This is a genomic window from Cellulosimicrobium sp. EB106-03-01-XG111 (genome assembly GCF_058792115.1).
In genome coordinates this window covers 55,921-111,599 of the sequence record NZ_JBYTEQ010000002.1, presented here as the reverse complement: position 1 = coordinate 111,599, position 55,679 = coordinate 55,921, and the positions used below count along the sequence as shown (strand labels likewise).

The following is a 55,679-nucleotide window of genomic DNA, read 5'->3' as shown; positions in this document are numbered from 1 at the left end:
GGCGGCGAGCATCGGCGCGGTGACGTGCGTCGCGCCGTCCTCGTCGACCCACCCGCGGTACTCGACGTACCGGCGGCAGACGGCGCACCAGAGGCTCACGCGCCCGTCGGGCTTGGGGCGTCTCTCAGCCACGGCCGTTCTCCGCGTCGCGGACGCCGAGGACCACGGCCGACATCGCGTCGAGCTGGGCGCGGATGGTGTTCCGCGCGAGCTCGTCCATGTCGTCCCACACGGCGTGGAAGCAGACTCGCTGGCATCCCGTGGCCCAGCTCTCGTGGGCCATGCGGGCGACGTACTCGCGCGCCAGCTTGTCGGGGTCGCTGGGGTCGTGCAGGGCTGCGGACACGACGGCGCGAGCGTCGTCGTGAGCCATCCACGCCGCGCCGAACCTCGAGCGCATCTCCTCGGTGGCGCGGGCGATGTGAGGCGCCGAGTCAGCCACGGGGCGCCTCCGGCTGTGGCGCTCGGTCCCGGGGCCGAGGGAGGCGGCGACGGCCGAGGGTGTCGCGTGCGCGACGGCGTCGACCCTGAGGATGCTCGCAAGCGTCAGGTCCGCGAGGAGCCCGTCGGCGGTGATGCCGAGCAGTATGGGCACGTCCCTTTGCAGGGGCACCACCTGCGACTCGCCGAGATCGAGCGCGACGGAGAAGGGGCAGTTGCGGAGGTCGACGCCGCTGTCGAGGCACACCTTGCTGTGCAGGATGTAGATGCGCTGTTCAGCAGACACGGCGCGGCCATAGTGGTGTGCGAGCGAGCGGGGTGCGCCGACGATCTCCTCGATGTGGCCCGGGTCCACGATGTCGGTCACTGGTCTTCCTCCTCGGGTTGGGGATCGACAGCGGCGAGCGCGTCGTCGAGCTGGTCGGGAGTGAAGAGGACCTCGCGCGCCTTCGACCCGTCCGCCGGCCCGACGATCCGGAAGCCCTCGAGCGAGTACATGAGGCGCCCCGCTTTGGCGAAGCCGATCCGGAGCTTGCGCTGCAGCATCGCGGTGGACGCGAACTGCGTGGTGACGACGAGCTCGGTCGCGTCACGCAGAAGCGAGACGGGCGGGCGGAGCACGGCGTCGAGGTCGACGGGCTCGATGCCGTCCGCGGTCAGGGTGACGACGGTTGCGCGGCCGGGCTCGCTCGTGCGGAGGTCGAGCCGGGGGGACGCGGGCGTGGGTGTTGAGCGGGCGTAGGACTGCAGCAGGTCGGCCCACGCCCGCGAGCGCTCGTCGATGCGCTCGACGTCGCGCTCGTCGAGGCGGTCCGCGACGGCCGCACCGATGAAGAGGGGCCCTGCCTGGAAGACGAGCGCGCGCGGCCCGCGGCGCACGAGGACGAGCTCGCCGTAGGCCTTGCCTGCCGCGAGGAACGCCCGGACGCGGTCGGGCGCGATCTGCGCGCGGTCGGTCGTCACGGGCGCCCCGATCAGGTGCGCGAGGATCGACGGGACGTCGGGGTAGTGGTCCTCGCCGCTGCGCTGCACCGGGACGACCTGGAGCGACTCGCCGTCCATGATCTGTCCGCGCTCGGTGACCGTGACGTGCTGGTCGGTGACCTCGACGCGCAGCTCGTCGTTCTCCGCCATCGCCCGAGCCTCGGCGGGCCCCGTCGCGCGGAAGACCTGCAGCAGGTTGCCGGCGGCCGCCGCGGGGACGTCGAAGACGTCCGCGCCGGCGTCGAGGTGCTCGAACAGCGTGATCGACGCCGCGCCGAGCGTGAACCCGTTCGCCGTCCACGCGTACAGGCGGTCGCCACCCGGGGTGAACCGCACCAGCCCGTAGGGGTACTCGGCGCCCGCGTGCGGGAGCAGGGCCGCGAGCGCCGCGGTGAAGTCGCCGCGGCGGATGGTGAACGCGGTCATGCGCGGGTCTCCGGTGCTCCCTGGGCGCGGACGGCGCGACGGTGCGCGACGCGGCGGCTCATGCGCCGGGAGGACGCGGCGGCGACGCGAGCGGTGAGGGGGAGCACGTTCTGCTCGGTCATGACGCGGGCGACATCGCGCTCGAACGATGCCTGGCGCTGTTCGGCCTCGGCGCGCTTGATGTCGCGGTGGCGGCGCATCGCGCCCTTGCCCTGGGTGCCGTGGAAGGTGCTCACGAGGGATCTCCCTTCTCGGTGGTGGGATCGGCACCGCCGCACGCGATGGCGGTCGCGAGGAAGCGGAGCTGGTGGGGTTGCACGCCCGCGTCGACGAGCGCCCGGTACGCGGCGCGGTGCTCGGGCGTCAGCGCGCCCCGGGCGGCCATCTCGGCGACCCACTGCTCCTGCGCGCGGGCCTCGTGGATGCCGTCGCTCACCTGGGAGCGGAAGCGGGACAGTTCGGGGAGCACGGCGCCGTACAACGCCGCCGCGTCCTCCTCGCTGGGGATGCCTCCCTCGGCGAAGGGGCGGGTGAGGGCGAGGTCCTCGAGGAGATGGGGGAGCGCGTCGCGAAACCGCCGCGGCAGGCAGTCCGCGAGCGCCGTGACGGGCGAGGTGACGGACCTTCGCGGCCTCTTCGGGGTCGACGAGGTCGCCGGCGGCGAGGACGTTCGCGGCGCGCTCGATCGCGAGGAGCGCGTCGTGCTCGGCCGCGGAGATCGTGACGGCCTTCGGTCCGGTGGTCATGAGTCACCGCCGTAGGGGCGTGCCCACGTGCCGGTGAAGTCGACCCGGGCGGAGCCCGCGGTGAAGGTGCCCTCGGGCTCCTGCATCGACTGCTGGACGTGTGTGAGGTGGACGACGACGTCGTCGGGGATCTCGAGCGCGGTCGCCTTCTCGACGAGCTGACGCATCGCGCCGAGGGTGAGCAGCGGGGCGAGACTCGACGGGTCGTAGACGTGGACGAACCGCCGCTCGCGCGCCGCGGCGTTGACCTTGACCTCGCGTGCGCCGCTCACCGTGCACCCCCAGCGGAGAGTGCCTGGCGCTCGTTCCAGCCGCGCATGGCGGCGATCGCGAGGGCGACGGCGTCGTCGCGGGTGAGGCGGCCGTGCTCGGCGAGCTCGAACGCGTACTGCCCGACGGCGAGGACATCGGCCTCGGTCACGGCGGGGTCGAGGCGGGCGTACAGGTAGAGGCGGGTCTCGCGCTCGACGAGGGACGCGACCCGGTGGACGTCCCGGAGGACGTGGACCGTGTCGCGGCGTGCGTCGCGGATCCCGTCCTCGAGCGCGCGCGTCGCGCGGAGCTCGAGGAGCGCGGTCGGTGACGTGGGCTGGTGGAAGAGGTCTGCGACCACGCGCGACACGTGCACTCCGGCCGGGACGAGGCCGTCGTGGAAGATGTCGGCCACGGCGTCGGCGATCGCGCCGAAGGTTCCGGTCGGCGTCGGGGTCAGGGGCAGGTCGGTCAGGGCGGTCACGGGGTCTCCTCCGTCGTTGGTTCGCCTTGCTGGTGGGCTCCGTCGTTGCTGCGGGACATGCGTGTCGTCGCGACGGCCTCGCGCGCCAGGAGCGGGTGCACGCCGTACTCGAGCGCGGCGAGGAACAGGGCGCGACGGTCGCCGTGCGGGTCGGCGCCGGTGTGGGTCGTCATGCGGCCACCTGCCGGGGCGGGCCCGGGGCGAAGCGGACCGCGGTCAGCGGGAGCAGCTCGGCGTGACACCGGGCCCCGTCCACGTGGCCGGCGTCGAGGCACACGAGGAGCCGGGGCCCGCGCTGGGCGACGATCTGCACCGGGAGGCCGGCCGAGAAGATCCCGATCGGGGTCGGCACGTCGACGTCGAGCACCCACCGGGCGTCCTCAGGGCGCGGCGCCGGCGCGGGCAGGCGCGTCATGCTGCGTCCTCGGCGGTGCGGGCCCGCTCGTCGGCGCGGATCGCGTCCTCCCAGCAGGCCCCGCACGCGGCGCCCGCGATCAGGACGCGGGTGTCGCCGTGGTCGCACGCCTCGCGCACCGCCGCGTACAGGGCGTGGCTCTTGCCGAACCACACGGTGCGCGGGGTCGCGAGCGCCGCGGTGCCGGTACCCGAGCGCTGGACCTGGCGGGCGAGCTCGGTCGCCTCCCGCACGGTCAGCTCCTTGCGCTCGACCATGTCCTGCGCCTCCTCGGGGAGGGTGAGCAGGCGCAGGCGGGCCGAGACCGTGGACGGGGCGTAGCCGGTCTCGCCCGCGATCTCGGGCACGCTCATGCCGGCGTCGCGCAGGGCGCGGAACGCGCGGGCGGCCTCGATCGGCTCGAGGCGCTTGTGCATCGCCGCGGCGAGCATGGTCGCGCGCTGGGCGTTCACGTCACCGGGCCTCGTGGCGAGGCACGGCAGGGCGCGCACGCCGGCGAGCTTCGCCGCGGCCAGGCGGCGGTGACCGTCGAGCACGAGCCACGTCCCGCCCGCGTGCTGCTGCACGACGAGCGGCTGCAGCAGGCCCTTCGACCGGATCGACGACGCGAGCTCGGACAGGTCCCCGAGATCCCCGCGGACGTTCGCCGGGTTCGGGCGCAGCTTCTCGACGGGGATCGCCGGCAGGCCCCCGGTCACGACGCCTTCTTCCCGTGCGCCGCGAGGAACGACTGCTCGACGTCGGCGAGCGGGTAGCCCCACGCCTCGAGCTGGCGCAGGTGGAGCGCGAACAGGCCCTCGCCGTACATGCCGCCGCGGTGGTAGTCGCGCGGCATTGCGTTCTCGACGAGCGCGGCCGCGAGCGCCAGAAGGTAGGCGTCGGCGTTCGCGGGGCGGGCGACGGCGGCCGCGACCTCGGGGCCGCCCATGCCGTCGTGCTTCGTCGGCCACATGAGCTCGCGTGCGAGGCGGTGCACGTCGCCGTCGGGGTACCAGTAGGTGCCGTTCGTCAGGACGCGCGCAACGTAGGGCGACGCGTCCGCCGGCAGCTTGTCGCGGCGCACGAGCTCGGAGATCCACGCGCGACGGACCGGGAGCGCGGCGTCGGACGCCTTGTTGTTCGCGACCAGGGCACGACGCTCCGCCTTCTGCTCGGCCGACTGCGGGCCCGACGTCGCGCCCGCGGTGTTGGCCGCGTAGCGCTTGTGGTGGCCGTTGCCGCGCCAGTCCATGCAGTACTCGAGACGGACGACGCGCCACCCCGCGACCTTCCCGTCCTCCCACCCGCGGTTCGCACAGAGGTAGACGGCGTGGCCGGGGCACTCGAGGTGAGCGTCCGCGTCGATCGCGGGCGGGTAGCCCTTGGCGCCCGGCTCGTCGGTCAGCGAGCCAAGGCTCTCGGACGCCTTGTCGTCGTAGGCAGGCTGCTCCTCGAGGACCGTGACCCCGGCGGCCTCGAGATCGTCGCGCGCCGCCGCGACGATCGCGGCCTGCTCGCGCTCGGAGCGGACGCGCGAGGCGACGTGCTCGAGCTGGCTCGGCTCGGTCTCGGCGACCTCGACGAGCTCCGCGACGACCTCGGGGTCGTCGTCGAACTCCGCGATCGTCGCGGCCGCGAGCAGGTCCACCGTCGGGTGCTCGGCGAGCACGGCCGAGGTCGCCTTCGACTCCGCGACCGCGAGCGCCGCGTCGACCTCGGCGCGCGGGATCCGCAGGCGCTTCGTGATCGACGTCGCCGAGCGGCCGAAGAGCGAGAGCTGACGCACCGACTCGACCTTGTCGGCCGCGGACAGCCCGCGGCGGTGCTCGTTCACGACGTACTGCGTCGTGATCCGGGACTCGTCGTCCCCGATGCCGTCGACGACGTCGACCGTGACCTCGGCGCGCCCGGCCTCGATCGCGGCGAGCGTGCGGCGCTGGCCGTCGACGACGAGGAGCTGGCCGAGCGGGTCGCGGCGCGCGGTGATCGCGGTCAGGACGCCGTGCTCCTTGATCGACGCGACGAACTCGGCGTCGAGCTCGGCGTCGCGGCGGATGTTCGCGTCGACGACGAGGGTGCGCGGGTCGACGACGACACGGTCGGGCGCGTGGTCGGCGTCGACGCCGCGGGGGCGGGCGATGTCGAGGTTGATGGTGGGGCTCATCGGGCGGTCCTTCCTGGTGTGCCCCGCAGGAGGTCGGAGCACTCGGGGTGCGTGGCGTGGTGGATCGTGTGGCGGGTCTCGAAGCCCGCGATCAGCGGCTCGTCCTCGGTGATCCGGCGGCAGATCGTCATGCCGGGCGAGGCGGCGTGCTGGGCGTACTCGTCGTCGTCCGCGACGGGGGCGGCATCGAGCGGGACGTGCTTGCGGGGCTGGCCCTGGCGGAGCTTGTCCGGCGCCGGGACGTACAGGACCCAGACGAGCTGGGCGCCGCAGCCGGGGCAGGGCACGCGGCCGCGGCGGCTCACGTCGAGCCGCCCGGGGCCACCCGCTCGTAGGCGGTGACGCCCGAGCCCTTCGCCGAGCGGCCCGAGGACGCCAGGACGATCCACCCGGGGCGGCCGCCCGGTGCCTGCACGTCGACGCGTTCGGCCAGGCCTTCTCGGGCGACGCCGGCGAGGAGCGAACCGCGGACCGACGTCGGGACGCCGGCGGCATCGAGGTCCTCGCGCAGGTCGTTCACGGTGAACCACGTGCCGACCGGGATCTTGCGGACCGCGGCGCGCACGGCCTCACGGTCGTCGGGCCGAGCCGAGCGCGCGGCGCGCGCCTGGCCCTCGCGCTTGAGGTCACGAGCCTTGGCGGCCGTCACAGTCCCGGCGCTCACCGGATGCTCCTCGAGGACGTGTACGCGATCTCGCGGTCGGGATGTGACCAGATCGCGTCTCGGCGCCCGCCGTCGAGGCCGACAGCCCGGTGGTCGCCGGCGTGCCCGGCCCGGAGAGTGCACACCGCGTGTGTCGTCGCGTGCAGGTCCTCGCAGATCAGCGGACCGCGAGGGGGCAGCTCGACCGACGACGCCTTCTCCCACACCGCCCAGACCTGGCCCTGGTCGCCGTGCGCGTGACGCCCGGTGTGCCCTGGGCGGCGCGTGCAGTTCGCGACGACCTCGCCGCCGGTGGGGCGAGGCCACGTGCGACGGGCGTTGCAGATCGCGTCAGGCCACCGGCCGCACGTCTTGTCCTCGACCGCGAACACGCGGCGGTGCTCGTCGGACGGCCAGACGTCCGGGCGGAACCACTCCCTCGGCGACGCCGTCCACACCAGGGGGGCATCGAGCTCGCGACGGCGACGGTCGACGCGGGCGAGGTGCGCGCCAGCGTGACCGACCTGCAGGCCGCACTCGACGTTGCTCGTCGTGTGCGGGGCAGCGCACTTCGTGGCCCGGCGGTTCGGGTGCTCCCGCGTGATGAGGCCGGGCACGTGGGGCGGCGGGAGGGTCTGGGCGTGGGCGGGCGTGGGCATGGGCGGGTTCCTTCCCGGGGCGTCAGGAGGTCGAGCGCGGGCGGGGGATGCGCGGGCGCGTGGGCACGGCCTGCACGCGCATCAGGTGGTCGGGCCGGACGAAGTCGACGGCGCCGCCTACGAAGAGCTGCACGATGGGGACCTCGATGGTCAGGACGGCCGGGCACAGGAGGTCCGTCGCGGCGTGCAGCATCGGGACCACGTACTGCCCGGGCTGATGCACGACGACCGCCGACAGCCCGCCGCGCATCGTGTACGCGGGGCGGTCGCCGCGAGCCGGGATGTCGACCTCGACGCGCTCGCCTTCGAACTGCGGCGGGTCGGCGGCGACGTAGGCCGCAGCAGCGAGCTCCCACCCACCGGCCGGGGTCACCGGTCCTCACCCGCCCGAGACGCGTCCTGCCCGTACAGGGCACGCGTGCCGGCGGTGACTTCGGCCCACGCCGCGCGCTGGCGACGGCGCCGAGCGCGCGCCGGTCCGGTGAGGAACGCGAGCAGCAGCCAGGCCGCGAGCGCGAGCAGCACGACGGCGAGCACGTGCGCGGCGCGCCACGGGGTCACGAGGAGGAGGGCGGCCCACGCGGCCAGGCCGAGGATGACCGCGAGCGCGGTCCCGGTGCCGGGCCCGGCGGGGCGATAGGTCCTGGGCATCTAGGCCACCTGCTTCGTTGCGATCTGGCGGGCGTGGGCAAGCTGCGCGTTCGTCAGGAGGCGCAGCCGGTAGCGCTCGGACTCGAGCGCGGTGCGGCGCATGAGGTAGGCGTTGTCGAGCGACGTCCCGCGGGGGATCTCGAGCTCGGGCAGCCGGGCCGGGGTATCGGCGTACAGGACGGTTGGGGGCTCGTCGTCCATGACGAGGTCCCACACGAGGGCGATCGTGAGGGCGCGTCGCACGTCTTCGCCGAGCCGAGCGATCCGGTGGGAACGGCGGTCGTCGCCGTGCTCACGCAGGCACGCGGGGCAGGTTGTGCGGGCCGGGTCGAGCGTCGTCTCGACGAGCGCTGTCGTCGACGTCGTTGCTCGGCAGACGACGACCGTGGCGAGGCGGACCTCGACAGGGCCCTCGGCCGGCGTGGCGAAGATCGAGACCGGCAGTAGGTACGCGAGGTGACGGATCATCGTCGATCGCCGCCCTTGGCGAGCTGCAGCATCAGCACGATGCCCGTGACCACGAAGCCGATCAGGAGGAGCCCTTGCCCGACGGCGGCGGTCATGACTCGTTCGCCTTCGCGCGGGTCTCCGCGAGGCGCTCGACCTCGGTCCGCTTGAAGAGGTAGGCGCCGGTACGGCCCGGGAGCTTGGCCGACGGCGAGAGTTCTCCGCGCTTCACCATCCGGAAGACGGACCGGTGCTCGACGTCGAGCACCTCCGCGGCTTGCGCCGTGGTGATGTCCTGCTCAAGATTGACCATGCGATGAAGGTACGCGGGTGCATGATTGAGCGCAAGATCAAGTATGTTCGTTTCACCCGAAGGGGGCTCTTGCGCAGGTCAGCGCGAGTGGTACAAACTTGAGCGCATGAGCACACAGACGGAGGGTGTCGGGTTCATCCCGGAGTTCACGCTCGGCGACCGCCTGCGGAAGGCGCGCCAGCACACGGGGCTCGAGCAGGCGGAGTTCGCGGCCGAAATCGGCATCTCGCGCGGCACGATCCGGAACTATGAGCTCGACCACACTCGGCCGAAGCTCATCGTCCTCAAGGCGTGGGCGCTGCGCACCGGCGTTCCGCTCGAGTGGCTGCAGACAGGAGAAAGCCCCCGCCAGGGAGACCCTGACGGGGGCGATGCGCTCCCGCGGCTGGACTTGAACCAGCGACCGTCCGATTAACAGTCGGATGCTCTGCCAGCTGAGCTACGCGGGATCGACCATGGCCGTTGCGGTTTGCACCGCAGCGACCGGGGAAAACTCTAGCAGGCTCAGAGGGGTAGTCCGGACGCCGACCGGACCCGCCCCTCGGCCGCGTCGACCCGGGCCTCGACCTCCGGGTCCGTCAGGTCGAGCCCGGCGTCGGCGACGACCTGCGAGAAGAGCTCGCCGTCCGCGTCCCGCCGCACGGCGACGCGAGCGGTCAGGCCTGCGGCGAACGTCACGGTCTCCGAGAGCACGACCGACGACTGGACGCGCTCGCGCAGCGTCTGCGCGAGCGACGTGCGGCGCGGGTCGGCGAGGCGCAGGGCCAGGGGAGGGGTGCCGTCGACCCACGTGACGGTGATCGTCGCGCTCTCCGGGTCGTACCCCGCCCGGTCGACGTCCGACCAGAGGCGCCGGTCGACGGTCGTCCCGCCGGCGTCGCTCGTGAGGAGCCCGGCCCGCGTCGCGACGGCCCACGAACCGTCGGCGAGCTCCGCCGACGCGAGGACACGATCGGTGGCCGGGAGGTCGAGCGCACGACGGACAGGGTCGGGCAGCGCGGGACGGCGGAACCAGGACACGTCCCCACCGTAGCGGCTCTCCGACCGCCTGCCGTACGGGCGGTATGCTCGCCCGCGCGCCCCGTTAGCTCAGCTGGTCAGAGCAGGAGACTCATAATCTCTCGGTCGCGGGTTCAAGTCCTGCACGGGGCACCCTTCTGCGTCGCGCGTGCGGCGCGAGCGTGCGCGCGGTGTCATGGCCTCATGACGGTACGGACCAAGCGCGTGTACGAGCCGGCCGAGGAGCAGGACGGGTTCCGCGTGCTCGTCGACCGCCTGTGGCCGCGCGGAGTGAGCAAGGAGGCGGCGCACGTCGACCTGTGGCTCGAGGACGTCGCGCCGTCGACGGACCTGCGGCGCTGGTTCCACCACGAGGAAGGGCTGTTCGACGAGTTCGCCGAGCGGTACCGCGCCGAGCTCGACGCCCACGGCGAGGCGGTCGCGGAGCTGCGGGACGTCGTCGGGCAGCACCCGGTGGTGACGCTGGTGTACGGGGCGAAGGACGAGCAGCACAACCAGGCGGTGGTGCTGCGCGACTACCTCGCGGCGACCGGCTCACCCTGAGCGCTCCCGGCGGCGGCGCGGGCCGGTCGGTCGAGGTCGCGGCGCAGGTCGCGGTCGAGGGCGTGGCGCAGCCGGGGCCCGAGCGGGCGTTCGACGGCGCGGTGGATCACCCAGGCGAGGGCGAGGCACACCGCGACCGCGACCGCGAGGGTCGCGGCGCGCGAGAGGTACGGGTGCACGGACTCGATGACCCACCGCCCCCAGGACGAGTGCACGAGGTAGAGCGGGTACGTGAGGGCGCCGAGCGCGGTGAGCCAGCCCCAGGAGACGCGGGCGAGCGGCGTGAGCGTCGCCGCGGCGACGAGCGCGAAGCACACGACGATCGCGACCCACCACGCGGTGGGGGAGACGACGACGTCGGTGCTGTTCTCGATGCGCCCGGACTGGATCCGGCCGGAGAGCGCCGCACCGAGGAGCACGTTCAGAGCGAGCGCGAGCCAGAGGACGGGGGACCGGCGCTCGCTGGTCAGCAGGTAGAGCACCATGCCGCCCGCGAAGAGCGGGGCGTCCGGGGCGACGAGCACCGTCGCGAGCAGCTCGGTGCCGGTCTGGGTGGCGATCGCGCCGGCGACGGGCCACAGCACGACGAACGCGAGGACCCGCGCCCGGGTGAGGCCGACGGCGACGAGCACGCCGACGAGGACGTAGAACCGCAGCTCGGACCAGAGCGTCCAGTAGACGGCTTCGAGGTCGGGGATGCCGAACGCGCGCTGGACCATGGTGAGGTTGGCCGCCGCCTGCGGCAGGTCGACGTCGCGCCGCCCGGGGACGACGAGCGCCAGCAGGACCACGGTGAGCAGCACCGAGGCCCAGTAGGCGGGAAAGAGCCGCCCGGCGCGCGACGCGACGAAGCCGCGCACGTCGCGGCCCCAGGCGGTCATGAGGATGACGAAGCCGCTGACGACGAAGAAGAGCTGGACCCCGAAGGACCCGTAGGCGGTGACGGCCTGGGCGCCGGGGAGGGAGGCGCTCGTGCGCTCGCCCCACGCGTGGTGGTTGACGGCGACGAAGTGGTACACGAGCACCGCGGCCGCGGCGGCGAACCGGAGTCCGTCGAGCACGGCGAGGCGAGGAGTCTGCGTCGGCATCCGGGGCACGTTACCGAATCGTGATCCACCAGGCCTGAGATGGGCGCCCGGCGTGCGCAGCACCCGCAGTTCTGGCACCGTGTGCGGGCCGGAGAACCCGGCGGCGCGGTGGGGGCGGCGTCCCGACGACCGAGGAGGTCCTGTGGCACCGAGCATGAGCTCGACCGGCAAGGCGGCAGCACGCGGCGCACGCGGCAGCAAGACCCTGGAGCTCCTGGCCCGCGGGGGCTATGCGGTGAGCGGTCTGCTCCACCTCGTCGTCGGCGTCCTCGCCGTGCAGGTGGCGACGGGCGCGGCCTCGAGCGAGCAGGCCGACCAGACCGGTGCGCTCACCGCGATCGCGCAGACGCCGGGCGGCACCGCGCTGCTCTGGTTCGCCGTCGTGGCGTTCGCGGCGCTCGCCCTGTGGCAGGTCACCGTCGCGCTGAGCGGTGCGGCCGAGACGTCCGACCGGCTCAAGGCCGCGGGCAAGGCTGTCCTCTACCTGGCGCTCGGGGTGGTCGCCCTCCAGGTCGTGACCGGGTCCGCCGGCGGCTCCGGCCAGGAGGAGAGCATGACCGCGACCCTCATGGAGAAGCCCGGCGGCGTGCTGCTCGTCGGCGCGGTCGGGGTGGGCATCGTCGCCGGTGGCGTCTACCACGTCGTCAAGGGGTGGCGGAAGAAGTTCCTCGAGGACCTCCAGGGCGGGACCAGCGGACACCTGGGCCGCGCCGTGGTGACGCTCGGGCGCGTCGGGTACATCGCCAAGGGTATCGCGCTCGGCGTGCTGGGTGTGCTGTTCGTCGTGGCCGCGGTCCGGCACGACCCGCAGCAGGCGGGCGGCCTCGACAGCGCGTTCGCCACGCTCGCGGCGCAGGCGTTCGGGGTCGCGCTCCTGGTCGCCGTCGGTCTGGGCTTCGCGGCCTACGGGCTCTACTCGTTCGCGCGGGCGCGGTACGCGCGGATGTGACGCGCGCCCCGGTGCGGGGCTGGGGACGACGGCCGGACGTCGTCGTGCGCATGGAAGAATGGTGACCATGGCGATGAGAGAGATCCGGACCATCCCGGACCCCGTGCTCCGCACCCCCTGCGACGAGATCACCACCATCGACGACCGGGTGCGCTCTCTCGTCGCCGACCTCGTCGAGACGGTCGACCACGAGGGGCGCGCGGGGCTCGCCGCCAACCAGATCGGCGTCAACCTCCGGGCGTTCTCGTGGAACATCGACGACGAGATCGGGTACGTGCTCAACCCGCGCATCGTCGAGCTGTCCGACGACTACCAGGACGGCGACGAGGGCTGCCTCTCGGTCCCCGACCTCTGGTACCCGACGCGCCGCGCCTGGTACGCGCGCGTGGTCGGCACCGACCTCGACGGCAACGAGGTCGTGGTCGAGGGGACCGAGCTCATGGCCCGGTGCCTCCAGCACGAGTGCGACCACCTCGACGGCATGCTCTACCTGGACCGGCTCGACCGCTCCGTGCGCAAGAAGGCGATGCGCGAGCTGCGCGAGCACCTCTGACGGGGGTGCGCCCGGTCGGTCCCGGGCACGCCCGCCCGATCTCTCGCGCGCACGCGCGATGTCGTGCAAGATGAGCACGAGACACGCCGCGACATCGGTGCGAGCGCTGTGGACCCGCCCTGGGTGAGGACGTTGGGGAAGACGAAACCTCGACCTAGGGAGGCAGACATGGCCGGTGCCATCACCCGCGGTGTTCTTTACGTGCACTCAGCACCGCGTGCTCTGTGCCCGCACATGGAGTGGGCCGCGGGCAACGTCCTCGGCGTGCGCGTGTCGCTCGACTGGACCGAGCAGCCCGCTGCGCGCGGCCTCTACCGGGCCGAGTACTCGTGGCAGGGGCCGCAGGGGACGGGCGCCAGGCTGGCTTCCGCGCTGCGCGGATGGTCCCACCTGCGGTACGAGGTCACCGAGGAGCCCAGCCACGGCGTCGACGGCGGACGCTGGTCCCACACGCCCGACCTCGGCATCTTCTACGCCCAGACGGACGTGCACGGGAACATCGTCGTGCCCGAGGACCGGATCCGCGCCGCGCTCGAGCAGGTGAGCGAGCCGTGGGCGATGCGCGACGCTCTCCACCTCGCGCTCGGCAAGGCCTGGGACGACGAGCTCGAGCCGTTCCGCTACGCCGGCGCCGGCGCGCCGGTGCGCTGGCTGCACCGCGTCGGCTGACGCTCACCGACGCCGCGCCGCGGGGCCTGCTCACGCACGCCCGTCGGCAAAGACCACGAAGGGCGCCTCCCGGAGATCCGGGAGGCGCCCTTCGCGTCGTCGTGGCGCCTGGTCAGACGCTGGCCACGGCGAGGGCGACGTTGTGGCCCCCGAAGCCGAACGAGTTGTTGATCGCGACGACGTCGCCGCTCGGCAGCGGCGCGGGCGTGTCGCGCACGAGCGGCACCTGGAGCTCCGGGTCGGGGTTCGCGACGTTGATCGTCGGGGGAGCGAGGCGCTCCGCGACGGCCTTGATCGTGAAGATCGACTCGAGCGCGCCGGCACCGCCGAGGAGGTGCCCGGTCATCGACTTCGTGGCCGAGAGCAGCACGTGGTCGGCGTCGTCGCCCAGGAGCGAGCGGATGGAGCGGGTCTCGGTGAGGTCGCCCACCTTGGTCGAGGTCGCGTGCGCGTTGACGTGCACGACGTCCCGACCGGTGACCCCGGCCTCCTCGAGCGCGCGGCGCATCGCCGCGACCTGGCCCCGGCCCTCCGGGTCGGGCGAGGTGATGTGGTAGGCGTCGGAGGACAGCCCGACGCCGGCGAGGCGCGCGTAGACGCGGGCCCCGCGGGCCGCGGCGTGCTCCGCGCTCTCGAGGACGACGACGCCCGAGCCCTCGCCGATGACGAAGCCGTCGCGGTCGACGTCGTACGGGCGCGACGCACCCTGGGGGTCGTCGTTGCGCAGCGAGAGCGTGCGCGAGGCGGCGAAGGCCGCCATCGGCATGGGGTGGATCGTGGCCTCGGTGCCGCCGGCGACGACGACGTCCGCACGGCCCGCGCGGATCATGTCGACGCCGTAGCCGATCGCCTCGGCGCCGGACGCGCACGCGGAGACGAGGGCGTGGGCGCCCGCCCGGGCACCGAGCTCGAGCGAGACGTACGCGGTGGGGGAGTTCGGCATGAGCATGGGCACGGTCATGGGCAGCATGCGGCGCGCGCCGCGCTCCCGCAGCGTGTCCCAGCCGTCGAGCGTGGTCCAGATGCCGCCGATGCCGGACGACACGACCGTGCCGAGCCGGTCGCCGTCGACCTCGGGGCTGCCCGCGTCCGCCCAGGCCTCGCGCGCGGCGATGATCGCGTACTGCGTGGAGGGGTCCATGCGCTTGATCTCGGGGCGCGCGAGGACCTCGGCCGGGTCGACCTTGATCGTCGCGGCGAACGTCACCGGGATCTCGTAGCGCTCCGCCCAGTCGTTCTCGAGCGTGCGCGCGCCGGACTCGCCGGCCAGTGCCGCGGCCCAGGTGGAGGGCACGTCGCCGCCGAGCGGCGTGGTGGCGCCGAGGCCGGTGACGACGACTTCAGTAGCGGCGGACATGGTGCTCCTCGGGGGTTGCGGCGGGGGCGGGGAGGACGGGCGGGCCGGCGTGGGTGACGCCGGCCCGCCCGCAGGCCTGCGAGGCAGGCGGGGCGTGCTCAGGCCTGGGCGCCCGTGATGAAGGACACGGCGTCGCCGACCGTCGTGAGGTTCTTGACCTCGTCGTCCGGGATGCGGACCCCGAACTTGTCCTCGGCGTGGGTGACGATCGTCATCATCGACAGCGAGTCGATGTCGAGGTCGTCGGTGAAGGACTTCTCGAGCGCGACGGCGTCGGTCGGCAGACCCGTCTCCTCGGCGACGATCTCCGCGAGGCCGGCGAGGACTTCCTGCTCGGTGTAGGCCATGGTTTCTCCTTGTCGTGGGGCCGGCGGCGACCGGTCCCGGTGGCGGTGCCCGGTGGGTGTGCCGGGCGGTACTTCGTCGGACGGTGCGCGCGACGGACGGGTCCGCCGACGGCGTGGGTCCTCCCCGCGGGGAGGGCGGCCGTCCGTCCAGGGTGATTCTCCCCTACGGCAGCACGACCACCTGCGCCGCGTAGACGAGCCCGGCGCCGAACCCGATCTGGAGGGCGAGGTCGCCGGAGCGGACCTGCCCCTCGTCGAGCAGGCGCCGGGTCGCGAGGGGGATCGAGGCGGCCGACGTGTTGCCGGTCTCCGCGATGTCCCGGGCGACCGCGACGGACGCGGGGAGCTCGAGCTGCTTGATCATCTGGTCGATGATCCGCATGTTCGCCTGGTGCGGCACGAACGCGCCGAGGTCGGCCGGGGCGACCCCGGCCTCGGCCATCGCCTTGGCGGCGACGGGAGCCATCTGGAACGCGGCCCACTTGAACACGCTCTGACCGTCCTGGCGCAGCGTGGGCCACCCGAGCGAGGGGTCCTCGCGCAGGTCCGACCACGCGTGCGTCTGGCGGATCGCCTGCGCCTTGCCGCCGTCGGAGCCCCACACCGTCGGGCCGATGCCCGGGGTATCGGACGGCCCGACGATGGCGGCGCCGGCGCCGTCGCCCAGGAGGAACGAGATCGACCGGTCGGTCGGGTCGATGAAGTCGCTCATCTTCTCCGCGCCGACCACGAGCACGTGCGTCGCGATGCCGGCCCGCACGAGGGCGTCGGCCTGCGCGATGGCGTAGGCGTAGCCCGCGCACGCGGCGGAGACGTCGAACGCGGCGGCGGGCGTCGCGCCGAGGCGCTCCGCGAGCACCGCCGCGGCGGCGGGGGTCTGGTGGAAGTACGTGACCGTGGAGACGATCACCGCGTCGACGTCGCCACCCTGGAGGCCCGCCCGGGCGAGCGCGTCGCGCGCCGCGGCCTCGGAGAGGTCCAGGACGTCGACGTCGGCGCCCGCACGACGCCGCGTGACGATCCCGGTGCGCTGGCGGATCCACTCGTCGGAGGAGTCGATGGGCCCGGCGATGTCGTCGTTCGTGACGACGTTCTCGCCGCGCACCCCGCCGATCGCGAGGATGCGCGAGTGCGCCGGGCCCGTGGCCTGGCGCAGGGTCGCGCCGCTCACGCGTCGACGCCCGGGGCCGCGCCGGCCGCCACCGAGTGCCGGGCGACGAGGTCGCGGGCGGCCTCGACGTCGTCGGGCGACTTCACGGCCACCGCCTCGACGCCCTTGAGCGACCGGCGGGCGAGACCCGTGAGGACGCCTCCGGGCGCGAGCTCGAGCAGCGCGGTGACGCCCAGCTCCGCGAGGGTCTCCTGGCACAGGTCCCAGCGCACGGGCGCCGCGATCTGCGCGGTGAGGCGGCGGACGACGTCGCGCGCCTTGCCGTACGTGCTGCCCTCGATGTCGATGGTTCCGTAGGACTCGCCGTCGGCGTTGGACAGGAGCGGCAGGCGCGGGTCGGCGACGTCCCACGACGCGGCGATCGGCTCGAACTCCTCGAGCGCCGGCTGCATGAAGGGCGTGTGGAAGGCGCCCGCGACCTGGAGCGGGATGACGCGCGCCTTCGCGGGCGGGTTCTCCGCGAGGGCGGCGAGGTGGTCGAGGGCGCCGGCGGCGACGACCTGCCCGCCGCCGTTGACGTTCGCGGGCCACAGGTGGGCCGCCTCGATCGCGGCGAGGACCTCCTCCGGGTCGCCCCCGACGACGGCGCTCATGCCGGTGGGCGTCGCGGCGGCTGCCGCGGCCATGGCACGCGCGCGGTGCGCGACGAGCCCGACGGCGCCCGTGTCCGTCAGCGCCCCCGCGACGGCCGCGGCGGCGAGCTCGCCGACCGAGTGCCCGGCGGTCACGTCGACCACGTCGGCGGTGTCGCGCCCGTCGAGGATCACGCGGAGCGCGACGAGCGACGACGCGACGATGAGCGGCTGCGCGACGGCCGTGTCACGGATCGTGTCGGCGTCCGACTCCGTCCCGTGCGCGCGCAGGTCGAGGCCCGCGGCCTCGCCGAACGCGGAGACCTGGTCGGCGACGCCGGGCAGCTCGAGCCAGGGGGCGAGCATTCCGGGGGACTGGGAGCCCTGTCCAGGGCACAAGACGGCGAGCACCCGTCAACTGTGCCAACGCGAGGGCCGTGCGCCACGTCACGACGCGCACCAACCTTGCGGAGGGTGGTTGTGCCGAACCTACAAGACACCGATCGGGGAGGTGCCCGGGGGTGTCGGGCGCGCCCGGCTCCTCAGCGGACCGTCGAGAGCTGCCCGAGCGCGAGCGCGACCTGCAGCACGAACGACTCGCGGGCGTCGAGCGGGTCCCACCCGGTGATCTCCGAGACCTTGCGCAGGCGGTAGCGCACGGTGTTGGGGTGGACGTACAGGGACCGGGCCGCCGCCTCGAGCGACCGGCCCGTGCCGAGGTAGGCGGACAGCGTCTCGAGCACCGAGCCCGTCGCCTCGGCGAGCGGTCGGTACGCCTGGGCGACGAGCGTGCGCCGCGCCGTGGTGTCGCCGGTGAGGACGCGCTCCGGGAGCAGGTCGTCGGCGAGCACCGGGCGCGGGGCCTGCGGCCAGGCGGGCGCGGCCCGCAGCCCCGCGAGCGCGGCCTGCGCCGAGCGCGCGGCCTCCTCCAGCCCGGGGACGGTCGGCCCGATGACGACCGGGCCGGGCCCGAAGCGGGGCAGGAGCGACGCCGCGGCGGCCTGGAGGTCCCCCTCGCCGCCGAGCACGAGGACGAGCCGGTCGCCGTGGATGCCCACGAGCGCATCACCCGCCGCGCGGCGCGTCGCGCGGCGCAGCTCCGCCGTCCGGACCTCGTCGAGCGTCGCGGCGATCGTGCCCGCCATGACGAGGGTCGAGCCGTGGCCGCCCCAGCCGAGCGCCGAGACGCGCGATCGCAGGGAGTCGTCGCCGTCACCGCGGATGAGCGCGTCCACGACGAGGGCCTCCAGGCGCGCGTCCCACGCGCCGCGGACCTCCGCGGCGCGGGCGTAGACCTCCGCCGCGGAGAACGCCACCTCCCGGGAGTAGCGCAGCACGGCCTCGCGCAGGTCGCGCTCGCCGCCCGGCGCCGCGAGCTGGTCCGAGTACGCCTCGACGACCTCGACGACGATGCGGACGAGCTGGAGCGTGTTCTGGAGCGAGATCGAGCGCGTGAGCTCGGGCGGGGCCGCGGCGAAGATGTCGCTCACGCCGTGCGGCGGGGCCTGCGGGTCCGCGTACCACGTGACGAACGCCGTGATGCCGGACTGCGCGACGAGACCCACGTAGGAGCGGTCCTCGGCCGGGAGCTCGCGGTACCAGCGGATCTCGTCGTCGAGCCGGCGCAGCGCGGCGGACATGAGCAGGCCGCTGCCGTCGCGCAGGCGCTGGAGGTTGTCCGCGTTGCCGGCCGGGCCGGTCGGGGCCGGCGCGGTCGCCGGGGTCCTGGGGGTGGCCGTCACGCGCCGAGCATACGGCCGGGGTTGTGGACAGTCCACAAAGCGTGCGCCGCGGCGGCCGCCGGGTCGCCGGGGGACCGGGTCGCTGGGTGAGCACCCGGACGACCCGCTAGGGTCGGGGAATGGCACTCATGCCCCGACTTCGACAGCTCATGCGTCGGCCGACGTCCGCGTCGACCGTCGGCACGCGCCGCCCACGGTCCGGGGAGAAGCGTGGCGACACGGTCCACGAGGATGCGCTGCGGGCGATGCTCGTCGACGACCCGAACGACGAGCGGGCCTTCCGCGCGCTCGCGGAGCTGGTCCGCCGTCGCGCCGCGGAGGGACCGACCACGGACGACCCGCTCGCCGCCCCGGCGGACGAGACGGAGAAGCAGCGCGCCGCCGACCTCGCGGTCTGGGCGCTCGCCGAGGAGCTCGCCGGGCACCCGCGCGGGTGGTACCCGCTCGTGGAGCTCGGCCGCCTCTCCCTCGACGACGACCCGGAGGCGGCCCTGCGCCGCTTCGCGACGGCCGCGGAGCGCGACCCCTCGGGGCACGCGCTCGCGCAGTCCATGGAGGTGCTGCGCACCGCTGGTCTGCCGGTCGAGGCGCTGGGTCTCGGCGTCGGCCATTGGCGTGCCCGTGAGCACGAGGCCGAGGTCGGGCGCCAGCTCGTCCTCGCCGCCATCGAGGCCGACCGGCCACTCGACGCCCGCCACCACCTCGAGTCGCTCGTCGAGTACGGCGACCCCCGGGGCGTCGCGCCGCTGCGCGCCGACCTCGAGCGCGCCGTCGCCCAGGCCGAGCAGCACCGCGCCGGGACCTGACCCGCGGCGTCGGGCACCTTCCGGAGACGACGACGGCCGGTCACCCCGCGGGGTGACCGGCCGTCGTCGTCTCAGGCGGTGCGGGTCAGGCCTCGCCGCCCGCGTTGCCGGACGTGCCGGCGGTGACGTCCATCAGGCGGTACTTCTCGATCGCGCGCGCCGACGCGTCCGCGGGGACCTTGCCCTGCTTGGCGAGCGCCTGGAGCGTGCGCACGACGACGGACGGGCCGTCGATCTTGAAGTGCCGGCGGGCCGCCGCCCGCGTGTCCGAGAACCCGAAGCCGTCGGCGCCGAGCACCTCGTAGTCGCCCGGGACCCACTTGCGGATCTGGTCGGGGACCAGGTGGTCGTAGTCGCTCGTCGCGACGAACGGCCCCTCGGCGCCGGAGAGCTTCTCCGTGACGAACGGGACGCGCGCGGGCGCGGCCGGGTCGAGGAACGCGGCCTGGTCGGCGGCGAGCGCGTCGCGCCGCAGCTCGTTCCAGCTCGTCACGCTCCACACGTCCGCCGCGACGCCCCAGTCCTCCCGCAGGAGCTGCTGCGCCTCGAGCGCCCACGGCACGCCGACGCCCGACGCGAGGATCTGGGCGCGCGGCCCGTCGCCCTCGCCCACGGAGATGCGGTGGATGCCCTTGAGGATGCCCTCGACGTCCACGTCCTCCGGCTCGGCCGGCTGGACCATCGGCTCGTTGTACACCGTGAGGTAGTACATGACGTTCTGGTCGCGGCCGTCCGCGCCCACGCCGTGCTCGCCGGGGCCGAACATGCGCTCGATGCCGTCGCGCACGATGTGCCGGATCTCGTAGCCGAACGCCGGGTCGTACTGGACGATCGCGGTGTTCGTGCCCGCGAGGAGCGGGGAGTGGCCGTCGGCGTGCTGCAGGCCCTCGCCCGTGAGCGTGGTGCGGCCGGCGGTCGCGCCGATGATGAAGCCGCGCGTGAGCTGGTCGCCCGCCGCCCAGAACTGGTCGCCGGTGCGCTGGAAGCCGAACATCGAGTAGAAGATGTAGAACGGCACCATGATCTCGCCCTGCGTGGCGTAGGACGTGCCGACCGACTGGAAGGCGGCCGCGGAGCCCGCCTCGTTGATGCCGGTGTGCATGATCTGCCCGGCCTCGGACTCCTTGTAGCTCAGCATGAGCTCGCGGTCCACGGCGAGGTAGTGCTGGCCCTGGGTGTTGAAGATCTTCGCCGACGGGAAGATCGAGTCCAGGCCGAACGTGCGAGCCTCGTCGGGGATGATCGGCACGACGCGCTTGCCGAACTCCTTGTCCTTGATGAGGTCCTTGAGCAGGCGGACGAACGCCATCGTCGTGGCGATCTCCTGCTGGCCCGAGCCCTTCTTGAGGATCTCGTAGGACTTGTCGCCGGGCAGCGTGATCGGCTTCGGCGACGAGCGGCGCTCGGGCACGAACCCGCCGAGCTGCTGGCGACGGTTCAGCAGGTACTGGATCTCCGGCGCGTCCGGGCCCGGGTGGAAGTACGGGGGCTCGTACGGGTTGGCGTCGAGCTCCTCGTCCGTGATCGGGATCCGCAGCGAGTCGCGCAGCGCCTTGAGGTCGGCCAGGCCGACCTTCTTCATCTGGTGCGTCGCGTTGCGGCCCGCGAACGACGGCCCGAGCGCGTAGCCCTTGACCGTGTGCGCGAGGATCACGGTCGGCTGGCCCGTGTGGGCGCGCGCCGCCGCGTAGGCCGCGTAGATCTTGCGGTAGTCGTGGCCGCCGCGCTTGAGGTTCCAGATGTCGTCGTCGGTCATGTTCTCGACGAGCGCCTTCGTCCGCGGGTCGCGGCCGAAAAAGTGCTCGCGGATGAACGCGCCGGACTCCGCACGGTACGTCTGGTAGTCGCCGTCGGGCGTGACGTTCATGAGGTTGACCAGGGCGCGGTCCTTGTCCGCGTTGAGCAGGACGTCCCACTCGCGGCCCCAGATGACCTTGATGACGTTCCAGCCCGCACCGCGGAACTGCGCCTCGAGCTCCTGGATGATCTTGCCGTTGCCGCGCACCGGGCCGTCGAGGCGCTGCAGGTTGCAGTTCACGACGAACGTCAGGTTGTCGAGCTGCTGCTGCGCCGCGAGCTGGAGCATGCCGCGCGACTCGGGCTCGTCCATCTCGCCGTCGCCGAGGAACGCCCACACGTCCTGCTGCTCCGTGTCGCGGATCCCGCGGTTGTGCAGGTACTTGTCCGTCCACGCCTGGTAGATCGCGCTCGCCGGGCCGAGGCCCATGGAGACGGTCGGGTACTCCCAGAAGTCGGGCATGAGCCGCGGGTGCGGGTACGACGGCAGGCCGCCGCCCGGGTGCGACTTCTCCTGGCGGAACCCGTCGAGCTGGTCCGCGGAGAGCCGGCCCTCGAGGAACGCGCGCGCGTACACGCCGGGGGAGGCGTGGCCCTGGAAGTAGACCTGGTCGCCGCCGCCCGGGTGGTCCTTGCCGCGGAAGAAGTGGTTCAGGCCCACCTCGTACAGCGTCGCCACCGACGCGTAGGAGGAGATGTGGCCGCCGACGCCGATGCCGGGCCGCTGCGCCCGCGTCACCATGACGGCGGCGTTCCAGCGGATCCACGAGCGGTAGCGACGCTCCAGCGCCTCGTCGCCGGGGAAGTAGGGCTCCTCGTGCACACCGATGGTGTTCACGTAGGGGGTCGTCAGGGAGGTCGGGACGGCGACGTTGCGCTCCCGGGCCCTCTTGAGCAGGTTCAGCAGGACGTAGCGGGCGCGCGGGCCCCCGCGGTCGTCGATCAGGCCGTCGAGGGCCTCGACCCACTCGCCGGTCTCGGCGGGGTCGAAGTCCGGAACCTGGCTGAGCAGACCGTTGATCAGCGGTCCGGTCTCGTCGTACGAAGCCACCAGCAACCTCATATCTCGTCGGATGCCGGGCGCTCGGCCGCGCGGTACACGGCCGACACCCGTCTCGGGCCCACTCCGGGCACGGCGCCGCGGCCGCTGGTGGCGACCGCGCCTCTTCACGAGACCAGGGTGGTCTACCCATTGTGTTCACAACGCGCGCGTAAGTCACACCATCGGGTGGTCAAGAGGGCGTGATTTCGGCGACACGGGCCCGAGGGCGTGCGCGCCGCCGTCGTACGGCAGCCCGGCCGTGCCCGACCACGGCGAACGACCCCCGGGACGGCTGTCCGTGGGCGGTGCCTTGCCAAGCACCGCACCCTGCGGTGGGCTACCTTTGCCAGACACGGCAGGTCGTCGTGCGCGCGGGCGCCCGCCCGGGTGCGCGCGACGGCCACCGCACCGACAGGACGAGGAAAGGAACGACACGACTGTGACCGACACCGTAGGGCCCAGCGGGGCGGACCGACTGGGGTTCGCGCCCGGCAACGTGGTCCAGGAGTTCGGCTGGGCGGACGACGTCGACGACGACCTGCGCGGTGAGCTCGAGGAGCTCGTCGGCGGCGAGCTCGTCGACGAGGACTACGACGACGTCACGGACGGCGTGGTCGTGTGGTTCCGCCAGGACGACGGCGACCTCACCGACCTGCTCGTGGACGTCCAGACCGTGCTCGACGACGGCGGCCTCATCTGGGTGCTCACCCCCAAGCCCGGGCGGCAGGGACACGTGGGTCACAACGACATCCAGGAGGCCGCGAACACGGCCGGGCTGCACGCGACGAGCACGTTCGCCATCGCGCCCGACTGGTCCGCGACGAAGCTCGGGACCCGTGGCCGCGGCCGCTGACGACGCCTCGACGACCGGGCGCACCACGCCGCCCGGTCCGGGCGACCCGGCGCCCGACTTCACGCTGCCGGACACCCACGGCACGCCCGTCCACCTCGCCGACCTGCGCGGCGGGCCGGTGCTCCTCGTGTTCTACCCCTTCGCGTTCTCGGGGATCTGCACGGGCGAGCTGTGCGAGCTGCGCGACAACCTCGAGGAGTTCGAGGCAGCCGGCGTCACGCTGCTCGGCATCTCGTGCGACTCGGTGTTCGCGCAGAAGGCGTGGACCGCGCAGGAGGGCTTCGAGTTCGACCTGCTCTCCGACTTCTGGCCGCACGGGGACGTCGCGCGGGCCTACGGCGTCCTCGACGAGGACGACGGCCTCGCGCTGCGCGGCTCGTTCCTGCTCGACGCCGACGGGATCGTCCGGTGGTCGGTCGTCAACCCGCGCGGGCAGCGTCGTGACCTCGACGGGTACCGACGGGCGCTGGAACAGCTCTGAGCCCCGGGAGCCCGGCGGTCGTGGCCGGCGGCGGGGTACCGACCCGGTAGGCTGTGCTCCGCCGTTCCAGGGCCTGTAGCTCAGCTGGTTAGAGCGCCACGCTTACACCGTGGATGTCGGGGGTTCGAGTCCCTCCGGGCCCACCCACACCTCCCTCCCCGCCGGTCACGGTCGTGCCGTGCTGCGACGTGGCACCCGTCGCCCGTGCGAGCGCAGCGCGCCGTGTCGGCGGCCGCCCCTAGCATCGGGCCCACCAGCAGCGACGACGTGACGGTGAGGTAGAGGGTGCTCGAGAAGGTCAAGGGTCTGTTCCGGCGTGACGAGGGGCAGACGGGAGCCGACCGCCCGAGCGCTCGGCTCGTCGACGCCTTGAAGGTGCTCGCGGTCGCGTCGCCGGAGCTCGCGGACCGTGCGGTCGCGTACGTGCACCGGGGCGAGGGGCCGGAGGTGCTGCTCGAGCTGGAGGCGCTGCAGGGCGGCGACGTCGAGGCCCTCCTCGGCCGCCCCGGCCAGTCCGGGGTCTACTCGTGGACGACCCCTGCCCAGGACGACCGGTTGAAGGTCGCCGTGCCGGGGTGGACGTCCGCCAAGGCGGTCACCGCGCGCTCCAACCTCTACACGCTCTCCGACTCGGTCACCGTCCCGGAGCTCGTGCGCCTCGGCAGGGTGCTCAGCGCGGTCTCGTCCGAGGTGGACCGTGAGCGGTCGTCGGACCCGCGCTGGCTCACGACGCTCGTCAACGACATGTCGCGGCGCGCGAACGAGCGCCGCCACGGCAAGAACGGCAAAGGCGCGCCCGACCGCTGGACGCCGGACCTGCTCGTGACCCTCGCGGTCGAGGGCGGCGTGCCGGAGGCGGACGCGCCGGCGGTCGTGCTGCGTGAGCTGTTCGAGCGGCCGGCGTCGGCCGGCTGGGCGTCGCGGCACCTGGGCCCGGCGCTGCTCGGCGACCCGGCGCGGGAGTTCGTCGTCGCGCACCTGGACGTCGCGACGCAGGTGCTGCCGGGGGTGAGCGCCGCGGGGCGCGGCGAGCTCGTGGCCCTCGTCGCGGCGGACCGGGCGGCGACGGAGTCGCTCGCCCCGCTGCTCGCCGTGCTCGCCGCGGACACGAGCAAGGCGGTGCGCGAGGCGGCGGTCGCCGCGCTCGTCCCGCTCCCCGCGGCGCGGCAGCTCGAGCTCCTCGCCCCGCTGCTCACGTCGCTCCCGGCCTCGCGGCTCGGTTCCGTGGTGACGCGGCTCGCCCAGGTCGACGGCGGCCTGGCCGCTCTGGAGGAGACGGCCGAGCGGTCGACGGGCGCCCGGGCGACGTTGCTGCGCGACACCGTCGAGCGCGCTCGCGTCCTCGACGCGGCACAGGGCGACGAGCCGGAGATCGAGGTACCGCCGTACGAGCCGCTGCCTGACGTCGTCCTCGGCGAGGACGCCGTCCGCGCCGCGCGGGCGGCGATCGACACGGCGCTGGAGCGTGCCCGCGCGGAGCGTGCGGCGCACCCGGCGAAGGGTGGTGACGAGGGCTGGGCGCGGTGGCGTCGTCAGGCCGTCGAGGAGGACCTCAAGGAGCTGCCCGGCATCTCGGACGACGACATCCGGGTGTTCACCGCGTTCCTCTCCGGCACGAGCACGCGGCGCCCCGACCGGGTGACGATGCGTCGGCTCTCGGCGCCCGCCGTCTTCGCCCGCCTCCCGGGCACCACGCTCCTGCACCGTCTGCGCCTGGTCGTCGCGGAACGCGGCCCGCGCGAGCACTTCGCGTGGTACCGCCTCCACGACGGGGACCTGCTCGACGTCGACCTCCGCGCCCTCGAGGCGGCGCTGCGCCAGGTGGGCCGTGAGGACGCGGACGGGCTGGTCGACGACCTCTACTTCTCGTCGTGGTGGGCGGCGGACACGGTCTCGCCCCGGAACGCGTGGCCGTACTACGCCGGGCGGCTCGACCGTCTCGCCGAGGCCCTCGACGACCGCGAGCGCACCTACGGCACGGCGAAGCCGGCGCGCGCGATCGCGCTGCTGGGGCAGTTCCCGCAGGTCCCGCGCCGCTTCCTGCCGCGCCTGACCGAGCTCGCCCTCGGGGAGGGCCGCTCGTTCCGCTCGGCCGCGCAAGAGGTCCTGCTGTCTCACCCGGGCGTGCGAGAACTGGCCGAGCAAGGGCTCGGGAGCGGCAGGGCCGAGATCCGGCGCACGGCGGCCGAGTGGCTCGCGCGGCTCGGTGACGCCGGCGCGGTGCCCGCGCTGCGCGCCGCACTGGACAAGGAGCGCAGCGAGGTGGTGCGCGCCACGCTCCTCACGGCGCTCGAGGCGCTCGGCGAGGACATCTCGGCCGATCTCGCGCCCGAGGCGCTGCTCGCGGAGGCGACCAAGGGGCTGCGCGCGAAGAAGCCCGTCAGCATGGCGTGGTTCGACCTCGACGCGCTGCCCGCGGCCCGGTGGGCGACGGACGGCTCGCCCGTGGACCCGACGGTCCTGCGCTGGTGGGTCGTGCTCGCGGTCAAGCTCAAGGACCCGAGCGGTGCCGGGCTGCTGGAGCGGTACCTGTCGCTGCTCCAGGAGGAGGACCGCGCCCGGCTCGGCAGCCACGTGCTCGCGGCGTGGGTCGCGCAGGACACGCGCAACCCCTCGCCGCAGGAGAGCGACGCGTACGCGACGGCCGGTGCCCAGCTGCGGTACGACCAGTACCAGGCGTGGGCCAAGCGCTCGCCCGAGCACTACTCGGTCGAGGCGTCCAAGACGGTCGAGGACCACCATCGCGACCTCTACCGCGAGCACCAGGCCACGTACGTGGGCTCGGCGGTCAAGGACAAGGGTCTGCTCGCCCAGACGGTCGCGATGCCCGGCGCCGAGCTCGCCGCGACGTTCCAGCGCTACGCGAAGGCGCACGTCGGGCGCCGCGCGCAGACCGAGGCGCTCGTGCACGCGCTCGCCGCCAACGGGCAGCCGGCCGCGATCCAGGAGCTCCTCGCCGTCTCGCGGCGGTTCCGCCAGGCCACGGTCCAGGAGACCGCGCAGCGGCTCGCGGGCGAGCTCGCGGAGCGGCGCGGCTGGACGGCGGACCAGCTCGCCGACCGCACCGTCCAGACCGCCGGCTTCGAGGACGACGGGCTGCTCCACCTCGACCTCGGCTCCCGGGAGTACGTCGGGCGCATCACCCCCGCGTTCACGCTCGAGCTCACGAGCGACGCCGGGAAGGTGGTCAAGGCGCTCCCGGCACCCCGGGCGCAGGACGACCCCGAGCTCGTCGCGGCCGCCAAGAAGCAGCTCACCGCGAGTCGCAAGGAGCTCAAGGCCGTCGTCGCCCTGCAGACCCAGCGGCTCTACGAGGCGATGTGCGTGGGCCGCACGTGGACGGCGTCGGAGTGGCAGGAGTACCTCCTCGGGCACCCCGTGATGTCGCGGCTCGTCGAGCGGCTCGTCTGGGTCGAGAACCCCGGGACGGAGGGTGCCCGCCCGTTCCGGCCCGACGGCGGCGCGCTCGTGAACGCCGACGACGAGGACGTGGAGCTCGGGGAGGGGTCGACGGTCGGGCTCGCGCATGCCGTCCTGCTCGGTCCGGAGGCGACGGCGGCCTGGACGGCGCACCTGGCCGACTACGAGGTCACCCCGCTCTTCGCGCAGCTCGACGTCGCGACGCCCGACGTCCCCGCGGGCGCGACGGCGATCGACGACCACAAGGGCTGGTTCTCCGACAGCTTCTCCCTCCGCGGGCGTGCGACGAAGCGGGGCTACTCCCGCTCGCAGGCCGAGGACGCCGGGTGGTTCAGCGCGTACACCAAGGCGTTCACGAGCGCGGGGATCGTCGTGCAGATCGAGTTCACGGGGTCGTTCGTCCCGGAGGAGAACATCCCGGCCGCGGTGACGGCGCTGACGTTCGAGCGGACGGGCCGCGGGTCCGGGCGGGGGACCGCGCGGATCGCGGACCTGCCGCCCGTCCTCGTCGCGGAGGCGTACCGCGACTACGTGGCGGTGGCCGAGGCGGGGTCGTTCGACCCCGACTGGGAGCGGAAGAGCCAGTGGTGACCCGGCGGACGCTCCCGTGAGCGACGGCGCCGCCCCGTGATCGTCGTCGCGACGCTCGCCTGGCTGCTCGTCGCCGTGCTCGCGCGCCGGTCGCCGGCAGTCCGGTCCACGGTGAGCACGGCGACGTCGACGCTGCTCGCCCTCGCGGGCGTCGGGGCGGTCGTCGTCGTGGTGGCCGTCGCCGCGGACGACGGCGGGACCCGGGCGCTCGGCGCGCTCGCGAGCGTGCCCGTCGCGGCCGGCGCGGTCGCGGTGGGGACGTGGTGCGCGCGAGCGGTGGTCCGCCCGTGGACGGCGCGGCGGCGTGAGCGCGCGGCGGGCCGCGTGCCGTGGCAGGACCGCGTGCTCGCGGCCGCGGCGCGCACCGGTCCGCGCGTGCGGGGCGTGCGCGTCGCCGACGTCGCCGCCCGCTCGGCGTTCCGCGTCGCCGGGGTCCGCGTCACGGGCCTCGCCGCCGAGATGTCGTACTACGGGCTCATCTCGCTCATCCCGCTGACGACCGCGATCGGGTCCAGCCTCGGCTTCCTGCGCCCGCTCCTCGGCGACGACACCGTCGACTCGATCCGCTCGTCGATCGTCGGCGGGCTCACCACGGTGTTCGCCGAGCACGTGTCGACCTCCGTCGTCGCGCCGCTCGTCGACAGCCTGCTCGACGAGCAGCGCACCGGGTTCGCCGTCGGGTCCTTCCTCGTGGCGCTCTGGCTCGCGAGCCGCGTCTTCCGCGCCGCGGTCCGCGCGCTGGACGACGCGTACGGCGTCGAGCGGCGCCGCGGGGTCGTGGCGCAGTACGTCCTGGGGGTCGCGCTCGCCCTCGGCGCGATCGTCACGGCGGTGTCCGTCGTCGCGCTCGTCGTCGTCGGCCCGCTCCTGGGCGACGGCGCCGACCTCGCCGAGCGGCTCGGTCTCGACGCGGCCTTCCGGCAGACGTGGGACGTGCTGCGCTGGCCGACGGTGGTGCTCGTCTGCGGTGCGTACCTCACGCTGCTCTACCGGTACGCACCGAACGTCGACACGTCGTGGCGGCGGTGCCTGCCGGGCGCGGCCGTCGGGACCGGCGGCGTCCTGCTCGTGTCGTGGGGGTTCGGCCTCTACGTCCGGCTCGCGGGACCGGCGGCGCCGGGCACGGAGGCCGGGACGACGGCGGTCGTCCAGGCGGCCGGGCAGATGCTCGGTCTCGTCCTCGCCGGGGTCCTGTGGGGCTGGCTCACGAGCATCGTCGTGCTCGTGGGCGGCGTCGTGAACGCGGAGGCCGACCCGCACCGCGTGGTCCCGGCGGGTCGGGCCGCGGGCGGGTCGTGGGCCGACGGGCAGGGCGCCACGACGACGGCCGCGCCCGCCGGACCCGTCGACGACCGTCCCCGGCGCACCGGCGCCGGCCGTGTGGGACGCGGCTCCTACGCTGACCCGCAGGACCACGGGCACGGTGCCCGCGACCGGACCGAGGAGGAGCCCGGGTGACGAGCACGACGACCGGTGACGAGCAGGCGCCCCCGGCGCTCGCGGAGCTGCGACCGCCGGCGGAGGTCCGGTACGCCGACGAGCTCGCGGCGCTCGCGGACGCCGACGCCCGGCGCGGGGCCGACGTCCCGCCGGGCTGGCGCCTGAGCCCGCGAGCCGTGCGCGCGTTCGTCGTGGGCGACCGGGAGCTGGGCGTGAGCCGCAAGTTCTTCGGCGACGACCCGCTCGTCGACCGCGCGGTCGTGTCGCTGCTCGGCCGGCAGGGCCTCATGCTCGTCGGCGAGCCCGGCACGGCGAAGTCCCTGCTGTCCGAGCTGCTCGCGGCGGCCGCGAGCGGCACGTCGACCCTCACGGTGCAGGGCACCGCGGGCACGAGCGAGGACCACGTGCGGTACTCGTGGAACTACGCGCTCCTCATCGCGGAGGGGCCCAGCGAGCGCTCGCTCGTCCCGTCGCCCGTCTACCGCGCGATGGAGAGCGGGCGCGTCGCGCGGTTCGAGGAGATCACGCGCTGCGCCCCGGAGATCCAGGACACGCTCGTGTCCGTGCTGTCCGAGAAGCAGCTCATGGTCCCCGAGCTCGGCGCCGACGCCCGCGTCGCGGCGCGGCCCGGGTTCAACGTGCTCGCCACCGCGAACCTCCGCGACCGCGGGGTCCACGAGATGTCGGCCGCGCTCAAGAGGCGCTTCAACTTCGAGACGGTCGCGCCGATCCGCGACCGCGCGTTCGAGATCGAGCTCGTCGAGACGCGCCTCACCGCGGAGCTCGGGCCGGCCGCCGACCGGCCCGTGCTCCACCGCGACGTGCTCGAGGTGCTCGTCACCGTGTTCCAGGACCTGCGCACCGGCACGACGGCGAGCGGCGCACCGGTCAAGCGCCCCGAGACCGTGATGTCGACGGCGGAGGCGGTGAACGTCGCGATCGCGGCGTCGCTCGAGGCGCGCTACCTCGGCGACGGCACGGTCACGGCCGGGCAGGTCGCGCGCCAGGTGGGCGGCGTCGCGCTCAAGGGCGACGAGGAGGACGCGCGGCGGCTGCGGCACTACGTGGACAACGTCGTGCGGGAGCGTGCGCGGTCGGACGCGCGCTGGAAGGACTTCCTCACGGCGGCGGGCGACCTGTGGCGGTAGCCCTGCGCGCCGCGTGGGACGCCGCGCCGCCGCGGCTGCGCCAGGCGGCCCACGACCTCGCGCTGCTGCGCGAGCGCGACGGCGTGCACCTCGTCGGGGTGCGCCACCACAGCCCTGCGTGCGCGGTCGCGGTGGCCGCGCTCGTCGCCGAGGTCCGGCCGTCCGTCGTGCTCGTCGAGGGACCCGAGGAGTACACGCGCCTGCTGCCCGCGCTGCTCGACGAGCGGACGGTCCCGCCCGTCGCGGTCCTCAGCCTCGCGGGCGATCCCGCGGACGCCGCGGGAGGCGGCGTGCGCGCCGCGGGCTTCTACCCGCTCGCGCGGTACTCGCCGGAGTGGGTCGCGCTGCGCGCGGGCCACGCGGCGGGGGCGGAGCTCGCGTTCGTCGACTCCCCGTGGGGGGAGCGGGCGACCGAGGAGGACGACGAGCGGGAGGCCGCCGCGCGCACCGTCCTCGCGGAGCGCCACCTCGCGCACTCGCGCACGGTCGCCCGGCTCGCGGAGCGGCTCGGGTGCCGCGACCACGACGAGCTGTGGGACCACCTCTTCGAGGCGCGCGAGACGGCGCGCCTGCAGGACTGGCGCGAGCTCGTCGACGACGTGTTCGCGTGGGCCGCGCTCGCGCGGCTCGACTACGAGGAGGAGGCGCTCGCCGCCGACGGTTCGCTCGACCGCGAGGCGCGCATGTCCGCACGCGTCGCGGAGCACGCGGCGCGTGCGGACGGGCCGGTCGTCGTCGTGACGGGCGCGTTCCACACGCTCGCCCTCGTGGAGGCGCTCGTCGGGAGCGAGCACGGCGCGGCGGTCGTGGCGCGGCGCCCCGCGGACGGGTACGGCGCGCTCGCCGACGCTCCCGCGTGGCTCGTCCGCTACGACGACGAGCGGCTCGACGCCCTGCGGGGGTACGGCGCGGGCATGCCCGCGCCGGGCTACTACGACCGGCTCTGGGCCGCGCACCACGACGCGGCCGGGCCCGCTGCCGCCGCGGTCGGGGTCCTGGTCGACGTCGGGCGCGGGGCGTCGGAGCGCGGCGCCCTCGTGAGCGTGGCGCAGTCCCAGGCCGCCGTCGAGCACGCGCACCGGCTCGCGGCCCTGCGGGAACGGCCCTGGCCGTGCCGCACCGACCTGTTCGACGCGATCACCTCGTGCTACGTGAAGGACCCGGACGACCTGGACGCCGCGGGCGACCGACCGCTCGGTCTCGCGGTCGCCGAGATCTTCGCCGGGCGCGCGCTCGGCGACGTCGCCCCGGGCGGTGCGGCCCCGCCCCTCGTCGAAGAGGCACGGTCCCGCGCGCGGGCGCTGCGCCTCGACGTGTCCGACGCCGTGCCGCGCACCGTGCGGCTCGACGCCCGCCGTCGTGCCGCGCACCGCGACCGGCGCCGGTTCCTCGCGCTGTGCGCGTTCCTCGAGCTGGGGTTCGCCCGCCGGGTGTCCGGCCCCGACCACGTCGCGGGCCGCGGGCTGGGGCTCGTGCTGGAGGAGTGGACGTACGCCTGGACACCGCTCGTCGAGGCGCGCCTCGTCGAGCTCTCCCACCGCGGCGCGACGCTCGAGGCGGTCGCGGTCGCGCTGCTCGACGACGCGCGCGACCGGGCGCGCGAGGAGCGCTCGAGCGACGCCGTCGCGCGTCTCGTCGCGCAGTGCGTCGTCGTCGGGCTGCCGGAGCGGCTGCCCCCGCTCGTCGCGCTCGTGCGGTCGACGCTCGACGTGGACCCGTCGCTCGCGTCGGTCGTCGCGGGCATGCGGCGGCTCGTGGGGCTGTGGCGAGCACGCGTCGAGCTCGAGCTGGGCGACCACGCGCAGGCCCTGCTCGACCTCGCGGAGCAGGGGCTGGCCACGGCCGCGTACCTGGTCCCGGACCTCGCGGCGGCCGACGCGACGACGCAGGACGACGCGCTGGCGAGCCTCGTCGCGCTGCGGTCCCTCGTGCGCGACGTGCGCGGCGCGGGCCGGGACGGTCCGGGCTCGGCGCCCACCGCGGTGGGACAGGCGCTCGCGCGCGTGCGCGAGGACGCCGGCGCCTCCCCGGCGGTGCGCGGTGCGCTCAGCGCGTTCGCCGCCGTCGACGACGAGCTGGGCGACCAGCCCGGCGAGAACGGGCTCGTCGAGCGCGTGCGCGCCCAGCTGGCGCCGGGGGCGGACCCGGTGGCCGCGACGGCGTTCCTCGGCGGGGTCCTGCGCGCGGCCCCGGACCTGCTGTTCCACACGCCCGAGATGTTCGACGCGGTCGACGCGGGCCTGCGCGGTCTCAATGAGGGCGCGTTCCGTGCGGTCCTGCCGGACCTGCGCCGCGCGTTCACGTGGTTGCGGCCCACCGAGACGCACCGGCTCGCCGAGCGCGTCGCCGCCCGGACCGGGACGCGCGCGGACGCGCTCGACCGGCGCGTGGACGTCTCGGAGGACGACCTGCGGGCCGCGCTCGTCGTGGAGCGCGAGCTCGTCGCGGTCCTCGAGCGGGACGGGCTCGGTGCGTGGGCGCGCGGGAGCGTCTCGTGACCGCGGGCGGCGACGGCCTCGGCGCGGACCTCCGTGCCGACGTCCGCGCGGACGTCCGCGCGGACGACCGGGAGGCCGCGCGCCGCTGGCGGCTCGTGCTGGGCCGGTACGCGGGCGACGCCCTGCCCGTGGCGCCGTCGGACCAGGCGATCGACCGCACGCTCGGGCACCTCTACGACCGCGAGTACACCGCGCGCGGCCACCGGCACGGCAGCGGCGGCGAGCCGGACGGCGGTGGCGGGAGCGGTCGCGGAGGGTCGGTCGTCGAGGGGCTCGACTGGCTGGGGTCGGCGCGCGAGCTGTTCCCGCGCGAGACGTTCGAGCGCATGCAGGTCGAGGCGGTCGGCCGGTACGGCATGACGGAGCTGCTCGCGGACCCGCAGGCGGTCGAGGCCGTCGAGCCGAGCACGGAGCTGGCGTCGGCGCTCCTGCGCGTGCGGGGCAGGCTCGGGCCGCAGGTCCAGGACGGGCTGCGACGGATCGTCGCGCGCGTCGTCGACGACGTGGTGCGCCGCCTGCGCCCGCGTTTCGTGACGGCCGTCGACGGGCGCCGGGACCGGTCCCGGCGGTCGTTCGTGCGGTCGAGCCGTACGTTCGACGCCGCCGGGACCGTCCGCGCCAACCTCGGCCGCTGGGACCCGGAGCGCAAGCGTCTGCTCGTCACGGACCTGCGGTTCTCGGCGCGGCGGCGCAGAGCGCTGTCGTACGACGTCGTGCTGCTCGTCGACCAGTCGGGGTCCATGGCGGCCTCGGTGCTCTACAGCGCGGTGAGCGCGGGCATCCTCGCGGGGCTGCCCGGGATCACGGTCCGCCTCGTGCTGTTCGACACGGCGGTCGTCGACATGTCGCACCTCGCGCACGACCCGGTGACGGTGCTGCTCACCGCGCAGCTGGGCGGCGGGACCGACATCGCGCGCGCCGTGCGGTACGCGGAGCAGCACGTGCGCGACCCGCGGCGCACCGTCGTCGCGCTCGTCAGCGACTTCGAGGAGGGCGGCTCGGTGTCCCAGCTCGTGTCCGCGGTGGGGCGCCTGCACGCGTCGGGTGTCCGGCTGCTCGGGCTCGCGGCCCTCGACGGGCAGGCGAACCCGGCGTACGACCGCGGTGTCGCCCGCAGGCTCGCGGAGCAGGGCATGGAGATCGCGGCGCTCACGCCGGAGCGGTTCGCCGAGTGGCTGGGCGAGGTGCTCCCGTGAGCGGGGTCGCCGCCGGGCTCGGTGCGTGGGCCGCGGTGTACGCGGGGTACGACGACGACGCGCTCGCCACCCTCGCGAGCCCGGGCCTCGTCCGGCGCGCCCGCAAGGACGTCGCCGCCGGGCGGGTCGAGCCGGTCGAGGCGCGCCCCGACGGCGTCGTGGTGTCCGTGGGCGGGATGCAGGTCGAGCTCGATGCGGGTGGTCCCGCCGAGGCGCGGTGCGCGTGCCCGACGCCGGGCACGTGCCAGCACGTCGTGGCCGCGAGCCTGTGGGTGCGGGAGACGGGTCCCGCGCCCGCGGCGGCTCCCGCCGCAGCAGGTGATGGCGCGGCGGCGTCCGCTCCCGCCCCGGACCCGGTGGCCGAGATCCTCGCGCTCGACCCGCGCGTCGTGCACCGTGCCGCGGGCGCCGCCGTCGTGCGGGCGGTCGCCGAGACGGCGCCCGGCCCTCCCGCGGGGGTGACGGTCGACGGTCTCCCCGCGGGGGCGACGGTCGACGGTCTCCCCGCGGAGGCGGCGGTCGGCGGCCCTCCCGTGGAGGTGGTGGTCGACGGCCCGCGCGCGGTGGTCTCGTGGCCGGGCGCGCCACGCGTCACGTACGTCGCGGGGGCGGGGTTCGCGGGCATGCTCGTGGCCCGCGAGGGGACGGCGTGGAGCGACGCGGACGAGCGCCGCTGGCGGCTGGAGGCGCTCGCGCACGTGTGGCGCGCGCACGACCGCCCGTGGCCCTGGCCCGAGCGGGCTGCGACCGCGCCCCGCGCCACGGGCGTCCCGGAGGCACGAGCGGTGGCCGACGAGGTCGTGCGCGCGGTCGAGCGGCTGCTCGACGTCGGGCTCTCGCACGTGGGCCGCGACGACCTGGAGGAGCTGCGCGGTGCGGGCGTGGTTGCGCGGCTCGGCCGACGGCCGGCGGTCCAGCGTCTCGTCACGTCCGCGGTCGGGCGGCTCGAGGCGCTCGTGGACCGCCGCGACGCGGTGGACGAGACGGACTGCCTCCTGGCCCTGGCCGAGCTGTGGGCGTACGTGCAGGCGGACCCGCCGCCCGACGCCGGCACGCCCGACGAGCGCACGACCGACCTGGCCCGGGTCGTGCCGCTCGGTGCGCGCTGGTGGGTCGCGGCGTCGGGCGCGCGCGGGGTGACCGTGCACCTGTGGGACGCGGACTCCGGGCGCGTGCGGTCGGTCACCACCGGCCGTCCGCCGGGCGCCGACCCGACCTTCCGGCGCTCGTGGGACCTCCCGCTCGTCTGGGGCCGCTCGGTCGAGGCGCTGTGCCGCGGCCCGTTCGCGCTCCGCGGCGCGACCGAGCGCGCGGGCACGGGGCTGCGCGCGGGCGAGGGGCCCGCTGTCGAGCCGCTCGGGGCGCTCGACGCCGACGAGCTCCGTGACGTCGCGGCCCGCACCGCGGCGACCCCGCCGCGGGCCGAGGCCGGGTTCGGGCGGACGCCCGCCGTCGTGCGGGTCGTCATGGTCCGTGAGGCGGGGGCGATCGGGCTCGACGAGGTCGCGCAGGAGCTCACGTGGACGCTCGTCGCGGCGGACGCCGCGGAGACGGTCGTGCGCGTCGACGCCGCGGACGAGGCGGCGTGCGACACCCTGCTCGGGGTCGCGGCGGGGAGCAGGCGCGTGGTCGCCGTCGCCGTCGAGCGCGACCTGGCGTCGTGGCGTGACGAGGCCGTCGGCCTGTTCGTCGACCGCCCGGGCGAGGGTCTCGACGTCGTCGTCCCGACGCTGACACCGGCGTACCACCACCGGGCGTGGTCGACCCCGTGGGCCCGGCTCCGGGCGCGCGTCCGGTCGCTGCGCGGGCGTGCAAGCACGCACGCGCGGGACGTGGTCGTGCCCACGCCCGTCGAGGACGTGTGCGACACGCTGCTCGACACGGTCGTGGCGCTCGCCGCGACGGGCCGTCGGCACCTCACGCCGCACCAGGCGAGCGCGCTCGCGCGCGCCGCGCGCACCGCCGACGACCTCGGGGCGACGACGCTCGCCGCCACGGTCGGGCTCGTCGTGCACGCGCCCGACGCCGCCGGGCTCCTGCGTGCCGGCTTCGTCGCCGCCCGGGGCCGGACGCTCGCGCGCGCCGTCGCCGCCGCGCCCGACCCCGGGCCCCGAGCGCGGGAGGCGAGCGCGTGAGCACGTACGCGGTCCACGTCGGCTCGCCGGGACGGGCCCGGGTCGAGCACGTCGCGGACGGACCGCCGGACCCGGTCCGCGAGACCTGGGACGACACGAACCGGTGGTACCCGCCCCTGCTCGCGGCCGGGCGACGCGTGGAGCGGTCGCACGACCTGCGCCTGTCCCACGTGCTCCTGCGGCGCTCGCGGCTCGTCGCGGGCACGCCGTTCGCGCGGCGCGACCCCGGCACGTGGGACGAGCTCGCCGCGGTGCCGGCCGGGCGTGACCCGTCCGTGCCGCCGCAGCCCGTCGGGCTGTTCGAGCTCGGCGCGCAGGCCGGCCCGAGCGTGCGGCTCGACCCGGTCGCGGAGCTCCGAGACCAGCTCGCGACCGTCGCCGCCGCGGACGGCCCGGACGCGGCCGGACGGCTGCGGCTGCTGCTCGCCGGCGAGTCCGCGGGCGCGCTCGTCGCCGCCGAGATGCACCACGCGGGCGTGCCGTGGCGCGCCGATGTGCACGACGCGATCCTCAGCGGCGAGCTCGGGCCGCGGCCCCGGCCGGGAGAGCGGCCCGCGCGCATGGAGGAGCTCGTCGCGCGCATCCGCGCCGCGCTCGACGCGCCGCCCACGCTCAACCCCGACTCCCACCCCGACCTGCTCAAGGCGCTGCAGTACGCGGGCGTCGGCGTGCGGTCCCTGCGCAAGGGAGAGCTCGAGCGCACGGACCACCCCGTCGTCGAGCCGTTGCTCGAGTACAAGAAGCTCGCGCGGCTCCTCACGGCGAACGGCTGGGCGTGGCTCGACACCTGGGTGCACGACGGCCGGTTCCGGACCGAGTACGTCGTGGGCGGGGTCGTCACGGGCCGGTGGGCGTCGAGCGGCGGGGGAGCGCTGCAGCTCCCGAAGCAGGTGCGGCGCGCCGTCGTCGCAGACCCGGGCTGGAGGCTCGTCGTGGCCGACGCCGCGCAGCTCGAGCCGCGCGTCCTCGCGGGGCTCGCGCACGACGAGCGGATGGCCGCCGCAGGGCGTGGCGGCGACATGTATGCGGGGATCGTCGCGTCGGGCGCCGTCGCGACCCGCGACCACGCGAAGGTGGGGATGCTCGGCGCGATGTACGGCGGCACGACGGGCGACAGCGCGCTCGTGCTGCCGCGGCTCGCGAAGGCGTTCCCCGACGCCATCGGCCTCGTGGAGCGCGCCGCCCAGGCGGGTGAGCGCGGCGAGGTCGTCTCGACGCTCCTCGGCCGCAGCTCCCCGCGGCCCGGCGAGTCGTGGCACGCCGCCCAGGACGGGGCGTACGCGGTCGAGGACGCCGGTGCCACCGAGGACGCCGCGTCCGGGGCCGACGCGCAGGCGCGGGCCCGGTCGTACACGCGGGCGTGGGGCCGGTTCACGCGCAACTTCGTCGTGCAGGGCACCGCGGCCGAGTGGGCGCTGTGCTGGCTGGCGTCGATCCGGCGGCGCCTGTGGGACCTGCCCCTCGCCGCGACCCCCGGCGCGGCGCCCGCCCCGTTCGCCGACCGTGCGCACCTCGTCTTCTTCCTGCACGACGAGGTCGTCGTGCACGCGCCGGCGGAGCTCGCCGAGACGGTCGCGCACGAGGTCCGCGCCGCGGCGGCCGAGGCGGGACGCCTGCTGTTCGGCGACTTCCCGGTCGACTTCCCGCTGACCGTCGCGGTCGTCGACCACTACGCCGAGGCGAAGTGAGGCGCGGCGAGGTGAGCCGAGGCCGGGCGTACCGCGCCCGACCGGCGGCGCGCGGCGGGCAGCACGCCCGACGCCGTCACCGCCGCGGCTCTCCGCGGTACGTGCCGAAGGACCAGAGGTTCCCCTCGGGGTCCTGGAGCACGAGCTCGCGGCTCCCGTAGTCGGTCTCGCGCAGCGGCACGACGACGCGGCCACCCGTGCCGGGCACGCGCTCGCGCAGCCGGGCGTCCAGCGCCTCGATCGCGGCGTCGTCGCGCACGACGACGTACGTGCCGCACGTCCCCGGCTCGCGCGACCACTCCCGCTCGGGGGAGTGGCTGCCGAGCATGATCCCGCCGCCGTGCGGCCAGTCGAGCTGGGCGTGCGCGACGTCGCGGTCGTCGCCCGCCATGACGGCCGTCGCGACGAACCCGACGACGTCGGTGAGGAACGCGACGAGCGCACGGGCGTCGCGCGCCTGGAGGGTCGGCCAGACCTGGGGGCTCGGCGACCCGGTCGGTGTCCCGGCCGTCACGGCGGCGGGGGCATGGTCAGCGGTGTCCCGGGTGCTCTCGTGGATGCTCATGGTCCCAGCCTGGGCCGTCGGTGTGGCCCCCGGCTTGGATGTTCCCGACCTCCTCGCGGACCCACCCCGTCGGGGTCGTGCCGGCGAACCGGCGGAAGTCGCGCACGAGGTGGGAGTGGTCGGCGTACCCGGCGCTCGCGGCGACGTCCGCCAGCGTGCGGGGACCGCGGCCGAGGGCGAGGCGCTGCACCGCGCGACGGGCGGCGTCGAACCGCGCGAGCCCGCGCGCGGCGCGGGGCGACACCCCGAGCTCTGCCCGGAACAGCGTCTCCAGACGGCGTTCGCCCAGCGCCACGTGCCGCGCGACGTCCCGCACCCGGGCGCGCCCGCGCGTCCCCACGAGCACCCGCCACGCCTCCGCGACCTCAGGGCGCACGCCGTCGCACCGGGCGTCGGAGCCACCCGGTGCGGCCCCGCCGGGTGTCGCGAGCGCCGCCCGCACGACGTCGAACGCCGCGGCCCACGAGCCCGCCTCGGCCACCTGCTCGCGCAACCGCCCGGCGACGGGTCCGAGCACCGCGTCCGCGTCCTCGACGAGGCCGAGGTCGCCGGCCCGGACACCGAGCAGCTCGCGGCACGCGAGGGGGTCGAGGGCGAGCTGCACGCCCGCCTGCTCGGGCGGCTGGTGGATGTACGCAGGCCGCGTGTGCAGACCGCCGACGAGCGACGCGTACCGCGTCGGCGCCGCGTCCGGTCCGACCGCCGTCGGCACGACACCCGCGGTGCTCACGACGAGCGTGAGCCACGGCGACGGCAGGCCGCGATGGACGGACGGCGTGCCGTCCGTCGTCGCGGTCCGCAGGCGGTACCCGACCATCGACACGACGCCGGGCGGCAGCGTCGGCGGCAGGGCCCGCACGTACTCGTGCACCGCTCCAGGCTAGGCAGTCAGGTCGACGGTCGCAGCCCGCGCACCTGCGGGACGTCCGTGCCGGTGGCCGCACGGCGCACGTGCGAGCGCGCGTGCTCGATCGCGTCGTCGAGGGCGTCGAAAAGGTGGTTCTCGTGCCGGAGCTCCGCGAGCGCGCCGACGTTCGTGAGCAGCGCGCGGTGCCGGTCCTGCACCCCCTTGACGAGGACGGTCACGCCGCGCGCCTCGAGGCCCTCGACGAGCTCGCCGAGCGCCCTCGCGCCGGTCGCGTCGACCATGCGGAGCTGGGAGAGCCGGAGGATCACGACCAGGACGTCGTCGTGCGCCGAGGCGTCGGACACCTCGGCGAGCACGCGGTCCGCGGCGCCGAAGAACATGGAGCCCTCGAGGCGGAAGAGCGCGACGTGCTCGTCGCCCGGCTCGGCGGGGCCGGGGAGCGGGTCACGGTGCACCCCCGAGGCGCGGGCGACGGTGCGCAGCGCGAAGAACGCGGCGACGAGGATGCCGATCTCGATGGCCTGCACGAGGTCGAACGCGACGGTGACGACGGCGGTCACGGCGAAGGTGGCCGCGCTGGAGCGCCCGGCCCCGACGACGGAGCGGATCGTGCGTCCGCCGATCATCCGGAAGCTCGTCACCATGAGGACGCCGGCGAGGGCGGCGAGCGGGATCCGCGAGACGGGACCGGTGGCGAGGTACATGACCGCGAGGATCACGACGGCGTGCACGACGGCGGCGAGCCGCGTGCGGGCGCCGGAGCGCACGTTGACCGCGGTGCGCGCGATGGCGCCGGTGGCGGGCATGCCGCCGAAGAGGCCGCTGGCGACAGAGGCGACGCCCTGGCCGACGAGCTCCCGGTCGGGCTGGTAGACGGAACCACCGCCGGGCCCGGACTGCACCATGGTCGCCGCCACGCGAGCGGACAGCAGGGACTCGATCGCCGCGAGCGCGGCGATGGCGAGCGCGGCGCCGCCGAGGTCGCGCAGCGCGCCGGGTGTCACCGAGGGCAGGACGGGCGCGGGCAGCGACGACGGCAGGGCGCCGATGCGCGGGACGGGCGCGCCGAGCACCTCGACGAGGACCGTGGCGAGCACGACCGCGACGAGCGACGCGGGGACCGCCGCGTGGAGGCGGGGGAGCAGCAGCATCGTCGTGGCGACGAGCGCGACGCAGCCGAGCGTCCACAGCACCGGGGCGGCGGGTACGTCGGTCACGGCGGCGCGCACGGCCTCCACGGCGGACACCAGGGTGTTGTGGCCGGGTGCGACCTCGACGCCGACCGCGGCCGGGACCTGCTGGAGGAAGATGATGCACGCGATCCCGAGCGTGAACCCCTCGACGACCGGCCACGGGATGTACGTGACGACCCGCCCGAGCCGGGCGAGCCCGGCGACGAGGACCACGAGCCCGGCGAGGACGGTGACGAGCGCCACCGATCCTGGGCCGTGCGTGACGACGACCGGCGCGAGCACGACCGCCATCGCCCCGGTCGGCCCGGACACCTGGTGGTTCGACCCGCCGAGGACCGCCGCGACGACACCGGCGACGACGGCGGTGACGAGCCCGGCGGCGGCCCCGACGCCGGAGCTGACGCCGAACGCGAGCGCGAGCGGGAGGGCGACGACGCCCACGGTGACGCCGGCGAGGAGGTCGGCGCGCAGGGTCCGGGGCCGCAGGTCGTAGTCGGAGCGCCGGGGCAGCAGGTCGCGGACGGCGGCGAGGCGGTTCATGCCGAGGGGGTCGACGCGGTGGTCGCGTCGAGCACGGCGCGCGCGGACGCGCCGGGCAGGGCCGGGAGCCGACGCGCGGCCTCGAGCTGGTCGGACGCGCCCGCGAGGTTCGAGAGCAGGAACGCCCGCGCGACGACGAGGAGCTCGGCGACGAGCGGCTCGGCGAGGCGGTACTCGACGGCGTTCCCGCTGCGCGTGGAGGTCACGACGCCCGCTCGGCGCAGCACCGCGAGGTGCTGGGAGAGCTGGGAGGCCTCGCACCCGGTGACGTCGAGCAGCACGGAGACGGGCGCGGTGTGGTCGGCGTCGGCGGCGAGGACCTCGAGCACCTGGATGCGCGTGGGGTGCGCGAGGCACCGGAAGAGCTCGGCCTTGATGCGGTAGAGGGGAGCGGTCTCGTCGGTGCCGGGGGCGCCGTCGTCGGGTCGGGGTGGGCGGGGCACGGGTCCTCCGGGGCAGCGGGATGATGGATTGCGCAATCCATCAAACCACGGCGCGCGGCGTGCGGCGGCCCGCCCGGGATAGCCTGCCGCCATGACCGCCGCGCCCGACCCGAGCACCGACACGTCTCCTGCGGACCCGGCGGCCGAGGGCGCGGGGCACCCGACGCTCGGCCGCGTGGTGCGGACGCTGGACGAGCTGTACCCGCCGTCGACGGCGGAGGACTGGGACGCCGTCGGCCTCGTCGCCGGCGACCCGGACGCGCCCGTGCGCAAGGTGCTGCTCGCCGTCGACCCCGTCGAGGAGGTCGCGGACGAGGCCCTCGCGTGGGGTGCCGACCTGCTCGTCACGCACCACCCGCTGTTCCTGCGGCCGGTGCACTCCGTCGCCGCGACGACCTTCAAGGGCTCGCTCGTGCACCGCCTCATCCGGGGCGGCTGCGCGCTGTACGTCGCGCACACGAACGCCGACGCCGCGCAGCGCGGGGTCGCGGACGCCCTCGCCGACGCGCTCGACCTGCTCCACCGCGTCCCCCTCGTGCCGCACCCCGCCCCGTCGCCGCACGAGGCGGCGCGCACCGGCACCGGCCGCGTGGGCCGGCTCGCGGAGCCGACGACGTTGCGCGCGTTCGCGCAGCGCGTCGCCGAGGTGCTGCCCCCGACGGTGCAGGGCGTGCGCGTGGCGGGCGACCTCGACGCGCGCGTCGAGTCGGTCGCGGTCGTGGGCGGGTCCGGCGACTCGCTGTTCGACGCCGTGCGCGCGAGCGGCGCCGACGTCTACCTCACGTCCGACCTGCGCCACCACCCCGTGTCCGAGCTGCGCGAGCGCGCGCGGCTCGACGGCGGTCAGGCCGGGACGCCGTTCCTCGTCGACGTGCCGCACTACGCCTCGGAGTGGCCGTGGCTCCGCTACGCTGCCGAGGACCTCGTGCGCGTCCTCGCGCGCTCCGGCGCCGCCGTGGAGACGCGGGTCAGCACGCTCGTCACCGACCCGTGGACGGCGCGGTTCCCGTCCGCGCCCGCCGACCCTGCAGCCGACGCCGGACCGTCTCGCGACACGGCGCCGGCCTGACGCCCGCCGGACGTCGACCCGCACCCGCCCCCACCGACCCGCACGCCGGCCCCCACCGGGGCCCACGAAAGGAACCACCCGTGGCCACTGCACCGCCCGCCGACCAGCTCCGCCTGCTGGACGTCCAGGAGCTCGACACGCGTGCCCAGCAGCTCGCGCACCAGCGCAAGAACCTGCCCGAGCACGCGCGCATCGCCGAGCTCGACGCCCAGCTCGAGGACCTGCGCGGCAAGCTCGTGGAGTCGCGGACCGCGGTGAGCGACCTCCGGCGCGAGCTGACCAAGGCCGAGGGCGACGTCGAGCAGGTACGCACGCGCGCCGCCCGTGACCAGTCGCGCCTGGACTCCGGCCAGGTCGGGGCGAAGGACGCGCAGGCGCTCGTCGCCGAGCTCGAGTCGCTCGCGCGCCGGCAGGGCGTCCTCGAGGAGGTCGAGCTCGACGTCATGGAGCGGCTCGAGGCGCACGAGGAGGCCCTCGCGAAGCTCGAGTCGGCGCACGCCGAGCTCGAGGCCGCCAAGGCCGAGGTCGTGGCCGTGCGCGACGCCCGGTACGCGGAGCTCGACGCCGAGGCCGCCCAGGTCGCCTCCCGCCGCACGGACGCCGTCGCCGGCCTCGACGCGGGCCTGCTCGCGCTCTACGAGCGCGTGCGCGACCAGAACGGCGGCCGCGGCGTCGTCGCGCTGCGCGGCCAGCACGTCGACGGGCTCAACGTCTCGCTGAGCCCGGCGGAGCTCGCGGCGATCACGTCGGCCGCGCCCGACCAGGTGGTGCGGCTCGAGGACTACGGCCACATCGTGGTGCGGCCGGAGGGCGCCGGCGCGTGAGCGGGGCGAGGGGTCGGCACCTCGTCGTCGAGGCCGACGGCGGCTCCCGCGGCAACCCGGGGCCCGCGGGCTTCGGGGCGCTCGTCCGTGACGCCGCGACCGGCCAGGTGCTCGCCGAGCGGGCCGCGTACCTCGGCACGACGACGAACAACGTCGCCGAGTACTCGGGCCTCGTCGCCGGGCTGCGCGCCGCCGCGGAGATCGACCCCGACGCGCGCGTGACCGTCCGGATGGACTCGCGGCTCGTCGTCGAGCAGATGTCGGGGCGCTGGCAGATCAAGCACGACGACATGCGCCGCCTGGCGGCCGAGGCCGCGGCGGTGCTCCCGGCCGCGCAGGTCACGTACGAGTGGGTGCCGCGCGCGCAGAACGCGGCGGCCGACGCCCTCGCCAACGAGGCGATGGACACCCGCGGGACCGTCGTGCGCGACCACGAGCCCGCGGACCTGTCGGAGGCGGCGGCCGACCCCGTGGCGGACACCGCGGCCGACCCTGAGGGCGCGACGACGACGCTCCCCGCCGTCCCGGAGGGCCCGGCGCTCGACACGGCAGCCCGGCCGTCGGGCGCCACCGTCCGGTTCGACGAGGCGCCCGCGCTCACGGTCGTCCTCGTGCGGCACGGGCAGACGCCGCTCACCGTCGCGGGCGCGTTCAGCGGCTCGTCGGTGCCGGGACCGTCGCTCACCGCGCGCGGCCGGACACAGGCCGCGCAGGCCGCGGACCTGGTGTTCCGGATCGGGCGCCAGGCGTGGCCCGACCTGCCGCGCCCGTCGGCCGTCGTCGCCTCGCCCATGGTCCGGGCCCGGGAGACCGCGCGCGCCGTCGGCCGACGGCTCGGGGTGCCCGTGACGACGGACGACCGGTTCGCCGAGGTGGACTTCGGCGCATGGGAGGGGCTCACGGCCGCGGAGGTCGACGCCCGGTGGCCCGGCCTCCTGGCCGCCTGGTACACGACCGGGACGACCCCGGCCCCCGGGGGCGAGTCCGCCGCCGACGTCGGCGCGCGCGTCCGGCAAGGGCTGCGCGACCTCGTCGACACGATGCTGCCGGGCGCCGGACCCGCGGGCCGCACCGTCGTCGTCGTGGGCCACGCCGTCCAGGTGCGGGCCGCGATCGGGACGGCCGTGGGCGCGCCGCCCGAGCAGTGGTCGCGCGTCCGCGTCCCTCCGGCGTCGGTGAGCATCCTGCGGCTGTGGGCCGACGGCACGAGCGAGCTCACCGCCCAGGGCGTCCCGAGCGACCTCTGATCCCCTGAGCGACGCTCCCCGTGGCGCGGGGTAGAGCCGTGGTCGCGACCACGGCTCTACCTCGGCGGCCTCGGAGGCGCGGTGCGGGCGACCTGGAGACCGGTCTCCACCCAGGCGTCGAGGTCGCGCGGGTCCGCCAGGCGCGGACCGTCGACGACGACCCACCCCGCCATCGTGCGGGTGCCCATCGTCATCGGCCGGGCGCCGTGCTCCAGGGCGGCGGTGCGTCCGCCCGTGCCGACCCGCACCATGAGGGCGTCCCCGGTGATCGCGACCGCCATGCGCCCGTCCACGAGGAACGCGAGGCCGCCGAACATCGTCCGCTCCTCGAACGGGGCGCGGGGCGTCAGCACCGCGCGGACGCGGTCGGCGAGGTCCTGGCTGACGGCCATGGGTCCACTGTGGACCCCCGCCCGTCCCGGCGCAGCGGCGCGGGGCGCCCGTCCGGGCCGACGACCGCGCCGGACCGCTCGGCCGGAACGCTCGCCCGGACCGCTCGGCCGGAGCGCTCAGGAGATGACGAGCTCGAGCGTGCGCGGCCCGCTGCGGGTCGTGGCGTCGTGCAGGGTCGCCTCGATCAACCGGTAGGTGAGGCCCGAGCCGACCTCGGTCCCGATCACCGTGCCGACGAGCTCGCGCGCCGCGTCCAGCAGCCCGGCCGCGGACGACGGCGCCGCCGCCTCCCGGCGCACGAGGTGCCCGGCGAGCACGCCGCGCGTGTGCTTGGCGTTGTGCGAGACGACGGTGCGCTTCCCGGCGTGCTCGCGCACGACCCGCACCGCGACCCACTCGGCCGCCGACGGACCCGACGTCCGCGGCTTCCACGCGCCCACGTACGTCGCGGACCGGCAGTCCACGACGACGTCGCCCGCCGCGCGCTCGTCGAGCACGGGGGCGAGGTGCGGCCGCCACGCCGTGGCGAGCCTCCCGACGCCCGGTAGGTCCACCGCCATGGAGAGCCGGTACGCCGGGACCCGGTCGGCGGGGGAGAGCGCGCCCCACAGCCCCGACACGACGCGCACGTCCTCGCGGGCCCGACGCGCAGGCTCCCCGCCCGCGGCGAGCGCGCCCGCGAGGTCCGCGGCGCCGTAGAGCACGCCCGTGTACACGTCGGCCGCCGGACCGGCCGGGGCCGACCGCAGCACGGTGTTGCGCCGCACCTCCTCGGCGAGCCCCGGCGTCGTGCCCAGGACGTCGTGCGCGTCCGGCCGGGCGCTCGCGGCGGCGAGCGCGTCGAGGACCGTCACGCGGTGCGCGGTGAGCGCGGGGGAGGTCAGGGCGTCGAGGTCGACGGGCGGGGCGCTGTCGGGCGCGGGGGTCTTGCCCTCGGACGGGGGGAGCAGCACGAGCACCGGGTCACTCTACGAGCGCGCGCGACGTCGCCGCCGCGGGTGACCGGGGCCGACGGCGTGGGGTGCGTCACGGCTACGCTCGCCCCGTGGCCCAGGTGAAGATCTACGGACGGCGCAGCGTGTGGGGCGAGCGGCGCCGGGAGGTGTCCGACGCGCTGCACGACGCGCTCGTGCGCGCGTGGCAGCTCCCGCCGGACAAGCGGTTCCACCGCTTCCTGCTCCTGGACGACGACGACCTCGTCGCCCCGCGCTCGGACGCGTACCTCGTCGTCGAGGTCGTCTGCTTCACCGGACGCACGCGCGCGGCCAAGCGCGCGCTGATCACGGCGCTGTACGACGACGTCGCGCCCGCCCTGGGCGTGACCGCGGACGACGTAGAGCTCGTGATCCTGGAGAGCCCGCGCGAGAACTGGGGCATCCGCGGGGTCAGCGGCGACGAGCTCGCGCTGTCGTACCGCGTCGACGTCTGACCCGCATCGCGTCCCCTGCCTCGGGCGGAGGGGGGGCGGTCCGGAGCCCGGCGCGCGGCCGCTCAACCCGCCTCGGCGACGACGGCCAGCACCGCGTCGCCGTACCGGGCGAGCTTGTTCTCGCCGACGCCGCTCACCTGCGCGAGCCGCTCGAGCGAGCCGGGCCGGGCGGTCGCGATCCCGCGGAGCGTCGCATCCCCGAACACGATGTACGCGGGCACGCCCTGGGTCTTCGCCTCGCCCGCCCGCCAGGCGCGCAGCGCCTCGAAGAGCGGGACGTCGGCCTCGGCCAGCTCGGCGGCGGCCGCCGCCTTCCGTCCCTTCGCCGCCCGCACCGGACGAGCCGGCTCGTGCCGCATCCGGACCTCGCGTCGCCGGGCCAGGACCTCCCCGCTCCCCGTGGTGAGCACGAGCGTCCCGTGCGCGCCCTCGACGGTGAGCAGCCCCTGCGCGAGGAGCTGGCGCACCACGGCCCGCCACTCGTCCTCGGACAGGTCCTTGCCGACCCCGAACACCGACAGCTCCTGGTGCCGGAACCGGCGGACCTTCTCCGTGTCCCGGCCGAGGAGGATATCGACGACCTGCCCGACGCCGAAGCTCTGCCCGCGCTCACGCTCCAGACGGAACACCGTCGAGAGCACCTTCTGCGCGGCGACCGTGCCGTCCCAGGCCTCGGGCGGGGCGAGGCACGTGTCGCACGACCCGCAGCCCCCGGGGTGCTCCTGCCCGAAGTAGGCGAGGAGCTGGGCGCGACGGCACTCGACGGTCTCGCAGAGGGCGAGCATCGCGTTCAGGTGCTGGCCCAGGTTGCGCCGGTGCGCGGCATCGCCGTCGGATGTCTCGATGAGCTTGCGCTGCTGCACGACGTCGGCGAGGCCGTAGGCCAGCCAGGCGGTGGAAGGTAGCCCGTCACGCCCGGCCCGCCCCGTCTCCTGGTAGTACCCCTCGACGGACTTGGGCAGGTCGAGGTGCGCGACGAACCGGACGTCGGGCTTGTCGATGCCCATGCCGAAGGCGATCGTCGCGACCATGACCAGGCCGTCCTCGCGCAGGAACCGGGACTGGTTCGCGGCGCGCACCGACGCGGGGAGCCCGGCGTGGTAGGGCAGCGCCTGGATCCCGTTCGCGACGAGCGACGCGGCGGTCCTCTCGACCGACGCGCGCGAGAGGCAGTAGACGATCCCCGCCTCCCCGGCGTGCTCGGTGCGCAGCAGGTCGAGCAGCTGCTTCTCGGGCCGGTCCTTGGGCACGATCCGGTAGGTGATGTTGGGGCGGTCGAAGCTGGAGACGAAGTGCCGTGCGCCCTCCAGGTCGAGGCGCTGGGCGATCTCCGCCCGGGTGGCCGCCGTCGCCGTCGCCGTCAGCGCGATGCGCGGGACGGAGGGCCAGCGCTGGTGCAGCACCGACAGCTCGAGGTAGTCGGGCCGGAAGTCGTGCCCCCACTGGGACACGCAGTGCGCCTCGTCGATCGCGAAGAGCGCGATCGGCGTCCGGTCGAGGAGGTCGAGGGTGGCGCGGCTGCGGAGTCCTTCCGGTGCCACGTACAGCAGGTCGAGCTCGCCCGCCACGAGCGCGCGCTCCACGGCGCGGCGGTCCTCCGAGGACAGCGTGGAGTTGAGGAACGCCGCGCGGACGCCGAGCGCCGCGAGGGCGTCCACCTGGTCCTGCATGAGGGCGATGAGCGGTGACACCACGACACCGGTCCCCGCGCGGACCAGCGCGGGGATCTGGTAGCACAGCGACTTGCCCCCGCCGGTGGGCATGAGCACCAGGGCGTCGCCGCCGCCGACGACGGTGTCGATGATGGCAGCCTGCTCGCCCCGGAACGCGTCGTACCCGAAGACCCGCCGGAGCACGTCGAGCGTGGTGTCCGTCGCAGTGTCGGTCGCAGTCGCTGTGGCCACCCGGGCACCCTACCGAGGAGATCCGACACGACGGTCCCGGCCCGTCCGTCCACGCGCCGGGGCGCCCGTCACGGACGGCGGAGCTCGGCGGGCAGGTCGTCCCGGTGGCGGACGGCGAGGGACGTCACCGCGCGGGTCAGGCAGACGTACAGCCGCCGCAGACCCGTGACCCGATCGGGCTCGCCCCGGACCACGCCCTCCGGGTCGTCCAGCACGACGTGGTCGAACTCCAGCCCCTTCGCGAGCGACGCGGGCACGAGGTCGAGGCGCGCGTCGAACTCGACCGTGCCCGCGTCGTCCGTCGCCTCGCCGACGACCGCGAAGGCGAGGCCCGCCGCAGCGAGTGCCGTGCGTGCGACGTCGGTGCCGGCGTCGGGCACGATGAGCCCGACCGACCCCTCCCGGTCGAGCGCCGCGCGGACCAGCTCCACGAGCGGCCCCGTGGTGAGGACGAGCTCGCCCCGCGCCCGGCGGACGGCGACCGGCGGGTCGAGGTCCGGCGCGATGGAGGGCAGCAGGCGGGCCGCGTACTCGATGACGTCGCCGGGGACGCGGAACCCCGCGGTGAGCTGCTCCACGTGGCCGTCGGGCTTGCCGAGGTGCGTCAGCGCGTCGGTCCACGAGGAGACCCCCCACGGCGTCGTCGCCTGGGCCAGGTCGCCCAGCACCGTCAGCGAGCCGGTGCGCGCCCGGCGCCCGAGAGCGCGCAGCATCATCGGCGACAGGTCCTGCGCCTCGTCCACCACGACGTGCGCCACCGACGCGCCGCGGGCCAGCAGGTCCGCGACCTCGTCGAGCAGGACGAGGTCGGCCAGCGTCCAGCGGGCCGTGCCCGCCGTCCGGGAAGGTCGGGCCGGGCGCAGCAGCTCCTGCTCGGCAGCAGTGAGGACGCCGTCGGCGCTCGCGGCGAGGAACGCGGGGTCGACGAGGAGCCGGTGCAGCAGCGCCGTCGGCGTGACCTTCGGCCACACCGCGGCGGTGTAGTCCCGGACCGGGCGCGTGCGCGCGAGCGCGTCCCAGGCCCGCTCGTCGAGCGCCTCCCCGGACTCCTCGATCTGCACGAGGATCCGGTGCGCGAGCGCGTGCCGCAGGTGGTCGCGACCGGCGTCGAAGCGCGGCTCCCGGCCGACCACCTGCGCCACGCACTCGCGTGCCTCGTGCGCGGCGACGCGCCAGCGGCGCGCACCGCGCGGCAGCACGAGCGCCTCGGACGGCTCGACGAGGTGCGACCACACGGCGCGTCGGAGCACCTCGGCCAGGCGCCCGTCGCCCTTGAGCCGGGCGACCTCCGCGGGCTCCGTGCCGCGCAGGCGGCCGTGCGCCGTGACGATCTCCTCGACGGTGGTCTGGGTCGCGTCGACCTCGCCGAGCGCGGGCAGCACGTCGCGGATGTACCGCAGGAAGCTCGCGTTCGGCCCGACGACCGTCATCCCGGCGCGGCTCACGCGCTCCCGGTAGGAGTACAGCAGGTACGCGGCGCGGTGCAGCCCGACGGCGGTCTTGCCGGTGCCGGGCGCGCCCTGCACGACGACGGTCCGGTCGAGCCCGCTGCGCACGATGACGTCCTGCTCGGGCTGGATGGTGGCGACGATGTCGCGCATCGGCCCGGTACGGGGACGCTCGATCTCGGCCTCGAGGATCGCGGAGGGCTCGGCACCGGGACCCGGGGCGGTGAGCGTCTCGTCCTCGAAGCCGGTGAGAGCGCCCCGCTGGAAGCCGTAGCGGCGGCGGACGGCGACCCCCATCGGCTCGGTGCGGGTGGCGCGGTAGAAGGGCGTGCTCACCGGGGCGCGCCAGTCGACGACGAGCGGGTCGCCCTCGGGGTCGGAGACGTGGCGGCGCCCGATGTGGAAGACCTCGGCGGGTTCGTGGTCGGTGCCGTCGAGGTCGATGCGGCCGAAGAAGAGCGGGACCTCGGGGTCGTCGGCGAGCTGGGCGAGCCGACGGGCGAGCGCGGCCTCGAGATGCTCGGCGCTGACCCGGTCCCCGGCGAGGGCGTCGAGAGACCCGGCCAGCTCGCGCATGCGGGCGAGCTGCGTGCGGGCGTCGGCCAGGAACTCCTGCTCCCGGGCGAGCTCGCCCGACGTGTCGCCGGCGGGTGTCGTGCTCGGCGCGTCGGGGACGGACGGTACGGCGGTGGCGGGCACGACAGACCTCCGGGAGCAGTCTTCGAGGGGGGGCGGGACATCCTACGGGGCCATGACCCTCCGGCGGGCCGGTCGCTGGTCCGCCGAGCCGCCCGGGAGCGGTAGCCTTGCTGGCGCGGACGAGTCGGTCGGACGGTCGCGTCGGGGGGCCTCGTGCCTCCCGCCGAGGAACGTCCGGGCTCCGAAGGGCAAGGTGGTGGGTAACGCCCACCCGGGGTGACCCGCGGGACAGTGCCACAGAGAACAGACCGCCGCGTCGGGAAGGGCTCCGGCCCCGACCGGTGCGGTAAGGGTGAAACGGTGGTGTAAGAGACCACCAGCGGACCGGGTGACCGGTCCGGCTCGGTAAACCCCACCTGGAGCAAGGTCAGACAGACTGTGTCTGAGGGCTGCCCGCCCGATTCTCCACGGAGAAGCACAGTCGGGTAGACCGCTCGAGCCCTGCGGTAACGCAGGGCCTAGATGGATGACCGTCGCCCGTGCGAGGGTGACCTCGCGCGGGAACAGAACCCGGCGTACAGACCGGCTCGTCCGCATCCCACCGCCCGACCTGCGGCGTCGCAGGCAGGTTGCCCTCGGTCTGCACGAGGGCCACGAGACGGCTGGGGGTCTTCTTCGGCGGGTCGTGCTACAGCCAGTCGAGGTACTGCGGGCGGGCCTTCATCGCGTGGATCGTCAGTTCGTCCCCGGAGTCGAAGGTGAGGACGACGAGCTCGAGAACCCGCCCGGCAGGATCGACGCCGAGCAGGAGCCAGCGGCGCGGGTCGTCCTCGTCGTCGAGGGGTTCGCGCAGAAGTGCGTGCTCGACGGCGTAGAGGACGACGTCGTCGGTGAGGCGGTCCCGCGTGTAGTGCTTCCGTGCGGACTCGTGGAGCTTCACGCGACGTGGGCCCAGGCGCGGACGGCGGCGCGGATCGCCTCCGACTCGTTCGCCAGACCTTCTTGCTCGGCGCGCTCCCGGAGCGCGGTCAGGGTCTGCTCGTCGAGGCGGACCGTGACGGGCTTGCCTGGGCCGTCGCCGGCCGCGGGGCGGCCACGGCGGCGCTTGCGGAGAGCGGGCAGGTCGTATCCGGCCTCGGCCTCGTCCGCCCAGGCCTGGATCTGCTCGTCGGGGACCGGCTCTCCGTGGATGGTGCGCTGTTCCTCGCTCATAGGAATAACGTACACGAAAATGTGTGAGGCGTTCAGTCCGTTGCGGCGGCGCCGGGCCGCGGCGGCCGCGGGGCAGCGGGACGGCGTGCGAGCCACGGTGCGGCGTTAGGCTGTCGTGCCGCACCCGCCGCGGAGACGCCGGTCCGCCGGCTCGTCCGTCCGCCTCTCCCGGCACCACCGGGAGGACGGACCCGTCCTACTCGTGCCGAGGAGCACCATGTCGCACCACGACTCGCACACGCCTCCGCTCGCCTACGTCATCGCCGGCTCCGAGGCCACCGGCGGTGCCGGCATCCAGGCCGACCTCAAGACGTTCCAGGAGCTCGGCGCCTACGGCGTCGGGACGCTCACGTGCATCGTCTCGTTCGACCCGAAGAACGACTGGGGCCACCGCTTCGTCCCCGTGGACCCGCAGGTGATCGCCGACCAGTTCGAGGCGGCGACGGTCACGCACGAGCCGTCGGTCGTGAAGATCGGCATGCTCGGGACGCCCGCGACGATCGACGTCGTCGCCGAGTCGCTGCGCTCGCGCACGTGGGAGCACGTCGTGCTCGACCCGGTGCTCATCTGCAAGGGCCAGGAGCCCGGCGCCGCCCTCGACACCGACACGGCGCTGCGCGCGCAGGTGCTCCCGCTCGCGACCGTCGTCACGCCCAACCTCTTCGAGACGCGCACGCTCGCGGGCGTCGAGTCGATCGAGACGGTCGAGGAGCTCGTCGAGGCGGCGCGCAAGGTCCAGGCCCTCGGCCCGCGCGCCGTCGTCGCGAAGGGCGGCGTCGAGCTGCCCGGTCCCGACGCGGTCGACGTCCTGGTCGACGGCGACGAGGTGCACGTGCTGCGCACCCCGAAGATCGGCGAGGAGCGTGTGAGCGGGGCCGGCTGCACGTTCGCCGCCGCGATCACCGCGGAGCTCGCGAAGGGCGCCTCGGTGCTCGACGCCGCGCGCGTCGCCAAGCACGTCGTCACCGCCTCCATCGAGGACCGCGTGGCGTCGAACGCGCCGTTCGACGCGGTACGGGTCGGCGCGCGCCGCTGACCTCCTGCGGTGCGCCCGGGCCGCGCCTCACGACCCCGGGCCGACCCGTGCTCGACCAGCGATCACCCCTCGGACGTCTCGACGTCCCCTGACGGTCAAGGAATACTCTCGTCACCGTGAACGACCTCTCCCCTTCGGAACTGTCCCCGTCCCCGGGTGCTGCCGACGGCCCCGACCGGGTCTCCGCCGACGTCTCCGACCTCCCCGACGACACCGGTCACGCCGGGCGCGGCCTCGCGCGCCACGACGTCCCGGGCCCGCTGCGCGACGACGTCCGCCTCCTCGGCGGCCTCCTCGGCACCGTGCTGCGCGAGACGGGCGGCCAGGACCTGCTCGACGACGTCGAGCGCCTCCGCGAGCTCTCGATCCGTGCGTACGACGACCGGTCGGGCGCGGTGCTCGCCGAGGCCGAGGCGCTCGTCGAGGGCCTGTCCATGGCGCGCGCCGAGCAGGTCGCGCGGGCCTTCACGTGCTACTTCCACCTCGCGAACCTCGCGGAGGAGTACCACCGCGTGCGCGTCCTGCGGGAGCGCGAGGCGGAGTTCGCGACGCGCGCCACGACGCCCGACGACTCGCTGCCCGAGGCGTTCGAGCAGCTCGTCGGCGAGGTCGGGCGCGAGGAGGCGCTGCGGCGTCTGCGCCGCCTCGAGTTCCGTCCCGTGCTCACGGCGCACCCCACGGAGGCGCGCCGTCGTGCGGTCTCCGGCGCGGTGCGGCGCATCGCGACGCTCCTCGACGAGCGGGACGCGCAGCGCCTCGGTGGCACGTCGCTCGCGGAGAACGAGCGCCGTCTCCTCGCCGAGATCGACACGATGTGGCGCACCGCCCCCATCCGCGAGCACAAGCCGTCGGTCCTCGACGAGGTGAAGACGGCGCTCGGCGTGTTCGACGCGACGATGTTCGACACGTTCCCCACCGTCTACCGCCGCCTGGACGACTGGCTGCTGGGTGATGAGGCGGGGCGCGAGGAGCCGCTCGTGCGGCCGTTCGTCAGCCTGGGCACGTGGATCGGCGGCGATCGCGACGGCAACCCGAACGTCACCGCCGACGTGACGCGCCAGGCCGCGGCGATCGCGGCGGACCACGCGCTCGCGGCGCTCGAGCAGCAGGCGCGCGCCGTCGGGCGCAAGCTCACGCTCGACCAGGACGGCACGCCGCCGTCGGACGGTCTGCGCGCCCTGTGGGAGCGCCAGCGCCGGCTCTCGGAGGCGGTCACCGTCGCCGCGTCGGAGGCGTCGCCGCGCGAGCCGCACCGCGCGGTGCTGCTCGTCGTCGCGGACCGCATCGCCGCGACGCGGGCGCGCAACGCCGACCTCGCCTACCCGAACGCGGAGCAGCTCGAGTCCGACCTGCGCGTCGTCCAGGAGTCCCTCGTCGCGGCGGGCGCGCCCCGCGCGGCGTACGGGGACCTGCAGCAGCTCGTGTGGCAGGTCGAGACGTTCGGCTTCCACCTCGCGGAGCTCGAGGTGCGCCAGCACTCCCAGGTCCACGAGGGGGCGCTCGCCGAGATCGCGGAGAAGGGCCTGCACGGCGACCTCTCCGACCGCACGCGCGAGGTGCTCGACACGTTCCGCGCGCTCGGCGCGGTCCAGCAGCGCTACGGCATCCGTGCCGCACGCCGCTACATCGTGTCGTTCACGCAGAAGCCGGAGCACCTGGCGGCGGTGTACGAGCTCGCGGAGCTCGCGTTCGAGGGCTCCGACGAGGCGCCCGTGGTCGACGCGATCCCGCTGTTCGAGACCTTCGCCGACCTGCGGGCGAGCGTCGACATCCTCGAGTCGATGCTCACGCTGCCGCAGGTGCAGCGCCGGCTCGCCGAGAACGGGCGTCGCGTCGAGGTCATGCTCGGCTACTCGGACTCGTCCAAGGACGTCGGCCCGGTCTCCGCGACGCTCGCCCTGCACGACGCGCAGAGCCGCATCGCGCAGTGGGCCGAGCGCCACGACATCACGCTCACGCTGTTCCACGGCCGCGGCGGGGCCCTCGGCCGCGGCGGCGGCCCGGCGAACCGTGCCGTGCTCGCCCAGCCCCCGGGCTCGGTCGACGGCCGGTTCAAGCTCACCGAGCAGGGCGAGGTCATCCTCGCGCGCTACGGCGACCCGACGATCGCGTCGCGCCACATCGAGCAGGTCGCCGCGGCGACGCTGCTCGCGTCGGCGCCGTCGACCGAGAAGCGCAACGCCGAGGCGACCGAGCGCTACCGCGACCTCGCGGCCGCGCTCGACGAGTCGTCGCGCCGCCGGTTCCACGAGCTGGTGCGCGCGGACGGTTTCCCGCAGTGGTTCTCGCAGGTGACCCCGCTCGAGGAGGTCGGCCTCCTGCCGATCGGCTCCCGGCCGGCGCGTCGCGGGCTGTCGGTCTCGTCGCTCGACGACCTGCGCGCGATCCCGTGGGTGTTCTCCTGGTCGCAGGCGCGCATCAACCTCGCGGGCTGGTACGGGCTCGGCACGGCGTTGCGCGAGTTCGGCGACCTCGAGCTGCTCCGCGAGGCGCACCGCGAGTGGCCGCTCTTCGCGACGCTGCTGGACAACGTCGAGATGTCGCTCGCCAAGACGGACGAGCGCATCGCGGAGCGCTACCTCGCGCTCGGCGACCGCGACGACCTCGCGCAGGCGATCCTCGACGAGCTGCGGCTCACGCGCGAGCAGGTCCTCGCGGTGACGGAGAACGCGTGGCCGCTCGCCGGCCGGCGCGTGCTGGGCCGCGCGGTCCAGCTCCGCAGCCCGTACGTCGACGCGCTCTCGCTGCTCCAGGTCCGCGCGTTGCGCGGCCTGCGCTCCGGCGCGGAGGGCCCCGTGAAGGACGAGCTCCAGCACCTGCTGCTGCTCACCGTCAACGGGGTCGCGGCCGGCCTGCAGAACACCGGCTGACGTCCGGCACCCGCCACGACGGCCGCCACGTCGACCCGAGACCGGGTCCGTGGCGGCCGTCGTCGTCTGGACAGCCGTCCAGTTGTTGAATGAATCCTCAACCATCGCCCGGGTGAACGGCCGCTCACGGGGGTCTGGGTAAAGTCTTCGCCAGAGGCCTACCAGCCGCCGCTATCCGTGGGGTACTCTGGCGACGACCGACCACGCCGGAGTCCTGCTGTCGCCCGACGACGTACGAGAGCAGGGGCCCGACAGGTCGGGGCGTCGGGCAGGAGGCGCGGCACTCGTC

Annotated in this window: 57 protein-coding genes, 3 tRNA genes and 1 other RNA gene (1 of these 61 running past the window's edge); 24 read left to right on the top strand and 37 right to left on the bottom strand. The window is 75.1% G+C overall.

All coding sequences use genetic code 11. The features are described from left to right. The 18 genes from AC3WT4_RS02495 to AC3WT4_RS02410 form a co-directional block, all read right to left on the bottom strand. Nucleotides 1-132: the 5' portion of a hypothetical protein gene (locus tag AC3WT4_RS02495; protein ID WP_492314610.1), read on the bottom strand. 42 nt of this gene lie to the left of the window's left edge; 132 of the gene's 174 nt are visible here — the first part of the coding sequence; its start codon is at nt 130-132; the stop codon falls past the left edge of the window. Further along, nucleotides 125-808 (bottom strand): hypothetical protein, encoded by a 684-nt coding sequence (locus tag AC3WT4_RS02490; protein WP_492314609.1) that lies wholly within the window; start codon nt 806-808, stop codon nt 125-127. The genes AC3WT4_RS02495 and AC3WT4_RS02490 overlap by 8 nt, the downstream gene beginning before the upstream one ends. Continuing rightward, nucleotides 805-1,851 (bottom strand): DNA translocase FtsK, encoded by a 1,047-nt coding sequence (locus AC3WT4_RS02485; RefSeq protein WP_492314608.1) that lies wholly within the window; start codon nt 1,849-1,851, stop codon nt 805-807. Before AC3WT4_RS02485 ends, AC3WT4_RS02490 begins: the two co-directional genes overlap by 4 nt. After that, nucleotides 1,848-2,087 carry a hypothetical protein gene (locus tag AC3WT4_RS02480; RefSeq protein ID WP_492314607.1) on the bottom strand — a complete coding sequence of 80 codons (240 nt, stop codon included), beginning with the start codon at nt 2,085-2,087 and terminating at the stop codon, nt 1,848-1,850. Before AC3WT4_RS02480 ends, AC3WT4_RS02485 begins: the two co-directional genes overlap by 4 nt. After that, nucleotides 2,084-2,320: a hypothetical protein gene (locus tag AC3WT4_RS02475; RefSeq protein WP_492314606.1), complete on the bottom strand. Its 237-nt coding sequence runs from the start codon at nt 2,318-2,320 to the stop codon at nt 2,084-2,086. The genes AC3WT4_RS02480 and AC3WT4_RS02475 overlap by 4 nt, the downstream gene beginning before the upstream one ends. Nucleotides 2,321-2,593: 273 nt before the next feature. Then, on the bottom strand, nt 2,594-2,869 hold the full coding sequence (locus AC3WT4_RS02470; protein ID WP_492314605.1) for a hypothetical protein: 276 nt from the start codon (nt 2,867-2,869) through the stop codon (nt 2,594-2,596). Further along, complete coding sequence (locus AC3WT4_RS02465; protein WP_492314604.1) at nt 2,866-3,333, bottom strand: hypothetical protein; 468 nt, start codon at nt 3,331-3,333, stop codon at nt 2,866-2,868. Before AC3WT4_RS02465 ends, AC3WT4_RS02470 begins: the two co-directional genes overlap by 4 nt. Then, a complete protein-coding gene (locus tag AC3WT4_RS02460) occupies nt 3,330-3,506 on the bottom strand; it encodes a hypothetical protein (RefSeq protein ID WP_492314603.1) in 177 nt (58 codons plus the stop codon). The genes AC3WT4_RS02465 and AC3WT4_RS02460 overlap by 4 nt, the downstream gene beginning before the upstream one ends. Next, nucleotides 3,503-3,748, bottom strand: a complete 246-nt coding sequence (locus tag AC3WT4_RS02455) for a hypothetical protein (RefSeq protein ID WP_492314602.1) — start codon at nt 3,746-3,748, stop codon at nt 3,503-3,505. Before AC3WT4_RS02455 ends, AC3WT4_RS02460 begins: the two co-directional genes overlap by 4 nt. Then, nucleotides 3,745-4,446: a ParB/RepB/Spo0J family partition protein gene (locus AC3WT4_RS02450; RefSeq protein ID WP_492314601.1), complete on the bottom strand. Its 702-nt coding sequence runs from the start codon at nt 4,444-4,446 to the stop codon at nt 3,745-3,747. Before AC3WT4_RS02450 ends, AC3WT4_RS02455 begins: the two co-directional genes overlap by 4 nt. Next, complete coding sequence (locus AC3WT4_RS02445) at nt 4,443-5,891, bottom strand: ParB/RepB/Spo0J family partition protein (RefSeq protein WP_492314600.1); 1,449 nt, start codon at nt 5,889-5,891, stop codon at nt 4,443-4,445. Before AC3WT4_RS02445 ends, AC3WT4_RS02450 begins: the two co-directional genes overlap by 4 nt. After that, nucleotides 5,888-6,196, bottom strand: a complete 309-nt coding sequence (locus AC3WT4_RS02440) for a hypothetical protein (protein WP_492314599.1) — start codon at nt 6,194-6,196, stop codon at nt 5,888-5,890. Before AC3WT4_RS02440 ends, AC3WT4_RS02445 begins: the two co-directional genes overlap by 4 nt. Then, complete coding sequence (locus AC3WT4_RS02435) at nt 6,193-6,555, bottom strand: hypothetical protein (RefSeq protein WP_492314598.1); 363 nt, start codon at nt 6,553-6,555, stop codon at nt 6,193-6,195. Before AC3WT4_RS02435 ends, AC3WT4_RS02440 begins: the two co-directional genes overlap by 4 nt. Next, a complete protein-coding gene (locus tag AC3WT4_RS02430; protein WP_492314597.1) occupies nt 6,552-7,193 on the bottom strand; it encodes a hypothetical protein in 642 nt (213 codons plus the stop codon). The genes AC3WT4_RS02435 and AC3WT4_RS02430 overlap by 4 nt, the downstream gene beginning before the upstream one ends. A 22-nt stretch (nt 7,194-7,215) precedes the next feature. Continuing rightward, nucleotides 7,216-7,566, bottom strand: a complete 351-nt coding sequence (locus AC3WT4_RS02425; RefSeq protein WP_492314596.1) for a hypothetical protein — start codon at nt 7,564-7,566, stop codon at nt 7,216-7,218. Beyond that, complete coding sequence (locus AC3WT4_RS02420) at nt 7,563-7,844, bottom strand: hypothetical protein (protein ID WP_492314595.1); 282 nt, start codon at nt 7,842-7,844, stop codon at nt 7,563-7,565. Before AC3WT4_RS02420 ends, AC3WT4_RS02425 begins: the two co-directional genes overlap by 4 nt. Next, on the bottom strand, nt 7,845-8,312 hold the full coding sequence (locus tag AC3WT4_RS02415) for a hypothetical protein (RefSeq protein WP_492314594.1): 468 nt from the start codon (nt 8,310-8,312) through the stop codon (nt 7,845-7,847). It lies immediately after the preceding gene. Nucleotides 8,313-8,403: 91 nt separating this feature from the next. Beyond that, nucleotides 8,404-8,604: a helix-turn-helix domain-containing protein gene (locus AC3WT4_RS02410; RefSeq protein ID WP_459256478.1), complete on the bottom strand. Its 201-nt coding sequence runs from the start codon at nt 8,602-8,604 to the stop codon at nt 8,404-8,406. A 43-nt stretch (nt 8,605-8,647) separates the two neighbouring features. On the opposite strand from AC3WT4_RS02410, the gene AC3WT4_RS02405 reads away from it, so the two are divergent. Then, nucleotides 8,648-9,019: a helix-turn-helix domain-containing protein gene (locus AC3WT4_RS02405; RefSeq protein ID WP_492314776.1), complete on the top strand. Its 372-nt coding sequence runs from the start codon at nt 8,648-8,650 to the stop codon at nt 9,017-9,019. Here AC3WT4_RS02405 and AC3WT4_RS02400 read toward each other — a convergent pair. Beyond that, nucleotides 8,981-9,053, bottom strand: a tRNA-Asn gene (locus AC3WT4_RS02400). The two genes, AC3WT4_RS02405 and AC3WT4_RS02400, sit on opposite strands and share 39 nt — an antisense overlap. A 55-nt stretch (nt 9,054-9,108) precedes the next feature. Beyond that, the gene (locus AC3WT4_RS02395; protein ID WP_492314593.1) at nt 9,109-9,624 is read right to left on the bottom strand and encodes a hypothetical protein; all 516 of its coding nucleotides are present in this window, start codon (nt 9,622-9,624) and stop codon (nt 9,109-9,111) included. 58 nt (nt 9,625-9,682) lie between these two features. Here AC3WT4_RS02395 and AC3WT4_RS02390 point away from each other — a divergent pair. Both AC3WT4_RS02390 and AC3WT4_RS02385 read left to right on the top strand, forming a co-directional pair. Then, nucleotides 9,683-9,756, top strand: a tRNA-Ile gene (locus AC3WT4_RS02390). A 51-nt stretch (nt 9,757-9,807) separates the two neighbouring features. Continuing rightward, on the top strand, nt 9,808-10,167 hold the full coding sequence (locus tag AC3WT4_RS02385; RefSeq protein WP_492314592.1) for a DUF488 domain-containing protein: 360 nt from the start codon (nt 9,808-9,810) through the stop codon (nt 10,165-10,167). Here AC3WT4_RS02385 and AC3WT4_RS02380 read toward each other — a convergent pair. Next, nucleotides 10,140-11,255: an acyltransferase family protein gene (locus tag AC3WT4_RS02380; protein ID WP_492314591.1), complete on the bottom strand. Its 1,116-nt coding sequence runs from the start codon at nt 11,253-11,255 to the stop codon at nt 10,140-10,142. The two genes, AC3WT4_RS02385 and AC3WT4_RS02380, sit on opposite strands and share 28 nt — an antisense overlap. 142 nt (nt 11,256-11,397) lie before the next feature. Here AC3WT4_RS02380 and AC3WT4_RS02375 point away from each other — a divergent pair, with 142 nt between their 5' ends. The 3 genes from AC3WT4_RS02375 (at nt 11,398) to AC3WT4_RS02365 (ending at nt 13,426) form a co-directional block, all read left to right on the top strand. Then, nucleotides 11,398-12,204, top strand: a complete 807-nt coding sequence (locus tag AC3WT4_RS02375; protein ID WP_492314590.1) for a DUF1206 domain-containing protein — start codon at nt 11,398-11,400, stop codon at nt 12,202-12,204. A 67-nt stretch (nt 12,205-12,271) separates the two neighbouring features. Then, entirely contained in the window at nt 12,272-12,757 is a 486-nt protein-coding gene (gene def / locus AC3WT4_RS02370) for a peptide deformylase (RefSeq protein ID WP_021481144.1), read from the top strand. Between the two features lie 168 nt (nt 12,758-12,925). After that, on the top strand, nt 12,926-13,426 hold the full coding sequence (locus AC3WT4_RS02365) for a DUF3145 domain-containing protein (protein WP_021481145.1): 501 nt from the start codon (nt 12,926-12,928) through the stop codon (nt 13,424-13,426). Nucleotides 13,427-13,538: 112 nt separating this feature from the next. On the opposite strand, the gene AC3WT4_RS02360 is transcribed toward AC3WT4_RS02365, so the two are convergent. From AC3WT4_RS02360 to AC3WT4_RS02340, 5 genes are all read right to left on the bottom strand, one after another. Beyond that, the gene (locus AC3WT4_RS02360) at nt 13,539-14,783 is read right to left on the bottom strand and encodes a beta-ketoacyl-[acyl-carrier-protein] synthase family protein (RefSeq protein WP_034651767.1); all 1,245 of its coding nucleotides are present in this window, start codon (nt 14,781-14,783) and stop codon (nt 13,539-13,541) included. 98 nt (nt 14,784-14,881) lie between these two features. Next, a complete protein-coding gene (locus tag AC3WT4_RS02355) occupies nt 14,882-15,130 on the bottom strand; it encodes an acyl carrier protein (protein ID WP_021482065.1) in 249 nt (82 codons plus the stop codon). A gap of 163 nt (nt 15,131-15,293) precedes the next feature. Then, nucleotides 15,294-16,301 (bottom strand): beta-ketoacyl-ACP synthase III, encoded by a 1,008-nt coding sequence (locus tag AC3WT4_RS02350; RefSeq protein ID WP_492314589.1) that lies wholly within the window; start codon nt 16,299-16,301, stop codon nt 15,294-15,296. After that, nucleotides 16,298-17,284, bottom strand: coding sequence for an ACP S-malonyltransferase (locus AC3WT4_RS02345; protein WP_492314588.1), 987 nt, complete (start codon nt 17,282-17,284; stop codon nt 16,298-16,300). Before AC3WT4_RS02345 ends, AC3WT4_RS02350 begins: the two co-directional genes overlap by 4 nt. Before the next feature lie 131 nt (nt 17,285-17,415). Then, nucleotides 17,416-18,615, bottom strand: coding sequence for a PucR family transcriptional regulator (locus AC3WT4_RS02340; RefSeq protein ID WP_076405505.1), 1,200 nt, complete (start codon nt 18,613-18,615; stop codon nt 17,416-17,418). A 119-nt stretch (nt 18,616-18,734) separates the two neighbouring features. On the opposite strand from AC3WT4_RS02340, the gene AC3WT4_RS02335 reads away from it, so the two are divergent. Further along, the gene (locus AC3WT4_RS02335; protein ID WP_034651756.1) at nt 18,735-19,421 is read left to right on the top strand and encodes a hypothetical protein; all 687 of its coding nucleotides are present in this window, start codon (nt 18,735-18,737) and stop codon (nt 19,419-19,421) included. 85 nt (nt 19,422-19,506) lie between these two features. On the opposite strand, the gene aceE is transcribed toward AC3WT4_RS02335, so the two are convergent. After that, on the bottom strand, nt 19,507-22,269 hold the full coding sequence (gene aceE, locus AC3WT4_RS02330; protein ID WP_034655442.1) for a pyruvate dehydrogenase (acetyl-transferring), homodimeric type: 2,763 nt from the start codon (nt 22,267-22,269) through the stop codon (nt 19,507-19,509). Between the two features lie 430 nt (nt 22,270-22,699). On the opposite strand from aceE, the gene AC3WT4_RS02325 reads away from it, so the two are divergent. From AC3WT4_RS02325 to AC3WT4_RS02280, 10 genes are all read left to right on the top strand, one after another. Next, the gene (locus AC3WT4_RS02325) at nt 22,700-23,113 is read left to right on the top strand and encodes a DUF3052 domain-containing protein (RefSeq protein WP_074809662.1); all 414 of its coding nucleotides are present in this window, start codon (nt 22,700-22,702) and stop codon (nt 23,111-23,113) included. Beyond that, entirely contained in the window at nt 23,097-23,594 is a 498-nt protein-coding gene (locus tag AC3WT4_RS02320; protein ID WP_492314587.1) for a peroxiredoxin, read from the top strand. The genes AC3WT4_RS02325 and AC3WT4_RS02320 overlap by 17 nt, the downstream gene beginning before the upstream one ends. 69 nt (nt 23,595-23,663) lie before the next feature. Continuing rightward, a tRNA-Val gene (locus AC3WT4_RS02315) sits at nt 23,664-23,737 on the top strand. 142 nt (nt 23,738-23,879) lie between these two features. Next, nucleotides 23,880-27,605 carry a DUF4132 domain-containing protein gene (locus AC3WT4_RS02310; protein WP_492314586.1) on the top strand — a complete coding sequence of 1,242 codons (3,726 nt, stop codon included), beginning with the start codon at nt 23,880-23,882 and terminating at the stop codon, nt 27,603-27,605. 36 nt (nt 27,606-27,641) lie between these two features. Beyond that, nucleotides 27,642-29,063, top strand: coding sequence for a YihY/virulence factor BrkB family protein (locus AC3WT4_RS02305; RefSeq protein ID WP_492314585.1), 1,422 nt, complete (start codon nt 27,642-27,644; stop codon nt 29,061-29,063). Then, the gene (locus AC3WT4_RS02300) at nt 29,060-30,193 is read left to right on the top strand and encodes an ATP-binding protein (RefSeq protein WP_074809658.1); all 1,134 of its coding nucleotides are present in this window, start codon (nt 29,060-29,062) and stop codon (nt 30,191-30,193) included. The genes AC3WT4_RS02305 and AC3WT4_RS02300 overlap by 4 nt, the downstream gene beginning before the upstream one ends. Continuing rightward, nucleotides 30,184-32,691 (top strand): DUF5682 family protein, encoded by a 2,508-nt coding sequence (locus tag AC3WT4_RS02295; protein WP_492314584.1) that lies wholly within the window; start codon nt 30,184-30,186, stop codon nt 32,689-32,691. The genes AC3WT4_RS02300 and AC3WT4_RS02295 overlap by 10 nt, the downstream gene beginning before the upstream one ends. After that, nucleotides 32,688-33,887 (top strand): VWA domain-containing protein, encoded by a 1,200-nt coding sequence (locus AC3WT4_RS02290; RefSeq protein ID WP_492314583.1) that lies wholly within the window; start codon nt 32,688-32,690, stop codon nt 33,885-33,887. Before AC3WT4_RS02295 ends, AC3WT4_RS02290 begins: the two co-directional genes overlap by 4 nt. Then, on the top strand, nt 33,884-36,022 hold the full coding sequence (locus tag AC3WT4_RS02285; RefSeq protein ID WP_492314582.1) for a hypothetical protein: 2,139 nt from the start codon (nt 33,884-33,886) through the stop codon (nt 36,020-36,022). The genes AC3WT4_RS02290 and AC3WT4_RS02285 overlap by 4 nt, the downstream gene beginning before the upstream one ends. Further along, nucleotides 36,019-37,710, top strand: coding sequence for a bifunctional 3'-5' exonuclease/DNA polymerase (locus AC3WT4_RS02280; RefSeq protein ID WP_492314581.1), 1,692 nt, complete (start codon nt 36,019-36,021; stop codon nt 37,708-37,710). Before AC3WT4_RS02285 ends, AC3WT4_RS02280 begins: the two co-directional genes overlap by 4 nt. A 76-nt stretch (nt 37,711-37,786) precedes the next feature. On the opposite strand, the gene AC3WT4_RS02275 is transcribed toward AC3WT4_RS02280, so the two are convergent. From AC3WT4_RS02275 to AC3WT4_RS02260, 4 genes are read right to left on the bottom strand one after another with little or no spacing between them, the layout of a single operon-like run. Continuing rightward, nucleotides 37,787-38,275: a VOC family protein gene (locus AC3WT4_RS02275; protein ID WP_492314580.1), complete on the bottom strand. Its 489-nt coding sequence runs from the start codon at nt 38,273-38,275 to the stop codon at nt 37,787-37,789. Further along, nucleotides 38,241-39,146 carry a helix-turn-helix domain-containing protein gene (locus tag AC3WT4_RS02270; RefSeq protein WP_492314579.1) on the bottom strand — a complete coding sequence of 302 codons (906 nt, stop codon included), beginning with the start codon at nt 39,144-39,146 and terminating at the stop codon, nt 38,241-38,243. The genes AC3WT4_RS02275 and AC3WT4_RS02270 overlap by 35 nt, the downstream gene beginning before the upstream one ends. 17 nt (nt 39,147-39,163) lie before the next feature. After that, nucleotides 39,164-40,876, bottom strand: a complete 1,713-nt coding sequence (locus AC3WT4_RS02265; RefSeq protein WP_257418994.1) for a SulP family inorganic anion transporter — start codon at nt 40,874-40,876, stop codon at nt 39,164-39,166. Further along, nucleotides 40,873-41,319, bottom strand: a complete 447-nt coding sequence (locus tag AC3WT4_RS02260; RefSeq protein WP_144722538.1) for an ArsR/SmtB family transcription factor — start codon at nt 41,317-41,319, stop codon at nt 40,873-40,875. The genes AC3WT4_RS02265 and AC3WT4_RS02260 overlap by 4 nt, the downstream gene beginning before the upstream one ends. Nucleotides 41,320-41,410: 91 nt before the next feature. On the opposite strand from AC3WT4_RS02260, the gene AC3WT4_RS02255 reads away from it, so the two are divergent. The 3 genes from AC3WT4_RS02255 (at nt 41,411) to AC3WT4_RS02245 (ending at nt 44,459) form a co-directional block, all read left to right on the top strand. Continuing rightward, nucleotides 41,411-42,388, top strand: coding sequence for a Nif3-like dinuclear metal center hexameric protein (locus AC3WT4_RS02255; protein WP_492314578.1), 978 nt, complete (start codon nt 41,411-41,413; stop codon nt 42,386-42,388). Between the two features lie 80 nt (nt 42,389-42,468). Continuing rightward, a complete protein-coding gene (locus AC3WT4_RS02250) occupies nt 42,469-43,212 on the top strand; it encodes a zinc ribbon domain-containing protein (RefSeq protein WP_492314577.1) in 744 nt (247 codons plus the stop codon). After that, the gene (locus AC3WT4_RS02245; protein WP_492314576.1) at nt 43,209-44,459 is read left to right on the top strand and encodes a bifunctional RNase H/acid phosphatase; all 1,251 of its coding nucleotides are present in this window, start codon (nt 43,209-43,211) and stop codon (nt 44,457-44,459) included. Before AC3WT4_RS02250 ends, AC3WT4_RS02245 begins: the two co-directional genes overlap by 4 nt. Before the next feature lie 56 nt (nt 44,460-44,515). Here the strand turns inward: AC3WT4_RS02245 and AC3WT4_RS02240 are convergent, their stop codons facing one another. Together AC3WT4_RS02240 and AC3WT4_RS02235 are read right to left on the bottom strand one after the other, a co-directional pair. Further along, complete coding sequence (locus AC3WT4_RS02240) at nt 44,516-44,851, bottom strand: TfoX/Sxy family protein (RefSeq protein WP_400112367.1); 336 nt, start codon at nt 44,849-44,851, stop codon at nt 44,516-44,518. A 117-nt stretch (nt 44,852-44,968) separates the two neighbouring features. Next, a complete protein-coding gene (locus AC3WT4_RS02235; RefSeq protein ID WP_492314575.1) occupies nt 44,969-45,811 on the bottom strand; it encodes a YaaA family protein in 843 nt (280 codons plus the stop codon). Nucleotides 45,812-45,897: 86 nt separating this feature from the next. Here AC3WT4_RS02235 and AC3WT4_RS02230 point away from each other — a divergent pair, with 86 nt between their 5' ends. Further along, nucleotides 45,898-46,281, top strand: a complete 384-nt coding sequence (locus AC3WT4_RS02230; RefSeq protein ID WP_074809650.1) for a tautomerase family protein — start codon at nt 45,898-45,900, stop codon at nt 46,279-46,281. 62 nt (nt 46,282-46,343) lie between these two features. On the opposite strand, the gene recQ is transcribed toward AC3WT4_RS02230, so the two are convergent. Together recQ and AC3WT4_RS02220 are read right to left on the bottom strand one after the other, a co-directional pair. Beyond that, entirely contained in the window at nt 46,344-48,185 is a 1,842-nt protein-coding gene (gene recQ, locus AC3WT4_RS02225; RefSeq protein WP_074809649.1) for a DNA helicase RecQ, read from the bottom strand. 68 nt (nt 48,186-48,253) lie between these two features. After that, nucleotides 48,254-50,332, bottom strand: a complete 2,079-nt coding sequence (locus AC3WT4_RS02220; protein WP_492314574.1) for a HelD family protein — start codon at nt 50,330-50,332, stop codon at nt 48,254-48,256. Between the two features lie 120 nt (nt 50,333-50,452). Here AC3WT4_RS02220 and rnpB point away from each other — a divergent pair. Continuing rightward, nucleotides 50,453-50,866, top strand: an RNA gene (gene rnpB, locus AC3WT4_RS02215) — RNase P RNA component class A. A gap of 94 nt (nt 50,867-50,960) precedes the next feature. Here rnpB and AC3WT4_RS02210 read toward each other — a convergent pair. Continuing rightward, nucleotides 50,961-51,212, bottom strand: coding sequence for a toxin (locus AC3WT4_RS02210; protein ID WP_400112357.1), 252 nt, complete (start codon nt 51,210-51,212; stop codon nt 50,961-50,963). Continuing rightward, nucleotides 51,209-51,484, bottom strand: coding sequence for a ribbon-helix-helix domain-containing protein (locus tag AC3WT4_RS02205; RefSeq protein ID WP_074809647.1), 276 nt, complete (start codon nt 51,482-51,484; stop codon nt 51,209-51,211). The genes AC3WT4_RS02210 and AC3WT4_RS02205 overlap by 4 nt, the downstream gene beginning before the upstream one ends. A 217-nt stretch (nt 51,485-51,701) precedes the next feature. On the opposite strand from AC3WT4_RS02205, the gene thiD reads away from it, so the two are divergent. Further along, the gene (gene thiD, locus AC3WT4_RS02200) at nt 51,702-52,520 is read left to right on the top strand and encodes a bifunctional hydroxymethylpyrimidine kinase/phosphomethylpyrimidine kinase (RefSeq protein WP_492314573.1); all 819 of its coding nucleotides are present in this window, start codon (nt 51,702-51,704) and stop codon (nt 52,518-52,520) included. 260 nt (nt 52,521-52,780) lie between these two features. Next, nucleotides 52,781-55,390: a phosphoenolpyruvate carboxylase gene (locus tag AC3WT4_RS02195; protein ID WP_034653917.1), complete on the top strand. Its 2,610-nt coding sequence runs from the start codon at nt 52,781-52,783 to the stop codon at nt 55,388-55,390. Nucleotides 55,391-55,679 lie beyond the last annotated feature (289 nt).

Coding starts and splice junctions, on each gene's coding strand:
- AC3WT4_RS02485 (WP_492314608.1), bottom strand. CDS start 1,851: ATGACCGCGTTCACCATCCGCCGCGGCGACTTCACCGCGGCGCTCGCG.
- AC3WT4_RS02460 (WP_492314603.1), bottom strand. CDS start 3,506: ATGACGACCCACACCGGCGCCGACCCGCACGGCGACCGTCGCGCCCTG.
- AC3WT4_RS02455 (WP_492314602.1), bottom strand. CDS start 3,748: ATGACGCGCCTGCCCGCGCCGGCGCCGCGCCCTGAGGACGCCCGGTGG.
- AC3WT4_RS02445 (WP_492314600.1), bottom strand. CDS start 5,891: ATGAGCCCCACCATCAACCTCGACATCGCCCGCCCCCGCGGCGTCGAC.
- AC3WT4_RS02430 (WP_492314597.1), bottom strand. CDS start 7,193: ATGCCCACGCCCGCCCACGCCCAGACCCTCCCGCCGCCCCACGTGCCC.
- AC3WT4_RS02420 (WP_492314595.1), bottom strand. CDS start 7,844: ATGCCCAGGACCTATCGCCCCGCCGGGCCCGGCACCGGGACCGCGCTC.
- AC3WT4_RS02415 (WP_492314594.1), bottom strand. CDS start 8,312: ATGATCCGTCACCTCGCGTACCTACTGCCGGTCTCGATCTTCGCCACG.
- AC3WT4_RS02410 (WP_459256478.1), bottom strand. CDS start 8,604: ATGGTCAATCTTGAGCAGGACATCACCACGGCGCAAGCCGCGGAGGTG.
- AC3WT4_RS02405 (WP_492314776.1), top strand. CDS start 8,648: ATGTTCGTTTCACCCGAAGGGGGCTCTTGCGCAGGTCAGCGCGAGTGG.
- AC3WT4_RS02385 (WP_492314592.1), top strand. CDS start 9,808: ATGACGGTACGGACCAAGCGCGTGTACGAGCCGGCCGAGGAGCAGGAC.
- AC3WT4_RS02380 (WP_492314591.1), bottom strand. CDS start 11,255: ATGCCGACGCAGACTCCTCGCCTCGCCGTGCTCGACGGACTCCGGTTC.
- def (WP_021481144.1), top strand. CDS start 12,272: ATGGCGATGAGAGAGATCCGGACCATCCCGGACCCCGTGCTCCGCACC.
- AC3WT4_RS02365 (WP_021481145.1), top strand. CDS start 12,926: ATGGCCGGTGCCATCACCCGCGGTGTTCTTTACGTGCACTCAGCACCG.
- AC3WT4_RS02360 (WP_034651767.1), bottom strand. CDS start 14,783: ATGTCCGCCGCTACTGAAGTCGTCGTCACCGGCCTCGGCGCCACCACG.
- AC3WT4_RS02355 (WP_021482065.1), bottom strand. CDS start 15,130: ATGGCCTACACCGAGCAGGAAGTCCTCGCCGGCCTCGCGGAGATCGTC.
- AC3WT4_RS02335 (WP_034651756.1), top strand. CDS start 18,735: ATGGCACTCATGCCCCGACTTCGACAGCTCATGCGTCGGCCGACGTCC.
- AC3WT4_RS02275 (WP_492314580.1), bottom strand. CDS start 38,275: ATGAGCATCCACGAGAGCACCCGGGACACCGCTGACCATGCCCCCGCC.
- AC3WT4_RS02265 (WP_257418994.1), bottom strand. CDS start 40,876: ATGAACCGCCTCGCCGCCGTCCGCGACCTGCTGCCCCGGCGCTCCGAC.
- AC3WT4_RS02255 (WP_492314578.1), top strand. CDS start 41,411: ATGACCGCCGCGCCCGACCCGAGCACCGACACGTCTCCTGCGGACCCG.
- AC3WT4_RS02240 (WP_400112367.1), bottom strand. CDS start 44,851: ATGGCCGTCAGCCAGGACCTCGCCGACCGCGTCCGCGCGGTGCTGACG.
- AC3WT4_RS02205 (WP_074809647.1), bottom strand. CDS start 51,484: ATGAGCGAGGAACAGCGCACCATCCACGGAGAGCCGGTCCCCGACGAG.
- thiD (WP_492314573.1), top strand. CDS start 51,702: ATGTCGCACCACGACTCGCACACGCCTCCGCTCGCCTACGTCATCGCC.